A 55,833-nucleotide genomic window follows, 5' to 3' on the forward strand; every position below is an offset into this window, starting at 1 on the left:
GCGCGATCGGCGTCAGGCCGATCATGGGCGTCTTGGTTTCCTTGGCCACCTGTGCCATGGCGATGGCGGCGGGCACGCCGGAGGTGCCCATGATGATGTCGACCTTCTCTTCCTCGATCAGCTTGCGCGCGTTGCGCCCGGCGGTGGTGGGGTCGCTGCCGTCGTCCAGCACCACGAGCTGCACCTTGCGGCCGTTGATCTCGCCCTTGTAGGCCTGCGCTGCCGCCATGCCCTTGGAGTAAGGCACGCCCAGCGAGGAGTTGGGCCCGGAGAGCGAGACGCTCAGCCCCACCTTCAGGTCCGCAGCGAGCGCGGCGGATGCGGCGGCGGCCATCACGGCCAGGGCGACCGCGCAGCGGGTCAGGGACTTCGTCATCAAGCTCTTCATCACGGGGCTCCTCGATGGGTTGGTTTCGATGGCTGAAAAGAAGGAAAGAAAGGCAGATCAGATGAACAGTTGCACCGCAGGCAATGCACGTTCCGCGCCCAGCAGGTCCACGCGCTTTTGCTGCATGCGCAGGCCCTCGGGGGTGCGCACCAGCAGGTGGCGGTAGCTGCCGGCCAGCATCAGCTGCTCTTCGCCGCGTGCCTCGATGTAGAGGAATGGCGTGCGCAGCACGGCAGTGCCGGCCTGCTCGTCCACGTCCTCGACGCGCGAGATCTGCAGCACGTGCTGGCAGCGGCTGGGCGGATGCTGCGAATGGGCGCGCGAGTCGCGCAGGCGCTGGATGCGCAGCTGCAGCAGCAGCCGGTCCTCGTAGGCGATGGAGTTGTGCGAATGCACGTCTTCCTGGAAGCGGCCCAGCAACGGCACCCAGTAGCGGCCGTCCTCGGTGAAGAGGTCCAGCCATTGCTCGTACTGGCCTTCGTCGAGCAGCGCCGCCTCCTGCGCGACGAAGTCGCACAGGGCCGTCTCGCGCAGCAGCGGATCGCTCGGCACGCCGGTCATGCGGTGGCTCCCATGCGCAAGGTCATGAAATCGGCCCAGGCCCGGAACTGATTGCGCATCAGCAGTTCACTGGTGCCATTGACGTCCTGCGGTGCCAGCTCCCCCGCGCCATCGGGGCCGGGGCGGTGGTCGCGGTGCAGGCTGATCCATTCGTTGCCCTCGGCCTTCAGGCCCTTCTGCATGCTCTCGAAGAGGTGCACGTCGTCGTGCGCCACCACCGACATGGGCGAGAAGACCAGGCGGTTGTAGCTCAAGGCCCGCTCGAAAAGTAATTCGGGTGCACCCTCGGCCCGGAAGGCCCAGGCCTCCACCAGGGTGCGGTTGGCGGCCAGCGGCCGGATCACGCGGATGGCCTGCGGCGAGCCCTTGACCGAAAGGCTGGGGAAGAGCACTGAGTTCTGCGGCGAGCGCGTGAGGATCTGCGTGGCCTTTTCCTCGCCATGGGCGGCGCGCATGGCGTCCTCGTAGTCGCCCAGGCGCGCGTAGCTGGAGTGGATGGAAAAGCGCGTGCCCAGCACGCTGTGGCCGTGCGGCAGCACACGGCCGCCCATGTTGTCGAAGAACTCGTAGCCGGCGCCGAAGGGCAGGATCTGCTCCATGGCCATCGGCTTGGGCGCATCCGGTGCCTTGTCGGCCCACAGCGCATTGGCGGCGCGGGTGGCCGACTCGTGCGTGGACAGCGGATGCACCGTGTCGTTGATGTTCTCCAGGTACATCTTCCAGTTGCAATGGATGATGTTGCGCATGGCGCCGCCGGCAAGGGTCAGCTTTCCTACCGGCGAGCGGTCGACCAGGTTGTCGATGGACTGCAGCGCCTCGCCGAAGTAGTCCTCGAAGGACCGGCCCTGCGAGGACAGGCGCACGAAGACGAAGTCGCGGTAGACGGCCACGCCGGGCACCGCGCTCAGGCCCTGCCCCGACTCGCACTCCTTCAGGCGCGTGCCCTCGTAGCCGGCCTTGATCGGAACGGCCAGTGGCGAGCCGTCCAGCTTGTACGACCAGGCGTGGTAGGGGCAGCGGAAGAACTTGCCGGTGTTGCCGCAGCTGTCGCTCACCAGCTGCGAGCCCTTGTGGGCGCAGCGGTTGAACATCACGCGGATGCCGCCGTCGGCCTGCCGCACCATCATGAGCGGCCGGCCGGCGATGTCCTGCGTCAGGTAGTCGCCCGCGTTGGGCACCTGGCTGGCATGGCCCAGGTAGGTCCAGGTGTTGGCGAAGAAGTGTTCCTGCTCCAGCTCGAACAGCTCCTGGCTCAGGTACAGGTCGCGGTGCACGCGGTCCTCCTGCACCAGGGCGCGGATGCGTTCGGGCTGTTCACGGTACATGGTCGTTCGCCTCGTTCAGGACGCGCTTACTGGGCCAGCTTCCACTGGCCCTTTTCGATGCGCACGATCACGACCGCGCGCTGGTCCGAGCCATAGCGGTCGTCCGCCTTGAAGTTGTAGACGCCGTGCGTGCCCACCAGCTCCTTGGTGGAGACGATGGCATCGCGCAGCGCCGTCTTGTAGGCCGGTGTGCCCGGCTCGCCCTTGGCGCGCGCGGCGGCATCGGCCAGCAACAGGTAGGCGTCGTAGGTGTAGGAAGAAAAGGCGTCGGTGGGCGCCGCGCCGTTGGTCTTCTGGTAGCTGCTGCGGAAGGCCATGGAGACCTTCTTGATCGGGTTGCTGTCGGGCAGCTGGTCGGCCACCAGCACCGGGCCGCTGGGCACCTGCAGGCCTTCGATGGAAGCACCGCCCACGCGCACGAAGTCGGCGTTGATGAGGCCGTGCGTGCCGTAGATCTGGCCCTTGTAGCCGCGCTCCTGCAATGCAAGGTAGGGCAGAGCGCCAGGCGTGCCGGAGTTGCCGGCGAACACCGCGTCGGGCCGCTGCGCCACGATCTTCAGAACCTGGCCCGCCACCGACGAATCGGAGCGTGCATAGCGCTCGTTGGCGACGATCTTGATGCCGGCCGGCTCGGCGCTCTTGGCCAGCGAGTCGTAGGCCAGGTCGCCCAGCGCGTCGGAGAAGCCGATGAAGGCCACCGTCTTCACGCCGGCCTTCTTCATGCGCTCGACCACGGCCGCCACCATCAGCGGGAAGGGCTGCGAGACGGTCACCGTCCACGCGCCCTCGGGGCCGGGAATGACCACCGGCGTGGGCGAGATCAGCGGCGTGCCGGTTTCCTTGGCCACCGCGGCGATGGCCATGGCGCCGGGCACGCCCGAGGTGCCGATGAGCACGTCCACCTTGTCGTCCACCACCAGCTTGCGGGCGTTGCGGCCGGCGGTGGTCGGGTCGGAGGCGTCGTCCAGCACGATCAGCTCGACCTTGCGGCCGGCGATGGTGGGCTTCTCTGCGATGGCCGCGCGGATACCCTTCTCGTACGGGATGCCCAGCGCGGCCACGGGGCCGGATAGCGAGCTGATGAAGCCGATCTTGATGGTGTCGGCGGCGAAGGCCTGCGCGGCGGCCAGGGCGGTCGCGGCGAGCGCGAGGAGCTTGTACTTGGTCTTCATGTGCTTCTTATTGGTTCACGAGCTTCCACTGGCCCTTTTCGAGCTTCACGATGACGCGCGAGCGCTCGTCCGAGCCGTAGCGGTCGGTGGGCTTGAAGTTGTAGACGCTGTGCGTGCCCACCAGCTCCTTGGTGGAGACGATGGCATCGCGCAGGGCCACGCGGTAGGCGGGCGTGCCAGGCTCGCCCTTGGTGCGGCTGGCGGCATCGAGCATCACCAGCCAGGCGTCGAAGGAATAGGCCGAGAAGGCATCGGTGGGCGCGGCGCCGTTGGCCTTCTGGTAGGCGGCGCGGAAGTCCATCGCCACCTTGCGCATGGGGTTCGACTCGGGCAGCTGCTCGGCCACGATCACCGGGCCGGTGGGCGCCAGCAGGCCTTCCACCGAGGCGCCGCCCACGCGAACGAAGTCGGGGTTGATGAGCGCATGCGTGCCGTAGATCTGGCCCTTGTAGCCGCGCTCCTGCAGCGCCAGGTAGGGCAGCGCGCCGGGGGTGCCCGAGGTGCCGGTGATCACCGCGTCGGGCTTCTGCGCCACGATCTTGAGCACCTGGCCCGCCACCGAGCTGTCGGCGCGCGCATAGCGTTCGTTGCCGATCACCTTGATGCCGGCCGGACCCGCGCTCTTCTGCAGCGCGTCATAGACCAGGTCGCCCCAGGCGTCGGAGAAGCCGATGTAGCCGACCGACTTGACGCCCGAGGCCTTCATCTTCTCGACCACCGCGCTCACCATCAAGGGCGCGGGCTGCGGCAGCGTGACCATCCACGCGCCCTCCTCGCCCGGCAGGTTGGCGTTGGCGATGGAGATCAGCGGCGTCTTGGTCTCTCGCGCCACGGCGGCGATGGCCAGCGCGCCCGGCGAACCGGCGGTGCCGATGATGACGTCGACCTTGTCCTCCTCGATCAGCTTGCGTGCGTTGCGCGCCGCCGTGCTGGGGTCGGAGGCGTCGTCCAGCGCCACCATCACGATCTTGTTGCCCGCCACCTCCGACTTGTAGGCCTGCGCGGCCTTGATGCCCTTGTCGTAGGGAATGCCCAGCGAAGACACCGGGCCCGACAGCGAGGTGATGAAACCCACCTTGAGGTCGGCCGCGAAGGCCTGGGCCACGGCGAGTGCACCGAGGCCGAAGGCAAGGCCGGTGCGGAGGCAAAGACGCGCGGAAACTTTCATGACGTTCCTCTTGGGTTCGTTGGTCGATGGTGGAAAAAGAATCGAGGCCTCAACAGATGATTTATCAAATGTTCAGGACTAAAGGATATTCGTGTTCTTCGGGTTTGCTGAGAAGGGGAACTACCTACGCCGTCTGGCGGTTGTTCAAAGCGTGAGCGCGCCGACGCTGGTGCCGCCGCACACGTACAGCACCTGGCCCGTCACGTAGCTGTTGGCCGGGTCGGTGAAGAAGGACACGGCCCGCGCCACGTCCGCCGACTCGCCGATGCGCCGCACAGGGATGGACGCCTGCAGCGCCCGCTCGCGCTCGCTGTCGGCCGGGATCACGTCGTAGAACATGTCGGTGCGGATCGGGCCCGGCGCCACCACGTTGACGGTGATGCCCTCGGGCGCCAGCTCCAGCGCCCAGGTGCGGGCCATGCCCAGCATGCCGGCCTTGGTGGCCGAGTAGCTGGTGCGCGTGACGGCGCCCACCGCGGCGCGCGAGGACATCAGCACGATGCGCCCGAAGCGCTGCGCCTTCATGGTCGGCAGCACCGCCTGGGTGAGCGCGATGGCCGAGCCCAGGTGCAGTTCCACCAGGGCGTCCAGGTCGTCCAGCTTCACCTCGGGCAGCAGCGCGCCGCGGATCACGCCGGCGTTGTGCACCAGGGTGTTGACCTCGAACTTTTTCGCCGCCTCGGCCGCCGCCTGCAGGGTGGCCTGGCGGTCCATCAAGTCCACCTCCATGCTGTGCAGTTTCGGGTGGTCGATGTCGGCATGGCGGCGCGACAGCGAGATGACCTCGCAGCCGTCCCTGAGCAGGTGCTCGCAGATGACCTTGCCGATACCGGCGCTGCCGCCGGTCACGATGGCCACGCGCGAGATGCTGGCTTCGCTGCTCATCGCTTCAGCCCTCCACCAGCGCCATGACGCGCAGGGGGCTGCCGCTGCCCTTCTGGATCTTCAGCGGCGGGCAGATCAGCACCGCGCCGGTGGGCGGCAGCTGGTCGAGGTTGCTCAGGCATTGCAGGCCGTAGCGCCCCGCCCCGTGCATGTAGTAGTGACAGGGGTACGGTGGGCGAAGGTGGTAGCCCTGGCCGGCATCGGTGCCGATGGCCTCGGAGCCGAAGCCCAGCACGTCGCGCTGCTCCACCAGGAAGCGCACCGCCTCGCTGCTCGGGCCGGGCGTGTGCTGGCCGGTCTCGTCGAAGTTCTGGTAGGCCTCCGGGTCGTGGCGCTTGGACCAGTCGGTGCGCATCAGCACCCAGGCGCCGGCCGGGATGCGGCCGTGGGCGGCCTCGAAGCGCTCGATGTCTTCCACGCTGAGCAGGTAGTCGTGGTTCTTCTTCACCTGCTCGGAGCAGTCGATGACGCAGGCCGCCGCCACGAAGTGCTGCACGGGGATGGTGTCCACCGAGTTGTTCGGCAGGTCGCGGCCGGAGATCCAGTGGATGGGCGCGTCGAAGTGCGTGCCGGTGTGCTCGCCGCAGGAGAAGTTGTTCCAGTACCAGCCGGGGCCGCGCTCGTCGTACTTGGAGACTTCCTCGATGCGGAAGGGCCAGCACTGCCCCATCTCGGGCGGCAGCGCGATCTGCGGGAACTCGGGCGTGAGCGTCTGCGTGAGGTCGACCACGCGGACGCGTCCGCTGGCCAGCGCTCCCACCAGGCCGCCAAGCAAAGTCAGGGTCTCGGTCGTCATCGTTCTGTTCCTTGAGTCTTCTTCAGCCGCCGGCGGCCAGTTCGCGTTCGAGCACCTTGGGGTTGTCGCGCCAGCGCTCCAGCCATTCCTGCGCCACGTCGCCCGGGTACACGTCCTCCACGCCATCGCGCAGCGCCTTCACGATGGCGCTGGCCAGGCCCGCGGGCGCCAGCTTGGGGGGCGGCATGTGCTGGTTCCACTCGTCGTCGATGGGGCCGGGGAACACGTTGATCACGCGGATGCCGGCCGGCCGCATCTCGGCACGCAGGCATTGCGCCAGCGAATAAGCCGCGGCCTTGGACGCGCTGAAGGTTCCGTGCGGCGGGAAGTTGGACAGCGCGTACACCGACAGCAGGTTGACCCAGGCCGTGGCCGAGGTCACGCCGTCGGCCGAGCGGCCCTTGAGCGCCGGGCCGAACTCCTGCGCCAGGCGCAGCAGCCCGAAGTAGTTGATGTCCATCTCCGCCTTGGCCACGTCGGTGCCGCGGCGCGAGCCGATGCCGAAGGTGCGGTGCACCTCGGCGTTGTTGATCACGATGTCCACCTTGCCGCCGATCTCCCCGGCCAGCTCGGTCACCGAGCGGCCGTTGGTCAGGTCCAGCGGCACCAGCGTCACCTGCGGCAAGGCCGTGATGTCTTCCAGGCCGCCGGTCTTCTTCCAGGGCTCGGCATGGCCGACCCAGACGATGTCGGCGCCGGCCTGCACCAGTGCGCGCACCAGGGCCTGGCCCACGGGGGTCTTGCCATCGGTGACCAGCACCTTGCGGAACTTGGGGTCGCTGGTCATTTCGCGCAGCATCTTGTCGTCGGCCATGTGGGGGCTCCCTTCGTTCGGAAATCCAATGAGTACGGCTTGCCCGGTGCGGTCCAGCCGGGCGCCCACGCGCACGCGCGCCGGGGCTTCGCCCACCTCGCCGTGCAGGTGCACCACGAGGGTCGGGCCGGCATCGAGCTTCACCAGGCCCAGGCGCCAGGGCAGGCGCTCGCGGAAAAAGAGGTCGTTGCTGTGGTGCAGCGTGGTGAGGGCGCACAGTTCGCCCTCGCCCGACTGCGCGCGCCAGCGAAGACGCGCCGAGAGGCACTTGTGGCAGGCCTCGCGCGGCGGGTACTGCACCGTGCCGCAGTCCTCGCACTGCTGCAATTCGAAGCGGCCCTCGGCCGCAGCGGCGGTGATGCCCAGCGCAACGCGGCCGCGCTGCGCGGGCGGCAGGTTCATCTGCTGCGTGCGCAGGACCGGGTTCTTGCGCTTGGGGCGCATCAGGGGCATGGTCATTGGCCGCTCCTCCCGAGAATCACCGCGCCGGTACAGAGGCAGCGGTCGTAGGTCACCATGCCGAAGCCGCAGACCATGCCCAGTTGTGCGTCCTTCACGGCGCGTTGTTCGGCCTGGTCCGTCAGTTGGCGGATGGTCTCGGTCATGCCCAGGAACCCACCGGCCGCACCGGCCTGCCCCACCGAGAGCTGGCCGCCGCTGGTGTTGTTGGGAAAGCTGCCGGCGTAGGTCAGGCCGTGCTCGCGCACGAAGGCCGGGCCCTCGCCCTTCTCGCAGAAGCCCAGGTCCTCGAACTGCATCATCACGATCACCGGGTAGTCGTCGTAGGTCTGGATGAGGTCGACGTCCTTGGGCTGGATGCCGGCCTGCGCATACAGGTCGCCTCGGTCCATGCGCCAGCCGCCCTGCACCATCACCGGGTCCTCGGCGAAGGCGTTGTGGCGCTCGATGGCGCCGCGGATCACCACGTGGGGCAGGCCCAGGTCGCGCGCCTTTTCCTCGCTCATCACCAGGAAGGCCTCGGCGCCCGCACAGGGCATGACGCAGTCGAACAGATGGATTGGGTCGGAGATGGGCCGCGCCGCCATGTATTCGTCCAGGGTCAGCCCCTTCTTGAACAGCGCGTTCGGGTTGGCCAGCGCGTTGGTGCGCTGGTCCACCGCAATGCGGCCGAAGTCCTCGCGCTTCGCGCCGTAGGTGCGCATGTAGTTGGCGGTGATGAAGGCGAAGATGGAGTTCGGCCCGCCCGAGCCGTAAGGGTAGGTCGCGTCGCGCGAGAAGTTGCTGAATGCGCCCAGGGTCTGGCGGAAGGAGTCCACGTGGTTGGTGTCGGCCGCCACGCAGGCCACCACGTCCGCATCGCCGGCCTGCACGGCGCGGGCCGCGCGGCGCAGGCACATCACGCCTGAAGCACCGCCGGTGGGCACGTGGTCCAGCCAGCGGGGCGACAGGCCCAGGTGCTGGGTCACACCCACAGCCGTGTCGGGCGCCAGCGAGAAGCTCGACAGGCACAGGCCGTCGATCTCATTCTTGGGAATGCCGCTTTCCCTCACCAGCGCTGCCAGTGCCTGGCCGATGAACCAGTGGGCAGTGTGGGTGGAGTAGCGAACATAGGGCACCGTCACCGGCACGGCGACGGCCACCCCTTCGTAGGACATGCGTCGGCTCTTGCTCATGCCTGCCTCTTCTTCATGCCGCGCGTGTCCAGGCATTGCGGCTGGCCCGGCAGCGCGCGGGCCAGGTCGCGCAGCTGGCCGCGCTGGATCTTCTGCGAAGGCGTGAGCGGCAAGGCATCGACGAAGGCGACGTAGCCCGGCGCCTTGTAGTAGGCCAGTTGCGCCAGCGCATAGTCGACGATGCTGGCGGCGAGCTGCCCGGGGTTGTTGTTGCTCATGTCCTCGCGCAGCACGATGCAGGCCAGCACCTCGTCGCCGCGCACCTCGTCGGGCGTCGCCGCCACGGCCGAGGCCTTCACTGCGGGGTGCTGGTTGAGCACGCTCTCCACCTCCACGGCCGAGATGTTCTCGCCGCTGCGGCGGATCACGTTCTTCTTGCGGTCGACGAAGAAGAGGTTGCCGTCCGCATCGCGGCGCACCAGGTCGCCGGTGTGGAACCAGCCGTCAGCCCAGGCTTCGCGCGTGGCTTCCTCGTCCTTGAGGTAACCGGAGAAGAAGTGCCGGCGCGGATCGTCGCCACGGGCGCGCACCAGCAGCTCGCCGGGCGTGTCAGCACCGACCTCGCGGCCCTCCTCGTCCACCAGCTTCATGTCCAGGAAGTCGGGCTGGCGGCCGAAGCAGCTGCTGCCCACGCGGCGCGGCTCGCGGTTGGCCATGATGCAGGCGCCCGCGCCGGTTTCTGTCATGGCCCAGGCCTCGACCAGGGGGAAGGCGAAACGCTCCTCGAAGAGCGCGTGGTTCTTCTTGTCCACGCCGGCGCCGAAGCCCCAGCGGATCGCATGATCGCTGTCGGCCGGCGAAGGCGCGGCGGACAGCAGCATGGCCGGCATCACTCCCAGGTAGTGGACGATGGTGGACCGGCTCTCGCGCGCGCTGGCCAGCCAGCTCTTCGGGTGGAAGCGGTCCAGCTGTACCAGGCAGCCGCCGGCCGTCAGCACCACCATGGTCGAGAACGCCATCGCGTTCATGTGGTTGAGGGGCAGCGGCGTGATGACGCGCTCGGTGTCGGGGCGGATGCTGCACACGCCGTCCAGCGCGGCATACCACTGGCCGGCGGCCAGGAAGTAGTCGTTGCTCAGGATGCAGCCCTTGGGCCGTCCGGTGGTGCCCGAGGTGTAGAGCAGCGCGCATTCGGTCTGCGGGCCGATCGCATCGCCAGCACGGGGCGCGGCCTTGGGGGCCTGCGGCACCGCATCGTCCGCGCCCATGGTGGCGAAGGGCACGCCGGCCTGCTCGGCCGCCGCGCGCAAGTCGGCGGCGCGCTCGGGCAGCGTCACGGCCAGGCCGATCTCGCTGTGGCCGATCAGGTAGATCAGTTCGGCCGAACGCATCTCGGCATTGATGGGCACCACGCTCACGCCCAGCGCGTTGAGCGCCAGCCAGTGCAGCAGGAAGGCCGGGCGGTTCTCCAGCAGCAGGCCCACGCGGTGGCCGTGGCCCCAGCCGGCCTTCTCGTAGGCCTGGCGCAAACGCGCGACCTCGCCAGCAGCCTCGCCCCAGTGCAACGCACCGGCGGCAATGCCGTAGGCCCTGGCGGTCACCGACTCGGTGAACAGGAACTCGGCCTGCGGCGTGCGGGCCGCCGTCGCGGCAAAGACATCGTGAACGGTGTTCATGGGCATCGTCAGATGAAGAGCTGCACGGCAGTCAGCGCGGCGTCGCAGTTCAGCAGGTTCACCCGCTTGAGCGTCATGCGCAGCGCGCCGTCCACCGCCTTGAGGTGGTGGAAGAAGGTGCCGACGTAGAACTGCAGCTCGTCGCCCTGCGATTCCGTGTAGTGGAACTCGGTGCGCACGAGGTATTCCTTCGCTTCCTCGTCGAAGCGTTCCACCGTCGGCACCTGCAGCAGGTGATGGCAGCGGCTGGGCGGCTGCTGCGAGAAGGCGCGCGGGCTCTTCAGGCGCTCGATGCGCAGTTCGCGCAGCAGCTTGTCCTCGTACATGTGCGAGCAGTGGTTGATGCCGTCTTCCTGGTCGGGCACGGCCGGCACCCAGTAGAAGGCGTCGTCGGTGAAGAGCGCTTTCCACTCCTCGTAGCGCTTGGCATCGAGCAGGCGCGACTCCTGCACGACGAAGTCGACCAGGTCCTGGCGGGTGATCGGGGTGGCGGCCATCACATGTTCTCCGTCATCCGTTCGGCCCAGGCGCGGTACTGGTTGCGCATCGGCAGCTCGTTGGTGCCGCCGGTGGTCTGCTCGCCGCCCTTCAGCTCGGCGGGGTCGTAGTTGCGGTGCAGGCTGACCCACTCGTTGCCGCTGGCATGCAGGCCGGCCTGCATGCCGCGGTAGGCCTGCAGGTCATCGTGGCCCACCACCGAGAAGGGCGAGTTGATGAGCCGGTTGTACATCGCGGTGCGCTGCAGCAGTTCGGGCGGCGCGCCCTTGAGGCGGAAGGTCCAGCTTTCGATCAGCGTCTTGTCGGCCGAGATCGGCTTGACCACGCGGATGGCCTGGATCGCGCCCTTGATGGTGAGGTTGGGGTAGTACACGGTGTTGTGCCGCGCCATGCCCAGGATCTGCGCCGTCTTTTCCTCGCCGTAGCGCGCCTTCATGGCCGCGTCGTACTCGGGAATGGCGGAGTACTTGCTGTGGATGCTGAAGTTGACGCCGGTGAAGCTGTGGCCGTTGTCGTAGGTGCGGATGCCCATGTCGTCGAAGAACTTGTAGTCCGACATGAAGGGCACGAACTGCTCGATGGCCATGGGCTTGGGCGCATCGGCCGGCTTGTCGGCCCACATGGTCTTGGCGGTGCCGGCCGAGGACTCGTGCGCCACCATGGGGTGCATGGTGTCGTTGAGGTTCTCGACGAACATCTTCCAGTTGCACTGGTGCATGAAGCGGAGGCACCCGCCGGCAATCTCGAGTTCGCCTTCGGGCGAGCGGTCGGCCATGTTGTCGATGGAGCTGAGCGAATCGCCGAAGTACTCCTCGAAGTCCGGGCCCGCATCGTTGATCTTCACGAAGATGAAGCCGCGGTACAGGCGCACGTTCTTCACCACCGTCAGGCCCTTGGCCGATTCGCACTCGTGCAGCTGCGTGCCCTCGTAGCCGTTCTTCAGCGGAATGGCCAAGAGCGAGCCGTCGGTCTTGAAGGTCCAGGCGTGATAGGGGCAGCGGAAGAACTTGCCGGTGTTGCCGCAGGACGCATTGACCAGGCGCGAGCCCTTGTGGGCGCAGCGGTTCATCATCACCTTGACCGACCCGTCGCTGTGGCGCACCACGATCAGCGGGCGGCCGGCGATCTCGGCCTGGATGTAGTCGCCGTTCCTGGGCAGCTGGCTGTCGTGGCCGACGAAGTTCCAGGTGTTGGCGAAGAAGTGCTCCTGCTCCAGCTCGAACAGCTCCTGGCTGATGTAGAGGTCGCGGTGCACGCGGTCGGGCTGCACCAGGGCGCGGATGGCCTCGGGGTTGCCTCGGTAGCTCGTCATTCGTGGGTCTCCTTCTGTTCGTCGCGGTGCGCTAGATGTCCAGGACGAGGCGCTTGCCCTTGCAGCGAGAGATGCAGATCTGCATCACGTTGCCTTCGGCCTTCTCGCGGGCGGTGAGCACGTAGTCGCGGTGGTCGATCTCGCCTTCCATCACCGGCGTGGCGCACACGCCGCATTCGCCGCGCTTGCAGTCATACATCGGGTCGCAGCCGTGATCGATCAGGCAATCGAGGATGGTCTGGCCGGCCTGGACGGTGTAGGTCTGGCCCGATTGCGCCAGCACCAACTCGAAGGCGTGGTCGCCCTCCTCCACCACCGGCTCGGTGAAGAGCTCGAAGTGCACGCGGTCGTGCGTCCAGCCGCGCGCCTGGGTGGCGGCCAGCACGGCGTCGAGCATCACCTTGGGGCCGCAGACATACAGCAGGTCGTCCGCGCCGCAGCCGTCCAGCAGCTTGCCGATGTCCAGCGGGGCGCCGGCCTCCTCGTCGGTGTGCAGCAGCAGGTCATCGCCCAGCAGCGCCTGCAACTCGGGCAGGAAGGCCATTAGCTCGCGGCTGCGGCCGGCGTAGTGCATGCGCACCGGCGCGCCCGCGGCCTTGCGGCTCGCGGCCATGCTGACCAGCGGCGTGACGCCGATGCCGCCGGCCACCAGCACGGCGCGGGCGCCGCCGGCGTGCACCGGGAAGTCGTTCTTGGGCGCCTCGATCAGCAGGCTGTCGCCGGCCTGCAGGCCCTCGTGCATGAAGCGCGAGCCGCCGCGGCCGCTGTCCTCGCGGCGCACCGCGATGACGTACTCGGACGGCGCATCGGTCGCGTCGGCACGCGCCAGCGGGTTGATGAGGGAGTAGTGGCGCCAGTCCTGCGCGCCGTCCTGCAGGCGCACCTGCACGCGGATGTGCGCACCGGCCGTGAAGCCGGGCAGCTGCGATCCGTCTTCGGCCGCCAGACGCAGCATGCGGATCAGCGGGTTCAGGCTGCGCGCCTCGACGACGCGCATTTTCAGGTTGGTGGGGGCTGGATGGGTCATCGCTGTTGTCTCCTTCAGCCCAGCGCGTACTGCGCCAGCTTGGCGCGCAGCTGCTTGCCGTGCTCGTCGGCCAGGGCAGCATCGCGCAGCTCGCGCAGGGTGGCGGGGGCCAGCGTGGGGCCGGCCTTGCGGGCGGCCTCCATCAGCAGTTCGTAGTTGCGCTTGCCGCGCTCGTGGGTGTCGCTGTAGCCCTTCACCAGGCGCTGGCACTGGGCGATTTCCAGGGCCAGGGCGGGGTTGAAGGCAGCCACTTCGCCGATGCGCTGCAGCCAGTTCTCGATGAGCCCGTTCTCCTCGGCGAAGCGGGTGGTGCTGCGGCGCCAGCGGCGGGTGGCCGCCACGGTGCGCAGCATCAGGTAGCCGCGCAGCGAGCTGGTGCGCACCACGCGGCCCTTCTGCGTCATGCGCTCCACCAGGCGGCGCGGCGCGCCAGAGTTCATCAGCCAGCGGCCCAGGCCGCCGGGCAGCGTCTCGCAGATCTCCTGCAGGCGCGGGTGCATGTATTCGTTGATGGCCAGCAGCTGGTCGGCCTGGGCGCCCGATTCGCCGCGCACCCGCTCGAAGCGGCTGGAGCGGGTCTTGAGCGAGGCAACGCGGGCCGTGTCCTCGTAGGACATCCACAGCGCCAGGTGTCGTGCGACAGCCTCGTCGAGGCGGCCGCCATCGTCCACCTTGAGCGCCTGCACCTTGCGCACGCGGTCGAGGTAGGTGCCGGCATAGGCCGTGTCCTGGTAGTCGATCAGGCGGCGAACGCCTTCCAGCAGCACCGGCTGCAGATCGGCGGAAAAGTCCTTGCGCACGCCCTCGACCAGGGCCCGCACCTCGGGGTGCGTGGGCGCCGGCTCGCGCTGGACGATGGGCGCGGCTTCCTGCTGCGCCGCATCGCCTTCCTTCTGCGCGCGATCGAAGGCCGAGCCGAAGGCGCGCAGGCTGGGCTTGACGCCCACGCCGCCGCGCTCGATGGTGGCTTCGAAGTGCGCGCGGCTGAAAGGCAGCACGCCGGTGCCGGCCAGCGCGCCGAAGAGCACCGCGCTGATCACGCTGCCCGATTCTTCCGCGGCCCTGGCCATGTCGAAGCGCACGAAGCGCTTGGCGGCACGCGCGGCATGGGCCAGCAGCTCGGTGCTGTCCACGCGGCCGTCGCCCATGGCCGACTTCTCGGCGATGGAATACACGCGGTGCGTGGAAGCCAGCAGCGTCGTGCGGTCGGGCGTGACCAGGCCGCGCTGCACCGCGCGTCCGGCTTCCATCAGCTCGGAGGCCAGCACCACGTCCACGTCGCCGGGCAGCGGCATCAGCGCCAGCACCGGGTGGCCGCCGTCGGCCTGGGCGCGCTCGCGCGGGAACAGCTCCACGTAGTAGATGGTGGCGCCGGTGCGCTGCGCCACGCCGGGCACCGAGGTGGTCTGCGCGATGTAGCCGTTGTGCTCGCCGAGGTCGACGATCCAGTCGGCCAGCACGCCGCCACCTTCCCCGCCCATGGCTAGGATCGCGATCTTGATCGGTTGCGCTGCGTTCATCGTGGGTTCTTCTGTCGTTGTTCTCGGGAAGGGGGTCAGAAGGCGTAGCGCTCTCGCCGCCTAGCCTCACCGCGCTGCAGCCAGCCGATGGCGCCCGAGCGAATGCGCTCGCGCAGGCGCTCCCAGCCGCTGGGGTTGCTCACCACCTGCGCCTTGTAGAAGGAGGGGCACAGCACCGCCGCATGCGACACGTCGCCGCAGTTGCCGCAGCCCACGCAGCTGTCGAGCACCGTGGCCACCGGGTCGCTGCGCAGCGGATCTGGGTTGGGCTTGATCGACAGCGAAGGGCAGCCGGAGAGGCGAATGCACGAGTGGTCGCCGGTGCAGGTGTCCGAATCCACGCCGAACTTGTCGCGCACCACGCGCTTGCCATCGGCCATGGCCTTGCGCACCAGCGGCTTCTCGCGGCGCTGCTTGTTGAGCATGCACTCGGACTGGGCGATCAGGACCTTCGGGCCTTTTTCCTTGGTGGTCAGCGCTTCGCGCAGGGTGTCGCGCATGCCGGCCACGTCGTAGGTGCGGCGCAGGGTCTTCACCCACTTCACGCCCACGCCGCGCACCGCCTGCTCGATCTCGTGGCCGGTGCTGCGCGTGGCGTTGTTCGCCTTGGACGAGAGGATGTCCTGCCCGCCCGTGGCCGAGGTGTAGTTGTTGTCGACGACGATGGTCAGGTTGTCGCTGCGGTTGAACACCGCGTTGGCGATGCCGCTGGTCAAACCGTTGTGCCAGAAGCCGCCGTCGCCCATCACCGAGATCGCGCGCTTGCCCGCCGGCACGTTGAGCGCCGCCGCACCGGCTGCCCCCAGGCCATAGCCCATGGTGGTGTTGCCCAGGTGGAAGGGCGGCAGGATGGAGAACAGGTGGCAGCCGATGTCGGCGCTCACGTGGTGCGGGCCCAGCTCGCGCTCCACCAGCTTCATCGCGCTGAAGATGGGGCGCTCGGGGCAGCCGGTGCAGAAGCCCGGCGGGCGCGCATGCACCACTTCCTCGATGGGCTGGTCGGGCTCGGGCGGCGCGGGCAGCTCCTTCGCCTGCACCAGGGGGATGATCTTGCGAACCGGGGCGGGCAGCGGCTGCGGCTCGATGCGGCCGTAGCGCTCGAAGAAGGCGCGTGCGCCCTTGAGCAGCGCGGCCGTGGTGTATTCGCCGGCGACGGGCAGCACGTCCTTGCCGTGCAGCTGCGCGCTGACGCCGGCCTGGCGCAGGATGGTGGCCAGGTTCTGCTCGATGAAGTTGGGCTGCCCTTCTTCCACCAGCAGCACTGCGCGCTTGCCTTCGCAAAAGCGCAGCACCTCGCTGTCGATGACCGGGTAGGCCACGTTCATCACGTACAGCGGCACCTGGGAGTTGCCGTAGACGTCGGCCAGACCCAGGCGCTCCAGCGCGCGCATCATGGTGTTGTAGCTGCCGCCCTGGACGATCACGCCCAGGTCGCCGTGGTCGCCGTCGAAGAACTCGTTCAGCCGCCGCTCCTCGATGAACTTCACCGCGGCAGGCCAGCGCTCCTTGATCTTCTCCTGCTCGTGCACGAAGCTGGCGGGCGGCAGCACGATGCGGCTGACGTCGCGCTGCGGCTGCTCCATCGCCTCTTTCAGCGTGAACTCGGGCGGACGGTTGGCGCCGGCCACGAACTGCCCGTGCACGTGGCACGCGCGGATGCGCAGCTGCAGCATCACCGGCGTGTTGCTGGCTTCGGAGAGGTCGAATCCGGCCTTGACCGACTCGACGATCGACGTCAGGTTGGGGCGCGGGTCCAGCAGCCAGATCTGCGACTTCATCGCGAAGGCATGGCTGCGCTCCTGCATGATCGAGGAGCCCTCGCCGTAGTCCTCGCCCACGATGATGAGCGCGCCGCCGGTGACGCCGCCCGAAGCCAGGTTGGCCAGCGCGTCCGAGGCCACATTGGTGCCCACGGTGGCCTTGAAGGTGACGGCGCCACGCAGCGGGTAGTTCACCGATGCGGCCAGCGTGGCGGCCGCGGTGGCCTCGCTCGCGCTGTTCTCGAACCGGATGCCCTGCTCGGTCAGGATGTCCTGCGCGTCGGCCAGCACGTCCATCAGGTGCGAGATGGGCGCACCCTGGTAGCCGGCCACGTAGGCGACACCGGATTCCAGCAGTGCCTTGGTCACCGCCAGAATCCCCTCACCGCTGAAAACCTCGCCTTGGCCCAGTTTCAGCTTCTTGACTTCTTCGACAAAGGAACGCTCAGCCATGCTGCTCCTAGAAAACCCTCGGACACAATCGATCCGCAGGGCGTATATTCTTTAGAACTGAATCTATCCACAATCATGAATAACCCTAGACATGCAAGCAGCGTGCCTGCCAAAAGCCCGCGTCGAAGCCGGCAGCCGGCAGTGCCGAAGCGGCCTTTTGTCGAGGACTACCTGGCGGCCTTGCTTGCCCAGGCCAGCCACCTGATCTCCTCCGAATTCCACAGGGTGGCGCGTGAGCAGGGCTTCTCGGTCTCGGAATGGCGGGTGCTGGCCTCGCTGGCGGGCGGCGAAGCGATCAGCATCGGGCGGCTTGCGCAGACCGCGGTGATGAAGCAGCCCACGGTGACGCGGCTGCTGGACCGCATGAGCCAGAAGGGCCATGTGGAACGCCTGCCCCACGACAGTGACCGCCGCATCACGCTGGTGCGCATCACCGACGCGGGCGAGCGCACGGTGGGGGACCTGATCGAACTGGCGCGCGAGCATGAGGACCGGGTGCTCGCGCCCTTCGGCCTGGAAAGCGCCGAGGCGCTCAAGAGCACGCTGCGCCGCATGATCGAGCTGCACGAGAACCTGTCCGCCGAAGTCGAGGACGACGACGAGGATTCGTGAGCCGCGCCGCCTGCCTGTTCAGGGAACGAGTACCGCGCGGCCTCGATGGCCGCGTTGGGTGATCCACTGCATGGCCAGCGCGGCATCGGCCAGGGCGAATTCCGTGACCTGCAGTTGCAGCCGCCCATCGGCCAGGCGCGCCAGCAGTTCGGGCGCCGCGGCCCGCCCTGCCGCATCGCGGCGGAACATGTTCAGCGGCAGCAGGCTCACGTCGCGCTGCAGGAAGCGCGCGATGTCGATGGCGATCTCGTTGCCTGCGGTGTAGCCGACCAGCACCGCGCGGCCACCGGCTTCGATGCGCTCCAGCGCAGCGGCGAGCACCGGGCCGCCGACGGTGTCGATCAACACGTCGGCCTTGGAACCTGAGGCAGCGTCGTCGGCCTTCCATGCGATCGCTTCGGCACCTGCATCACGCGCCAGCTGCATGGCCAGCGAGCCCACCGCGCCGCTGGCACCGCTCACCAGCACACGCTCACCGGCGCGCACCTTGGCCACCTCATGCAAGGCGACCCAGGCGGAAGTCGATGGAGAGAAGAAAGCCGAGCCCAGGCTCATCGGCACGCCCTCGGGAAGGCGGCCGATGGCGGCATCGGGCGCATCGATGATCTCGCGCCAGGTGCCGTCGAAGCGCGTGTCCAGGCCCGTGCCGCGGATCCAGACGCGCTCGCCCGGTGCGAACACCTCGCTTTCGAGCACGACGCCTGCCGCCTCGACGCCAGGCACATAGGGCAAGGCGGGCGGGTTCATGAACTGGCCGCCCCACACGGTGCGGTCGATATGGCCCACGGTGGCGGCGGCCATGCGCACCAGCGTGCGGCCCGGCGCGCGTGACGGATCGGGCAAGTCTTCGAGCCGCGGCTGCTGGTTCCACGAGTGGACGCGAATCGCTTTCATCGCAGGCCTTCCAGGAAGTCGAGCACCGCGCCTGCGAAGGCCTCGGGCAGTTGATCGGGCAGCGGCACCATGCCGCCTTCGATGTCGACGATCCGCGCGTCGGAAAGATGCTCGGCCAGCTCGGCCGCGTGTGGCGAGGCGAAGGGGTCCTGCGTCGCGCGGATCAGCAGCACGGGCTGCGTGACGCGAGCGATGACGTCTTCCATCCGATAGCTCGCCACTGCGCGGTGTCCGCCCTCGATGTCGCCCGAGGCCTTGAGCCCATCGAGCACGAAGGCCTGCAGCAGCTCGGGCCGGTCCGTCGGATAGAAGCCTTGGCGGTTGCGCCACATCTGCATCAGGTGCGTGCCGTCGCCTTGCTCTTGCACCGCGTCGATGGGCGGGCGCTTGGCGCGGGCGATGCGGAAGGCCTCGTTCGTGTACGGCGTGGACGAGAGCACCACCGCCCCCACCTTCTGCGCAAAGTTCGCGGCCAGCGCCACGGCGATCACGCCACCGGTGTGGTGCCCCACCACGTGCGCCCGCTCGATGCCCAGCGAGTCCAGCAGTTCTGCCGCGACGCCCGCCCAGCGCTCGATGCTCGGCGCCCAGGGCGGTGGCGCCGAATCGCCGAAGCCCACCGTGTCCATCGCTATCGCGCGAAAGCGCCGGCCCAGCAGCGGAAGCACCTCGCGGTACTCGGCCCAGCTGCGCGGGCTCTGGTGCAGCAGCAAGACCGCCGGCGCGGCGGCGTCACCGCACTCTGCGTAGTGCACCTGCCCTACCGACAGCTCGGCAAAGGCGCGGCGGATCGGTGGCGTGGTCATGCGCTTCAGCCGCGCGTGGCCTCGGCCGGCGCGCGCCACAAGCCCGCATGCTTGAGCATGCCCAGCGTGCGCAGCAGCACGTCGCCGCGGTAGGCGGCCACGTCCCGGCCGGCGTAGTCGTAGAAGCCGCTGCCGGTCTTCAGGCCCAGGCGGCCCTCTTCCATCATGCGTCCCAGGATGGCCGGCGCCCGGTAGCGCGCAGCGTCGATGGAGCCGGACATCTCGCGGCTCGCGTGGTGCAGGATGTCCGCGCCGCCGAAGTCGATGAACTCCACCACGCCCAGCGCGGCAAAGCGCAGGCCCAGGCCGTAGCGCGTGGCCTTGTCGATCTCTTCGGCGGTGGCGGCGCCCTCCTCGATCATGCGCGCCGCCTCGTTCATCACCAGCGCCTGCAGGCGCGGCACGATGTAGCCGGGCGTGGGCCCGCACACCACCGGCAGCTTGCCGATGCCTTCGAGCACCGCCTTGGCCCGCGTGAGCACGGCCAGGTCGGTGCCGTCGTGGTGGCTCAGCTCCACCACCGGAATGACGTAGGCCGGGTTGAGCCAGTGGATGTTCAGGAAGCGCTGCGGGCGCTTCACGAATTCCGCAATCTGCGTGACCAGGATGCTGCTGGTCGTCGAGGTGAGGATGGCGTCGTCGCTGCAATGCGCGTTGATGTGCTCGAAGGCCTCGCGCTTGGCTTCCAGCGTCTCGGGCACGCCTTCGAACACCAGCTCGGCGGCGGCGAGCGCCGCGGGCGCCTCGTCGGCACGCACCAGCTGCACGCGCTGGGCGATGGCCTGCACCTGCTCGGCCGCCAGCACGCCCAGCGCGGCCAGGCCCGACAGGCTGCCTTCGATCTCGGTGCGCGCCTCGTCGGCCAGCTTGCGCCAGGCCTCGTCGCTTCGCGTGCGCAGGTCCACCAGCGACACGCGGTGGCCCGCGTAGGCGAAGGCGATGGCGATGCCGCGACCCATGCGGCCCGCGCCCACCGCGACGACGTGCGGCAGGCCTTGCGGGTCAGCGGCCTTCATGCAGGCGCTCTTTCAGCGCGTCGCGCGACAGGCCGGCAAGGCCCAGCGATTCGAAGGTGCGCGGACCCTTGCGCAGGTCGCGCCCCAGGAAGCCGCCCACGATCGCCAGGATGCCCTGTGCGATGGGCGCATCCACGCCTGCGTAGCGCGCGGCCGAGGCCAGGAAGGCCAGGCCCATCTCCGTGTCCTCGGCGATGTAGCGGTGCGTGTGCAGGTCGATGTGCTCGCGCCAGTCGCCGGACTTCACCAGCTGCTTGTGCGCGTCGCCGTACATCCACTTGTCGTTGTTGTAGTGGTCGGCCAGCGGGTAGTGCGGGCCGGCGTGGCCGAAGGCGTCGCGCACCGCGATGCGCTCGTGGTCCAGCCGGTCGGTGACGGCGCGCACCGAGGGCTGCGTGCCCTCGTTGTGGATGTCCCAGCGCTCGAAGTGCTGCAGCGGCGCGGCGTTCATCACCATCAGCGGCGGATGGATGATGGGGCCGGCGTTCATCAGCGCGCCCGAGAGCGCATCGCCGCAGCCGTGGACCGCCGGGTAGGCGCGGCGGATGACCTCGATGGCCTCCTTCTCCTTGCGCGCCGGGTACACGCCGGTGGGCAGGTGGATGGCGCGGATGGTGACGTTGACCTCGCGCTCGCCGTGCTTGCGGGCCAGGTAGGGCAAGGTGCCGGTCTCGGCCCACGCCACGTCGGCCCGGCTGCCCGACTCGCGCGCGATCTGCGCCATGACATAGCTGCCGAAGGTGCCGGGCGGAATGAACACCACCTGGCCGTCCACCAGGTGCGGCGCCATGGCGCGGGCGATGTCGGCCTGCGCAATGGCGGGCGAGGGAATCAGGATGAGCTCGGCGCCGCGCATCGCGTCGCCGATGTTCGCGGTGGCCAGGGCGATGGACACGTCGCGCGCGCCCTGCGCGTCTTTCAGGCGGATGGAACCGGCCTCGATCAGCGGCGCCAGCGCGGCGGCGTCGCGTCGCCACAGGCGCACTTCATGGCCGGCTTCGGACAGATCGGCGGCCGCGGCGTAGCAGCCATGACCTCCCCCCAGGATTGCGATTTTCATGAACGGGCACCCCAATTGCTTGTGTCGATGGATCAAGCATCTACATTACTTTTCAAATGTTTAGATGTCAACCAGTCTTGCCCTGGGGTGCCGGACCGACGAATGGTTGCCCATAAATGGGCAGGGTCGCGCTACCCTCGCGCCGCGCGGTTTCACTCATGCAGAGAAAAGGAGCCCCTCGATGATTCTCGGACTCACCAACCTCGGCGCCGTCCACACCCTCATCAGCTTGGTCGCTCTGGGTGCGGGCGCCTGGGCGCTCGTGCGCGACAAGGCCATCATTCCGGACAACGGCCTGGGCCGGACCTACGTGTGGGCAACGGTGCTTACCTGCCTGACCGGCTTCGGGATCTTCCAGCGCGGCGGCTTCGGGCCGCCCCACATGCTGGGAATCATCACCCTGCTCGTGCTGGGCCTGGCGGCCGTGGCCTGGCGCGGCAAGCTGGGCGCCGCGTCGGCCTATGTCGCCACCGCGTGCTATTCACTCACCTACTTCTTCCACATGATCCCGGGCTTTACCGAGACCTTCTCGCGCGTGCCGCTGGGCGCGCCCTACTTCACCGGCCCGGACGATCCGCTGCTGGCGAAGGTCATCGGCGTGGTGTTCCTGATCTTCCTCGTGGGGGTAACGGTGCAGCTGATCCGTTTGCACAAGGCCAGGCGCGGCCTGCCCGGCGCGCCGGCCTGATCGCGAACCGGCTCAGGCGCTCACGCTGTCCGGCTTGGCGGCCGCCACGGTCACGCCTTCCGGCGACACGCCGACCACCGGCTGCACGCTGTAGCGCAGCCGCCGCCCTTCCCGCCACAGCTTGAGCCCGCGGTAGCGTACCAGGTAGCCCAGCCCGATCGCCGCGGAGGCCAGCCCGGCAGCGGCAACGCCCAGTGCCCAGCGCGGGCCGAAGGTGTCGGCCACCCAGCCCACCACCGGAGCACCCAGCGGCGTGCTGCCCAGCAGGATCGCCAGCAGGATGGCGATGACCCGCCCGCGCAGCGCCGGGTCGGTCGACAGTTGCACCAGGCTGTTGGTGGAAGTGGTGAGCGTCTGCGCCGCCACGCCGGTAACCACCAGTGCGATGCCGAAGCCGACGACGTTTGGCATCAGCGCCGCCGCCAGCGTCCCGACGCCGAACACCGCCGAACCGACCATCAGGATTCCGAAGCGCGGCTGCGCGCGCCGCGCGGCCAGCAGCGCGCCGGTGACGGAGCCGATCGCCATGGTCGAGGACAGCAGCCCGTACTGCCCCGGCCCGCCATGGAAGGCACTGACCGACATGGTGGAGATGAAGATCGGGAAGTTCAACCCGAAGGTGGACACCAGGAACAGCATGGCCAGGATGGCACGCAGGTCGGGCCGGGCCCACACGTAGCGGAAGCCCTCCATCAGGCTGCTCTTGCGGCTGCCAGCCGCCCTCGGGCGCGCGAACAGTTCGCTCGTGCGCAGGCAGGCCAGCGAGATCAGCACCGCCACGAAGGACACGGCGTTGAGCAGGAAGGCCTCTCCCGGCCCCGTGCCGGCGATCACCAGCCCGGCCACCGCCGGCCCCACCATCCGCGCCGCGTTGAAGGAGGTGGAGTTGAGCCCCACCGCGTTCGAAAGCTCCGCCTCCGACACCAGCTCGGCCACGAAGGTCTGCCGCGCCGGCGCGTCGAAAGCTGCCACGCAGCCCAGCAGCAAGGCGAACACGTAGACATGCCACAGCTGCACCGCGCCACTGATGGTGAGCAGCCCCAGTCCGAGCGCCAGCAGCCCCATGGCCGCCTGCGTGGCCATGAGCAGCTTGCGCCGGTTGAGCCGGTCGGCCGCGAGGCCGGTGAAAGGCAGCAGTGCCAACTGCGGACCGAACTGCAGCGCCATCACGATGCCGACGGCCGTGGCGTTGTGGTCCGTCAGGTGGGTGAGGACCAGCCAGTCCTGCGCGGTGCGCTGCATCCAGGTGCCCACGTTGGACACCAGCGCACCAGCGGCCCAGAGGCGGTAGTTGCGGATGCGCAGCGAACGGAAGGTGCTCACCGGGTCTCCAGCATTGCGACCACGTCCTTGGTGAGGCCCGTTTCGCCCAGGCGCGGGAAGATGCGCGCCAGGCTGTTGGCATGCGCCTGCTCGTTCAGGTCGGTCATGGCGTCGACCACCAGCGTGACGTGGAAGCCCAGCTCGTGCGCCTGCCGCGCCGTCGATTCGACGCCGATGCTGGTGGAGATGCCCGCCAGCACGATCTGCGTCACGCCGCGCTCGCGCAGGGCGGCTTCCAGCGATGTGCCGGTGAAGGCGCCCCACGTCTTCTTGCTGACGAGGATGTCCTGCGGATGCGCCTGCAGCTCGGCCACCAGCTCGGCCCAGTCGGCGCCGGGCGCGGGACGGGCGGCTTGCGGATCGGTGCGGCCCGGCGCGCCGCCCAGCACGTTGACCAGCACCACCGGCAGGCCCTTGCTGCGGAAGGCGACCGCCAGTTCGGCTGCCCGCGCAACGACCCCGGTTGAAGGATCCGCTGTTGGCAGGGCCACGATGCCCTTCTGAAGGTCGACGAGAACCAGGGCGGTGCGCGAGTCGAGGGTCGTGATGGGCATGGTGTCTCTTTCTCGTTCGGTCGAGCTTGGATCGAAGATCAGTCGAGCAGCCGTCCCAGCAACTGCACGGCATGCGCCAACTGCTTCTGCTCGGCCGGCGAATAGCGGGTGGTGATGGCGCGCTGCAGCCAGTCCTCGCGCGCGGCGCGCACCTGGCGGAACACCTTGCGTGACTGCGGCGTGAGCGACAGCAACGTACGCCGGCCGTCGGCCGGATCGGGCGCGCCCTTGAGGTAGCCGGCCTCGATCAGCGAGGCCACGGTGGCCCCCATCGACTGCGAGCGCACGCCCTCGGCGACGGCCAGCTCTGTCACGGTGGCGGCCTCCTGGCGCTCCAGCCGCAGCAGCACGGCGCGCTGCGATTCGGTCCAGTCGGCGGCCGAGGCTTCCTGCCGCAGGCGGCGGCGCAACTGCGCGGCCAGCATGCGCAACTCCACCGCCAGTGCGTGGGTGGTGTCGGATGCGGGGTCTTCGATATGAGCCAGCACGGGCCGGGTGCTCCTTCGGGTTTGCGTATCCTGCCGAATTAGACAGGATAACTACGAAGTTTAGCTGTCTATCAAGACATGGGCGAGGACTCGGATATTGCATCCAGCCTTCAATTTTCTTTCAGGCTGCCGATAGTCATGGAATCATGCCTCGACCCGGATCTTCGCCGTACCCACGCTCCCTCGACTTTCTGACGCAACTCCCGGGCAAGAACATCCTTCAAGACGATGGTCGCCATGTGCTCGTGACCACCTCGGGTCTTCGCGGGGTGCAGCTCGTACACGGGGCGCTCCTGCGCCGGCATGCCTTCAGTGCAGCGGCGCCTTTCGGCTACGAGTGCCTTGGCCACTACAGGCGATTCACTGACGGCACCCTGCACACGACCTTGCACACCGCGCAGGGGCAGACGACCAGGATCTTCAGCACCGAAGTCGACGCTCTGGTCGATCTTTGGTCCAGCCGGCGCCACGTCGATCAGGAGACCCTGTTCTGACGAGCGTGGAGGCAACCGGGAAGGCTTTCCCGGCGTCGTCCAGCCTGGATCAGGGCCGGCTGGGTCCCTTCCGGTCGCGCCCGCCGAGCCTGGGCAGCAGCATGCCCACCTGCTGGCGATAGGCCTGATAGCGCTGGCCGAACTGTGCGATGAGGTCGCGCTCCTCGAACCAGATGCCGATCAGGATGTAGCCCGTGGAAGCCGCGGCGAACAGCAGATGGCCGGCGGTCATGGTCGGCGTGGCCCAGAAGGCCAGGATGAAGCCGAGGTAGATCGGGTGCCGCACATGCCGGTAGAACAGCGGCGTGCGGAAGTCCCCGGCCGGCAGCGCATGCCCGCGCAAGTTTGCCCACACCTGCCGCAGGCCGAAGAGCTCGAAGTGGTTGATCAGGAAGGTGCTGGTCAGCAGCACGCCCCAGCCCACCCAGAACACGACTTGCAGGGCGAGGCGGCCCACACGGTCGGTCACCATCCACAGTACCGGCTCGGCAATGGGCCTCCATTGCCACAGCAACAGTGCAAGGACCGCGCTTGCAGCCAGCACGAAGGTGCTGCGTTCCACCGATTCGGGAATCACCCGCGTCCACCAGCGCTTGAAGCCACGCCGGGCCATGACGCTGTGCTGGACGGCAAAAAGCCCCAGCAGCATCAGGTTGACGAACAGCGCCTCGACCAGCGGGGCGCTGGCCCCGCTGTCGATGGTCTTGGGCAACAGCGGCAGGTTGCCCACGAAGCCGATCGCGTAGACGAAGGTGGCGAGGAAGAAGACATACACCACCAGCCCATAGAGTGCAGCGAGGAATGCCATGACGAATCTCCTGAAGCGATGAAGTCGGGGGCGAGGCGAGCCAGCGCGCCCGCACGAGGCAGGCACGAAAGGCCATGGGAGACAGGCTTGGCCCGGCGCGGGTCCGGGCCGTGGGCGCTACGGCACTTCGCAGCCGTGCGGCTTGCGCGGCTTCATCGTGCCCACCCGCGGTTCTCGAGCACCTGCGCAATGCGCAGGGCAGCGCGCGCCGCACCGTCGGTTTCCACCGGCCGGTAGCGCACGGGTTCATGCATGGCGGCCAGCGCGCGGCGCGCCAGCGCGTCCGGGTCCAGCGTCGCCGTGTAGTCCATCGAGCGGTCGGCGGCGTAGTTGGCCAGGCGCTGGCGCACGTGCACGCACTGTTCGAAATGGTGCTGCAGCGGAAAGCTCAGGAAGGGCCGGCGCGTGGCCACCAGCTCCATCGTGGTCGACAGCCCGCCCTGTACCAGCGCCAGGTCGCAGCACGCCAGGTGTTCGAACAGGTTGTGCACATAGGGGCGCACTTCCAGCCCGGGCTGCGGCTCGAACGCGTCGGTGGACAGCCGGGGGCCGGTGACGAGGATCAACCGCAGCTCGGGCAACTCGCGCTTCATGCGCGGGAAGGCCTGCGCGATTCGCTGCAGCAGGTGCTGGCCGGTGGCGGTGCCACCCACTGCGGCAATGGCGATCTTCTCGTCGCTGCGGTAGCCGAGCCGCGCGCGAAGGCGCTGGGTATCGGCCAAGGCGGCCGGATCGAAAGGCAGGCAGTAGCCGCAGTAGCAGAAGTTGCGATCGGTCCACTCGCGGATGCCGGGCAGGCCGGGCCCGAAGGCTTGTTCCGTCACGTCCTCGCGGTTGCCGACGAAGATCGCCGCGTCGCGCAGGTAGGGGTAGCGCGCCACGTGCTCGATGTCGTCGGCATTGCGGTCGGCGCACAGCACCGCCTCGCGCTCGTTGCCCTCCTCCATGGGCAGGCAGCCCACGAAGTCGGTGAGGAAGACGTAGGGCTGGCGCTTGAGCTCCGGGTTTTCGTGGTAGTGGTAGTCCACGTCCCACGCCTCGTCGCCGACCACGATGTCGTAGTGCTCCGACTCGACCAGGTCGAGGAAGGTCATGAAGTTGCTATTCATGACCTCGTCCATGGTGCGCAGCGCGAAGAAGGCCGACAGGTCGTGTTCGCCGGCCATGCGCTCGAAGTGGCGGCTCTCGTTCGCAAGGCGCCGGGTGATCGGATGCAGGTGCTCGCCCTCGCGCTCCAGGTAGCCCGCGGCAGGGTCGGTGGTGAACCAGTCGATCGCCAGGTCCGGCTGCAGCTTGCGCAGCTCGCGCGCGATGGCCAGGTCGCGCTGCACGTGGCCCAGGCCGATCGGGCTGGAGATGAACAGCGCACGGCGGGGCCGCTTCATGGCACGCGTCCAGGTCCGCTGGCGCGCCGTGCCGCCGATGAATTCGCGCAGCGTGCGATTGAAGACCACCGGGTCGCGCGCCGCCGTGACATGGCCGCCGCCGCCGATCGTGAGCATGTCCGAGCCGGGCACCAGCGCGTGGATCTCACGACCCTTGGCATAGGGAACGCGGCCGTCCTCGTCGCCGTGGATCACCAGCGTCGGGCAGGCCACGCGGCGCGCCAGTTCACGCACGTCGTTGCCCATCCAGGCGTTGCGGCACCAGGCCAGCCACTGGGCACGCGTGGCCCAGGCGTAGTGCACGCCGTCCTCGTAGGGCTTGGTCGAGTGCGGCTCGCTGAAGATGGTGGCCATGAACCAGTCGACGTAGGCAGGCCAGTCGCCGCGCATCGCCTCGGCTTCCTTGGCCAGGCGCTGCGCCACCTTCGGGTCGTCGGTGAGCGACTCGGCAAAGCCCCCGGCCGTGACCACGTGCGTGATGCGTTGCGGCTGCTCGGCGGCCAGCCGCAGCACGGTCAGTGCCGCGGCCGAGATGCCGACCAGGGCGACCCGCTCGACGCCCACCGCGTCGAGCACGGCGACGAAGTCGGCATGGAAGTGATCGAAGCTGTAGGCCGCCTGCCCCTCGGGGCGGTCGGAGCGCCCGTTGCCGCGGCCGTCCATGGTGATGACGCGGAAGTGCCGCGACAGGTAGGGCACCGTGCCCTTGAGCATCTGGCTGTGCACGATCTGGAAGGGCGGCGCAAAGGCGATCCACGGGCCGCTCTCGCCCCAGGTGGCGTACCAGAGCCTGACGCCGTCGCGCTCGATGAAGCCCTCCTGCACCGGCTGCACGGTCTCGTAGGGCGAAGCGGCGGCATCGGGCACGGCGCCGGGCTCGGGCAGCGGGCCCGCCATGCGGGCCAGGCGCTCGGGCAAGGGGCGATCGGGTTGGTTCATCGCCGGCTCCTGCTTCGCGCCGCAGGCTGCGCGGCGCGGGCGGCCTTGGCGTCGAGGGATTCGAGCAGCCACTGCACGGCGTCCAGCGCCGCGCAGTGCTGCGCCTGCTCTTCCTTCACGCCCAGCAGGTCGGCGAATTCCATGCCCAGCCAGAACTCGGAGATCCAGCAGGCAATGACCTCGGGCGTGAAGGGCGGTGGCAGCTTCGTGCCGTCGGCCTCCAGCGCGGCAATGGCCTCGCGCGCGGCACCCAGCACCAGTTCCTTCCAGGCCAGCAGGCGCGGCAGGAACTTCTCGCGCAGCCCGGCGTTGGACAGGCTGGCCGCCCACAACTCGGCCTGCAGCCGCACGAAGCCGGACTTCAGGTCTTCCTGGTAGAAGCGCCGCGCGCTGGCCCACTTCTGCGCGAAGCCCTCGTCGCCGGCGTACATCGAGGCCTGCCGGGCCAGCAGCCGCTGGTTCGCGGCATCGAGCACGTCGATGACCAGCTGGTCCTTGGTGCGGAAGTGGTAGTTGATGAGCGCATGGTTCACGCCGGCGTCCTTGGCGATCTCGCGCACGCTCAGCGCCGCGTAGCCTTCGGACACCAGGCGCCTGAACGCCGCATCCAGGATGCGCTCGCGCGTCTGCGTCGCGTCGCCGTCGTGCAGCTTCGACGCGAGAGGTCGGGACCGGGGGGGCGAGGCGTCTGGCTTCATCGTTCACCAGGTGGTTTAAACAGTCGTTCAAATCTTAGGCGCGCGACCTGCGCTTGTCAATCGGCGCTCCCGTCGCCGTTCAGGGGGTCGATGGCAGGGCGAGGATCCAGTCTGCGAGATCGCGTGCTTCCGCTTCGCTCACCTGCGGCTGCCGGGGCATGATGACGCGGCCCCACGAGCCCACGCTGCCCTCGCGAATCTTCTGGTCCAGCCGGGCACCGGCGGTGGCATCGGCGCGATAGCGCGCCGCGATGTCTTCAAATCCCGGGCCGACGAATTTGCCCTGCACGCCGTGGCACCGGAGGCACCCCTTGTCGCTTGCCAGGCGCTCCCCTTCACCCACCGCCTGGCCGCAACCGGCTGCGAGAGCGGCACACGCCATGGCGACGACGAGCCCTGCAGCACGCAACGCTCTTGCGGCCGGGATCGGACACGGGCTCATCGCGTCGCGAGGCCTGCGGCCATGTGGCCCAGCTGCCGGATCGCGTCGTCCACGCGCGGATCGTCCGGGTGCCCGGCGTTCAGGCGCAGGTGATGGACGAAGCGCCGGTCGGCCGAGAACAGCACGCCGGGCGCGGTGCTGATGCCCGCGCGCCGGGCGCGATGGTGCAGTTCCAGCGCATCCACCTCGGCGGGCAGTTCGAGCCAGAGGAAGTAGCCGCCCGATGGCAGCGTGATGCGGGTCCCCGGCGGGAAGTGGCGCTGGACCAGCCCGCGGACGCGCCGCTGCTCGCGCGACAGCGCGGTCCGAAGCCGACGCAGGTGGCGGTCGTATCCGCCCTGGTCCAGGTATTCGGCGATGGCCACCTGCGAAGGAATCGAGGTGGCAAGCGAGGTCATCATCTTCAGCCGCAGCACCTGCCCTGCATGTCGCCCCGCGGCCGCCCAGCCGACCCGGTAGCCGGGCGCCAGGCACTTGGAGAACGACGAGCAGTGCAGCACATCGCCGGCCTCGTCGAAGGACTTGGCGGCAGGCGGGCGACGCACGTCCGCGTAGAGCTCGCCGTACACATCGTCCTCGATGAGCGGCACGCCACGACGCGCCAGCAGGGCGACCAGCTCGCGCTTGTTCCTCGAGGGCATCGAGGCGCCCAGCGGGTTCTGCAGGTTCGGCATGAACCAGCACGCCGCCACCTTGTGCTGCTCCAGCAGGCGCTCCAGGTCCTGCAGGACGACCCCTTCCCGGGGATCGGTGGCCACCTCGACCACGCGCAGATGGAGCCGCTCCAGCGCCTGGAGGGCTGCGTAGAAGGTCGGTGACTCGACCACGACCAGGTCCCCGGGGCGCGTGACCGCCTGCAGGCACAGGTTGAGCGCCTCCATCGCGCCGTTGGTGATGACCAGCTCGGGCTCGGCCAGGGTGATGCCCTGCAAGGCATAGCGGCGCAGGATCGCAAGCCGCAGGCGCTCGTCCCCCACGGTCAGGCCGGTCGTGACGCCCTCGGGCTGCAGGCTGCGCATGGCACGCCCGCCCGCCCGCGCCAGTTCTTCCAGCGGAAAGAGATGCGGCGACGGAAAGGCCGAGCCCAGTGGCACGACGGCCGGGTCGCGCGTGGACTCCAGGATGTCGAAGGCGAGCGTGCTGACGGCGACCTCCGAGGCTTCGCGCGCCGGAGTCGCCGGCTTGGACAGCTGCCGCAGCGACCGCTTCTCGGCCCGGACGTAGTAGCCCGAGCGCGGCCGGGCCTCGATCACGCCCCGGGCCTCCAGCAGGGCATAGGCCTGGAACACGGTCGAGGCGCTGATGCCGCGCTGCTCGCAGGTCTGCCGTACCGAGGGCAGCCGGTCGCCTGCCTTGAGCAGGCCCTGCTTGACGGCAAGCGCCACGTCATCGGCCAACTGCTCGTAGAGGCTGAGGGCTTCGTCGACCATCTGATACGGTGGAAATTCGCTAAATCTGCATCCTACCGCTCAGTTGGCGACCGCGAAGATCGGATGAACCACCCCATCCCTTCAAGGCAATCATCCAAATGAGAAACAAGTCCATCCTCCGGGTCGCAACACATGGCGCAGCCTGCCGCGCTGCGCTCACCTTTCCTATGGGAGCCGCGCAATGAGCGAACTGGCCATGGGCGATGTGTGGGGCGTGGTGCTGGTGTTCACGGTGGCGGTGGCCATGATGGCGCTGTGCGCGCTGACGACCAGCAAATGGAAGTGAGCGGAGCGACTCCGCAATTCCGCCGGGCCTCGCATAGCCGATCGCGAGCCTGAGATTCTTGACGGGGCGGACGAGGACGGGCGGCCGAGGCGAGCAGCCAAGTCGCCCCGGTCCACCGTCGCAAGAGCGTTCTACGCCCTCTGCTCGCGAGCAGCGTTGCGCAGATCGCGGATCTGATCGTGGTTGCGCTGCGCCCCGTCGGCCTGGCGTTGGACCACCATGCGCACATCGGCCGGAAGGTTCTGCTTGAGCGCCTTGCGGTACTGCGCCACGGCTGCATCTTCTCCGCGCTCGCAGGATTCCAGAATCGACAACTCGCTGTTGGCACCGACGGTGCCTTTGACGTGCACCCAGCCTCGATGCAGCGCACCGGCGGCCGTCCCACCTTGCGCGGGCGTGCCCCCGTACTGCTGAATCAATGCGATCAGTTCCTGCTCGCCTTGGCGGCACGAGTCAGCCCGGCCGGCGAAGACCTGCTTCAGGGATGACGACTCGACCTCTTCGGCACAAGCCAGGAAGCCGTGACCGCCGTCACGCGTAATTTCCAGCAGGTCATTCAAGACATCGACCACGTCGTCGTTGGAAAGCGCATCACCGGAAATAGCGGAATCACCAATCATTTTTCGGTCCTCTCAGTGAAGCCCAGGCGGACTACCCAGGCAGCGTTCAGCATCTCCCCCATCGGAGGACCGGGCTATCAGACCGCGCGCATGGCGCCTGTAGGTTCAAGCAGTCTCAGCAACAGCGCGGCAGTAGTGAATCGCCCCTTGCTCGCGGCGACGACAGGATTGCGCGTGAGAAAGTTCTTGTCGGACGGCCCTGCCAAGATGCTTCTACTTTGGATGGCGCCTTCGCGCATTCCGAGCGAGCAAACTTTGCCTGCTTGACCCAGAAGCTTCATTTGGCAGGCAACATCAAATTGGAGGTCACCATGAATCCGAATGACACCAGATCCGCGTCAGAGCTCGCCGCAGAAGGCGCACGCGCAGCCACCGATGCCGGACAGGCCGCGCAAGGCTACGTCAGGGAAAGCAAGCGGATTGTCCAGGAGGCCGCCGCGTCGATCCGTCCAAGCGCGCGAGAGTTCAAGGATCTGGCAGCAGAGGCGGCAAACACCACCAGTGGTCTGGTGCACGACGCGCGCGATCTGTCCCATCAGGCGGTTCGCACAGCAAAAGGCTACGCAACAGAAGGCCTTCATGCGACGCACGAAAAGATGCTTCGACTCTCGGGGCGCATGGAAGACGGGGCGAATGCCTGCAGGCAGTACGTTGCCGCCAACCCGCTGAAGGCGACATTGGGCGCGGCGGCGACCGGCGCACTGATCATGACCCTGATGCGGTTCGCTGCACGAGGCCGAGCACGCGCTTGACACAGCGGGACGCTGTGACTGCTCCGACGCGCGCCGAACGCGTGGGCAATGGCACAGGACTGAGCTGCCTCCATGGGCTGGGCGAAGCTTGGCGCCGAACACGTCGCGTGGTGTTGGTCACACCCGGCTTGCGGGTCGTGGTGCTGGCGATGAGGAACTATGTCCTGCACCAGAGTGCCAATCAGGCAGGGAGTCTTGCGTTCTCATCGGTGCTGGCGATGTTCCCGCTTCTGATTCTGGCTTCGGCCGCAGCCGGCTTCATCGGGCAGCCGGGAGACGCAGCAGCATTGGCGGAGCGCGTGATGGGGTACGCGCCTCAGGTGGTGCGGGATGCGATGGAGCCGGTGATCAAGCAGGTCCTGGCTCAGCGCAACCAAGCCTTGCTGACCATCGGTGTAGTGGTCACGCTCTGGACGGCTTCTTCTGGCATGCAGGCCGTGCGCAGCGCGCTGAATCGTGCTTACGGTGTCCGGCGAGGGTTGCCTTTCTGGAAAGCGCGCATCAAGGTTACGGTGTTCACGGTCATCGTGGGCGGTGGCGTCTTGCTTGCGTTCAGCTCGGTCGTCGTCATGCCCTACGTGTGGCAGATCCTTGAGGACAACGTACAGCCAGGGCCCCGGACCCTGCCGATGCTCCTCGGCAGCGTCCGCTATGGCGTGGCGTTCCTGACCTTGGCAGTGCTTTATGCGCTCTTGTACGGGTGGCTGCCGGATATGCGGCAGCGGTTTCTCACCGTGCTGCCTGGCGCTCTGATTGGCGCAACGCTGTGGGTGGCTGCCGCTGCCACGCTTTCGTACACGCTACGCACAGCAGGGAACTTGACCTTGATCTATGGCAGCTTCGCCGGCATCGTGGCGACACTGGTATTTCTGTACATCAGCGCCTCCACGCTGATTTTCGGCGCAGAGATCAACGGTGCAATCCGTCGCGCAAAACGCGGCGAAACCATGGCGACCGCGAGCGATGCAGGTCGTCCTTCCTGAACGCGGCGCATCTCAGCCCGACAGCCTTCCATCGCCGAACACTGACAGCAATTGGAATTGCGGGCCTACACAAAGCCTTCCGGCGCGCCCCGTCTAATCGACCTCAGCTTCCGACACGACAAAAGCAAGCATTTCGCGGCTGACGGGCTGGGCGCTTAGGGAGAGCAGCATGGCCATTCCTGACGGCACCCAGCCGAATCCCCCACAGGCGGAGTCGGGCCCCTCGCGCCGCGGCTTCATCCGGGGCGCGGTCCTGTATGCGATGTTCGTCGGCACCGGGGTCAGCACCACAGGGTGCGGCGGCGGCGGCGGCGGCGATGATGGCGCAGGGCCTCCGGCCGGCGGTTCCGAAACCTTCCAGCACGGCGTCGCGAGCGGCGACCCGCTGTCCGACCGCGTGATCCTGTGGACGCGCGTGACCGTCGCCAGTCCGGGCGCGCTGAGCCTCAAATGGGAGGTCGCGAGCGACGCGAACTTCGGCGCCATCGTGGCGCGCGGCGACGCGGCCACCAGCCCGGACCAGGACTACACCGTCAAGATCGACGTCACGGGGCTGCAGCCGGCCAGCACCTACTTCTACCGGTTCTTCCTGGGCGCGCAGGCCTCGCCCACAGGCCGCACGAAGACGCTGCCGGTGGGCAGCCTCTCCCAGCTGCGGCTGGCGGTGCTGTCCTGCTCGAACTTCCCGGCGGGCTACTTCAACGTCTACGCGGAAGTCGCGAAGCGCGACGACATCGACGCAGCCCTGCACCTGGGCGACTACATCTACGAGTACGGCGTGATCGGCTATGCATCGCAGCTGGCCTTTGCCATCGACCGCGAATCCCAGCCCTCGCACGAGATCCTGACGCTGGAGGACTACCGCCGCCGCCATGCGCAGTACCGCAGCGACGCGGACCTGCGCGCGATGCATGCGAAGGTGCCGGTGATCGCCGTCTGGGACGACCACGACCTGGCCGACAACGCCTGGTCGGGCGGCGCGGCGAACCATGACGAGGGCAGCGAAGGCAGCTTCGTCGCGCGGCGTGCGGCGGCGGTGCAGGCCTATCACGAATGGCTGCCCATACGCCTTCCGGACCCAGCCGACCCCCTGAAGATCTACAGGTCCTTCGACTTCGGCAACCTGGCGTCGCTGCACATGCTGGACACGCGCCTGATCGGGCGCGACCAGCAGGTCACGCTGGACCAGTACCTCAGCGGCCTGGCCGACGGACCCACCCGCCAGCTGCTGGGCACCACCCAGCTGGACTGGCTGAGGGCGCGCATGGCCACATCGGGCGCCACCTGGCAGGTGCTGGGGCAGCAGGTGCTGATGGCTCGCATGCATGTACCGCTGAGCGTCGCGAGTTCGATCTCGCCGGAAACCCTGGCCGAGTACACACTGGCCTTGTCCACGCCAGAGGCGCTTCGCAGCGACTCGCAGCGTGCCCTGCTGGCCCAGCGCCGCGCGCCGTACAACCTGGATGCATGGGACGGCTACCCCGCTGCCCGCGACGCGGTGCTGGCGGCCGCACGCAGCCAGAGCAAGAACCTGATCTCGCTGGCTGGCGACACGCACAACATGTGGGGCGCCAACCTGACCGACGCAAGTGGCCAGCGCGTCGGGGTGGAGTTCGCAGCCCCATCCGTGAGTTCACCCGGCTTCGAGACGCGGCTGCCCCTGATCTCCAACTCGTTGCTGGCCGACGCCTTCCTGAAGATGGTGCCCGACCTTCGCTTCGCGGAGACCAGCAAGCGCGGCTACCTCGTGCTCACGCTCACGCCGTCCGAGGCCCGCGGGGACTGGATCGAGGTCAGCACGGTGTTCAGCCACTCCTATTCCACCAGCATCACGGCGAGCAGGCGCGCCTTGCCGGGTCCGATCAACCTGGATCTGGTTGCAGCCTAGGAGCGCGCGCCCGCGGGGCCATGCGGCTGCGTTCACGCTTTGGCAGGGGCTCAGCCGTCGAGCCCCGCCGCTGGCGTCAGGCCAGGTCCTCGTGCAGGCACAGGATATTGCCCTCCGGATCTTCGAACCAGGCTGCCTTCTCGGAACCGAGTACGCAAACGTGATCGACCGTCTTCAGGCCCGGCAAGTCGTAGTCGGCGAAGCGCACACCGCGTCCTTCGAGCGCGGCCACGGCCTCGTCGATGTGTGCGACGCGGAAGCTGACTGCCGTGTGCTCGGCCTTCGTGCCTTCTGGCTTCGGGAAGAGCGCCAGCTCGGTCCCACCGCACTGGTAGATGAACTTGCCGTCGGGCTTTGCGCCGAGCGGCTCCAGTCCCAGCGCATCCTCGTAGAAACGGCGTGCGCGATCCAGATCCTTCACTGGCAGCATGCAGGTGACGTGACTGGAGGCCAAGGGATTCATGACAGTGCTCCTGCAGTCCTGACGCCCCGTTTGTAGTCCGATCCGGGCACGGCTGCAATGCCGGCAACCTGCCAATCGGGCCCCTGGGACGCGTGAAAGCAAGGCTGAAAAAAAGAAGGGCGCCCTGGTTTCAGGGCGCCCTTCTAGGGTAGTTGGCGGAAACGGAGGGATTCGAACCCTCGATGAGGCTCTACACCCCATACTCCCTTAGCAGGGGAGCACCTTCGGCCACTCGGTCACGTTTCCGTAAGAACAGCATTATGCCATCTTAGGAAGCCGCCTGGTCCAGATCGAAGGCCTTGTGAAGGGCGCGGACGGCCAATTCCATGTATTTCTCGTCGATGACCACCGAGGTCTTGATCTCGCTGGTGGAAATCATCTGGATGTTGATGCCCTCTTCGCTCAGCACGCGGAACATCTTGCTGGCCACGCCCACATGACTGCGCATGCCGATGCCCACGATGCTCACCTTGCAGATCTTGGCGTCGCCCTCGACCTTGGCGGCACCCAGTTCGGGCAGCACCTTGGCGTTGAGCAGGTCGACAGTCTTGCTGTAGTCGTTGCGGTGCACCGTGAAGCTGAAGTCGGTCTTCCCGTCCTTGCTCAGGTTCTGGATGATCACGTCGACTTCGATGTTGGCATCGGCCACGGCACCGAGGATCTGAAAGGCGATGCCGGGCTTGTCAGGCACGCCCAGCACCGAGATCTTGGCTTCGTCGCGATTGAACGCGATGCCCGAGACAACGGCTTGTTCCATGTTTTCGTCTTCCTCGAATGTGATGAGCGTGCCGGATACGGCCTCTTCCTTGATATCGATGTCCCACGGCGTGAAGCTGGACAGCACGCGCAGCGGCACCTTGTACTTGCCGGCGAATTCCACCGAGCGGATCTGCAGCACCTTGGAGCCCAGGCTGGCCATTTCCAGCATTTCCTCGAAGCTCACCGTCTTCATGCGGCGGGCATCGGGCTCCACGCGCGGGTCGGTGGTGTAGACGCCATCGACGTCGGTGTAGATCAGGCACTCGTCGGCCTTGAGGGCCGCGGCCACGGCCACGGCCGAGGTGTCGCTGCCGCCACGGCCCAGCGTGGTGATGTTGCCGCCATCGTCCACGCCCTGGAAGCCGGTGATGACCACCACGCGGCCGGCATCGAGGTCGGCGCGCACGCGCTCGTCGTCGATGCTCTCGATGCGCGCCTTGGTGTAGCTGCTGTCGGTTTTCACCTGCACCTGCCAGCCGGCGTAGCTGACGGAGCCGACGCCCTCGGCCTGCAGGGCGATGGCCAGCAGCGCGGACGAAGCCTGCTCGCCGGTGGCGGCCAGCATGTCGAGTTCGCGGCCGTGGGCGGCGTCGGAGTGGGCAGGTGCCAGTTCCTTGGCCAGCCCGAGCAGGCGATTGGTCTCGCCGCTCATGGCACTGGGAACCACCACCATCTGATGGCCGGCACGGTGCCACTTGGCCACGCGTTTGGCGACATTGCGGATGCGCTCGGTCGAGCCCATCGACGTGCCGCCGTATTTATGAACGATCAATGCCATGGGTGAGTGTCTAGGAGAAATGGATGCCGCCGCGCGTGCAAACGATCACCGGGGCAGCGCACCTGCCATGCTCCTGAACACGTTTCCGCTGGGGCAGCGGTCAGCGCAAGGGCTTGAGCGAGGGCCCGTCATTGTACCAATCGAGCACGGCCCCCGAGCGGTGGACGAAACCGCCCCCCACCTTGATGTGCAGGCGGTGGCCGCGCGTGCGGCAGGCATCGATCTGCTCCAGCAGTTCCTCGAGCTGCGCGGCGCTGGGCGTGCAGCCGTGCGTGCGCAGCAGCCAATGCCGCAGCACGTTGGCCTGGCGGGGGCGCGACAGGCGTTGCAGGGCCTCGATGGCCGGAGGCACGTCGATGGCCGCCAGGTCCTGCTCGGCGAGTTCAACGAGCAGTGCCTGCGCCTGCGCCGCGTGGGCGGCACTGCGGGCGAAGGTGGCGCGGAACTGCGGGAAGGCCTGCTCCAGCGCGGGCAGCACCACGCCGCGGATGCGGTTGCGGGTGTAGCGCGAATCCGCATTGCTGGGGTCTTCGATCCAGGCTTCACCCTGCCCTTGCAGCCAGTCGCGGATCTCGCTGCCCGGCAAATGGAGAAGGGGCCGGTGGTAGCGCAGCCCGCCCCGCAGCGCCTGGGCCGGCATCGCAGACAGCCCCGCGAGTCCAGCGCCACGCGACAGCGCCAGCAGCAGCGTCTCGACCTGGTCGTCCGCGTGGTGGCCCAGCGCGATGTCCTGCACGCCCGCTTCGCCCGCCATCCCGGCCAGTGCGGCGTAGCGCGAACGCCGCGCCGCATCCTCGGGGCTCTCGCCACTGGCGTGACGGGCGTCCACGCGCTTCACCATCAGCGGCACCGACAGCCGGCCGCACAGCGCGCGGCAATGCGCCTCGAAATCATCCGCCGCGGCCTGCAGGCCGTGGTGCACGTGCAAGGCTCGAAGCTCGCCCGGCCAGCGGCGCGTACAAGCCAGCAGCAAGGCCGTGGAGTCGGCCCCGCCGCTCAGCGCCACCGCCACCGGCAGCCGGGGCTCGAAGGCCGCGACCGCCTGCTCGAGGGACGTCACGGCGCATCTCCATGCCGGCAGGGCTGGCATGGGCTCGCAGTGCGTCGGAGGGCAGCAGAATGCATGCGCGCATTGTGGGGCCGCGTGGCTGCCGGGGAACTTGCATCGGCCCCGATCGGTCCCACCTGCGGCACAGGCCGGCATCCGGCGTCCGAAGGAGTCATGCACATGTGGAAACTCGCCACCCTCTGGTTCTCGCTGCGCCGGGAAGCCGCGCTGGCCTGGGCGATGCTGCGCCATCCGGGCACGCCCAGGGGCGCGAAGCTGGCTGTGCTGGCCGCGGTGCTCTACGTACTGAGTCCGGTCGACCTCGTGTCCGACCTGATTCCGGTGCTGGGCTGGATCGACGACGGCGTGGTCGCCGCCCTGCTGCTGGGCCTGGCGGCCAAGCTGATGCCGCCCGAGCTGTACGCGGCCCTGAAGACGCGCGTCGCGCAGCGCCGGGCCGGCACCGCGCGCTGAGCGGTCTTACTTGGCGTCGGCGCGGGTGTCCGAGAAGCGCCCGTAGCTCTGCAGGCGCTCGTAGCGGCGGTCCAGCAGTTCGCGCGGCTTGAGGTCGGCCACCTGGCGATAGGCATCGCCGAGCGCGCGCTTGAGGAACACGGCCATCTGGCGGTGGTCGCGGTGCGCCCCACCCACCGGCTCGTTCACGATCTTGTCGACCAGGCCCAGGGCCTTCAGCCGGTGCGCGGTGATGCCCAGGGCATCGGCCGCTTCCTGCGCCTTCTCGCCGGTCTTCCAGAGGATGGAGGCGCAGCCCTCGGGGCTGATGACCGAATACACCGAGTACTGCAGCATCAGCACCTGGTCGCCCACCGAGATCGCCAGCGCGCCGCCGGAGCCGCCTTCGCCGATGATGGTGACGATGACCGGCACTTCCAGCTGCGCCATCTCGAAGATGTTGCGGCCGATGGCCTCGGACTGGCCACGCTCTTCGGCGTCGATGCCGGGATAGGCGCCCGGCGTGTCGACGAAGGTGAAGATCGGCAGCTTGAACTTCTCGGCCGTCTTCATCAGGCGCAGCGCCTTGCGGTAGCCCTCGGGCTTGCTCATGCCGAAGTTGCGCGCCGTGCGCTCCTTGGTGTCGCGGCCCTTCTGGTGGCCCAGCACCATGCAGGGCGTGCCGTTGAAGCGCGCCAGCCCGCCCACGATCGACAGGTCGTCGGAGAAGTGGCGGTCGCCGTGCAGCTCGACGAAGTCCGTGAAGATCTCGTTGACGTAGTCCAGCGTGTAGGGCCGCTCCTGGTGCCGGGCGATCTTGGTGATCCGCCAGGGCGACAGGTCCGAATAAATGTCCTTGGTGAGCTGAAGGCTCTTCTTGCTCAGCTGGTCGATTTCTTCAGAGATATCGACTGCCGATTCGGTCTGCACGTAGCGCAGTTCTTCGATCTTGGATTCAAGCTCCGCGATGGGCTGCTCGAAGTCGAGGAAGGTTCGTTTTGCCAACGTCTTCTCCATTCAAATTCTGTGTCTCGCCGGGGACAGGCACGCGTTGCAAACCAATGGCTTCAATACGCGACCGGCACCGGTTCGAGCGATCTCCAAATATACCAAGTCCCCACGCTGCAGTAGGGTGCCCATGCCATGGCGACCTCGCGGGCATCGCTGCGGCTGACCGGATCGCCGGAGAAATAGTTCTTGCTGATGCCGTTGATCAGGCCCACGTCGTCCAGCGGCAGCACGTTGGGCCGCATGAGGTGGAACATGAGGAACATCTCGGCCGTCCAGCGGCCGATGCCGCGGATGGCCACCAGCTCGGCAATGATCTGCTCGTCGTCCATGTCCTTCCACGAATCGACGTGCACCTGGCCGTTGTCGAAGTGCAGCGCCAGGTCCACCAGGTACTCGACCTTGCGCGCCGAAAGGCCGGCGGCGCGCATGTCGTCCACCTTGAGCTTGAGCACGCTGCCGGGGTTCATGCGCCGCGGCAGGTCGGCGAAGCGCTCCCACACCGACTGCGCGGCCTTCACCGAGATCTGCTGGCCCACGATGCTGCGCGCCAGCGTGACGAAGGCATCGCCACGCGACTCCAGGCAGGCATCGCCGAACTGCGGGATGAGCCGCTTCATCACGCGGTCCTTCTTGGCCAGGTGCTTGCAGGCCTCGTCCCAGTAGTCGGGCGTGATGATGGTGACGGGCGGGGCCTTGGCCGCCGCGCCCTTGTTGGCGCTAGCGGTGCTCACTTGGCGACCGTCCAGGTGGTGCCGGTGGGCGAGTCCTTGAGCTCGATGCCTTGCGCCAGCAGGTCTTTGCGGATGCGGTCGGCCTCGGCGAAGTTCTTCTCGGCCTTGGCCCTGGCGCGCTGCTCGATCATGGCGAGGATGGTGGTTTCGTCCAGGGTGGCGCCGGCACGCAGGAAGGTTTCCGGATCGCTTTGCAGGATGCCCAGCACGCCACCCAGCGCGCGCATCAGGCCGGCCAGCTTCGCGGCTTCCTCGTCGCTCGCCGCGCGGTTCACCGCGCCAGCCAGCTCGAAGAGCACCGCCACCGCCTCGGGCGTGCCGAAGTCCTCGTCCATGGCCGCCTTGAAGCGGGCCGCGTGCGGCTCGTTCCAGTCGATGTCGGCCTGCGCCGGCTTCACGCGCTGCAGCGCGGTGTACAGGCGCTTGAGCGAAGCGCGCGCATCCTGCAGGTGCACGTCGCTGTAGTTGAGCGGGCTGCGGTAGTGCGCGCGCAGCACGAAGAAGCGGATGGTCTCGGCGTCGAAGACCTTCAGCACATCGCGGATCAGGAAGAAGTTGCCCAGGCTCTTGGACATCTTCTCGTCGTCGATGTTGATGAAGCCGTTGTGCATCCAGGTGCGCACGAATGGCTTGCCGGTGGCGCCTTCACTCTGGGCGATCTCGTTCTCGTGGTGCGGGAACTGCAGGTCGGCGCCGCCGCCGTGGATGTCGAAGGTCTCGCCCAGCAGGTCGCAGGCCATGGCCGAGCACTCGATGTGCCAGCCCGGACGGCCTGGGCCGAAGTCGCTGGGCCACTTCACTTCCTCGGGCTCGCTTTCCTTGGCGCTCTTCCAGAGCACCGGGTCGAGCGGGTCGTCCTTGCCATCGAGCACGGCCACGCGCTCGCCGGCATGCAGTTCGTCCAGCGTCTTGCCCGAGAGCTTGCCGTAGCCCGGGAACTTGCGCACCGCGTAGTTCACGTCGCCGTTGGGCGAGCGGTAGGCCAGGGCCTTGTCCTCCAGCGTGGCGATCATCGAGAGCATCTGCGGCACGTACTCGGTGGCGCGCGGCTCGTGCGTGGGCCGCTCGATGCCCAGCGCGTCGGCATCCTCGTGCAGCGCATCGATCATCCGGTCGGTGAGGCTGCGGATGCTTTCCTTGTTCTCGACCGCGCGCTTGATGATCTTGTCGTCCACGTCGGTGATGTTGCGCACGTAGTTCACGCGCAGGCCGCTCGCCTTGAGCCAGCGCTGCACCACGTCGAAGGCGATCATCGAGCGCGCGTGGCCCAGGTGGCAGTAGTCGTAGACGGTCATGCCGCACACGTACATGCGGACTTCACCGGGCCTCAAGGGCGAAAAGACCTCCAACGCACGCGTGAGCGTGTTGTAGATGCGCAAACTCATGGGATTCGGAAAAAGGCGTCGCTTTTGAATGGGGCGCCCACGCAGCACGTCTGTCCTGGGCGAAGGACGCTTTATTTCAGGAAAGGGGGGACGTGGCAAGAGGGGTCGCCTGGGACCCCTGGGCTACAATGGTCCGCAGTATAAACGGCCCTCGCCGTATGCATTCTTGGGTCGTTCAACGCCTTGCCGCGAGCGCCCGATCCCCATCCCGAGGCTCCATGCAGCAGGTCGCAGCTACACGCCACCACCCTCCCCGTCTGTTCGTCCTCGCGGCGCTGTTCGCGATTTTCCTGGCCTGCGCCGGCAGCGCCCGCGCCGACCAGTACACCGACGTCAACGCCCTGCTGCGGCAGGGCCGCGCCCCCGAGGCGCTGACCAAGGCCGATGCCTACATCGCCAGCAATCCGCGCGATCCGCAGATGCGCTTCCTGCGCGGCGTGATCCTCACCGAGCAGGGCAAGCAGGCCGACGCGATCGCCGCTTTCACCGCCCTGACGCAGGAATTTCCGGAGCTGCCGGAGCCCTACAACAACCTGGCCGCCCTCTATGCGGCACAAAGCCAGTTCGAGCAGGCGCGCAACGCGCTGGAGACGGCCATCCAGCGCAACCCCGGCTACGCCACGGCGCACGAGAACCTGGGCGACGTGTACGTGCGCCTGGCCGCCCAGTCCTACAGCCGCGCGCAGCAGCTGGAAAAAGGCAACACCACCGCCGCCCCAAAGCTGGCTTTGCTGCGCGAGGTCTTCCTGCCCAAGGCAGCCGCGCCCAGGCGCAGCGCCACGCCACCCGCCGCACCCGCGGCGCCCGAAGCCGGCGCCGAAGCGGGAACGCAGCCGCAGCGTTAGGCTCCAAGCTTGACGCTGCCTGCGGGCAACGCCGCTTTTCGTTCAACCTGACTGAAGAAAGACGCCCTGGCCTTGAACACTCCCGTCCTTGCTCGCCGCCTGATGCTGGCCTTCTCCTGCAGCCTCGTGCTTGCGGGCACCGCCCTTGCGCAAGCGCCCGCCGCGGCGCCGCGCGTCAAGCTCACCACTTCCATGGGCGACATCGTGGTCGAGCTCGCGCCCGACAAGGCGCCCAAGACGGTGGCCAACTTCCTCCAGTACGTGAAGGACAAGCACTACGACGGCACAGTCTTCCACCGTGTCATCGACGGCTTCATGATCCAGGGCGGCGGCTTCACCAATGAGCTGTCGCAGAAGCCCACGCGCGAGCCGATCCCGCTGGAGGCCTCCAACGGCCTGAAGAACGACAGCTACACCATCGCCATGGCGCGCACCGGCAACCCCAATTCGGCCACCTCGCAGTTCTTCATCAACGTGAAGAACAACGACTCGCTCAACGCCCCCAACCCCGACGGCTACGGCTACACCGTGTTCGGCAAGGTGGTTGCGGGCAAGGACGTGGTCGACAAGATCCGCGCCGTGCCCACCAGCAACAAGAACGGCATGCAGAACGTGCCCATCGTCCCGGTCGTGATCCAGTCGGCCACGGTCGCCAAGTAACTCAACAGGAGCCACTCATGAGCAACAAACCCCAAGTCGAACTGCATATCGCCAACCAGGGCGTGATCACCCTCGAACTGGACGCCGAGAAGGCGCCCAAGTCCGTCGCCAACTTCCTGTCCTACGTGAAGGCCGGCTTCTACGACCGCACCGTCTTCCACCGCGTGATCCCCGGCTTCATGGCCCAGGGCGGCGGCTTCGAGCCGGGCATGACCCAGAAGCCCACCGAGGCGCAGATCGAGAACGAGGCCAACAACGGCCTGAAGAACGACAAGTACACCGTCGCCATGGCGCGCACCAATGCGCCCCACTCGGCCACTGCGCAGTTCTTCATCAACGTGGCCAACAACGGCTTCCTGAACCACACCGCGCCCACAGCGCAAGGCTGGGGCTACGCCGTGTTCGGCAAGGTCATCTCGGGCACCGACGTGGTCGACAAGATCGAGCGCACCAAGACCGGCCGCAAGGGCTTCCACGACGACGTGCCGCTGGAAGACGTGGTGCTCGAGAAGGCCGTCGTCATCGCCGAATGACGGGGCCGGGCGCCCTCCAGGTCCTGCCATGAGTCTGCAGCAAGCACCCGCATTCCAGGAACTGGTGGCGCCCGAAGGCTGGCACACGGTCGACATCATTTCCGACCTGCACCTGCAGGCCGACCGGCCGGCCACGGTCGAGGCCTGGCGCGGCTACCTGCAGACCACGCCGGCCGACGCCCTGTTCATCCTGGGCGACCTCTTCGAGGTGTGGGTGGGCGACGACGCCGCCGCCCTGCCCGGCTTCGAGGCGCAATGCGCGGCGCTGCTGCGCGAAGCCGCCACGCGGCGACCCATCTTCTTCATGCACGGCAACCGCGACTTCCTGCTGGGTCAGGACTTCGCAAGCCGCGCCGGCATCACCCTGCTGGCCGATCCGACCGTGCTGGCCTTCATGCAGCAGCGGTGGGTGCTGAGCCACGGCGACGCGCTGTGCCTGGAAGACACCGAATACCTGCGCTTTCGCGAGCAGGTGCGCTCGCCCGCATGGCAGCAGGCCGTACTCGCGCAGCCGCTGGAGCAGCGACGCGCCCTCGCCCGCTCGGTGCGCTCGCAGAGCGAGGCACGCCAGCGCGAACCCGACATGGTCTGGGCCGACGTCGACAACCCAGCCGCGCGCGACTGGCTCCGGCAGGCGGGCTCGCAGGTGTTCATCCACGGCCACACGCACCGCCCCGCGGTGCATGACCTGGGCGACGGCCTGCAACGCATCGTCCTCAGCGACTGGGACGTGGACGCCCATCCGCCACGCGCCCAGGTGCTGTGCCTGTCCAACACTGGCGCCCGGCGCGTCGACCTGCGCTAGGGCCCGGCGCCACATGCTGCGCTGGCTGCGCAAGCTGCGATCCCTGCCCGCCATTCCCGATGCGGCCTGGCAGGCCACGCTCAACCGCTACCCATTCCTGGCCGAGCGGCCGCCCGCCGACGTGGAGCGGCTGCGCCTGCTCGCGGCCGAATTCTTGCGCGACAAGGAATTCCACGGCGCCCACGGCTTCGCCATCACCGACGAGGTGGCGCTGAGCATCGCGGCGCAGGCGGTGCTGCCACTGCTGCACCTGCCCGGCGGCCTGAACTGGTACGACGATTTCGTCGGCGTGGTGGTGCATCCGGCCGAAGTGGTCGCGCCGCGCTCCGTGATCGACGAAGCCGGCGTGGTGCACGAGTACGAGGAAGTGGTGGCCGGCGAGGCGATGGAGCACGGCCCGGTGATGCTGAGCTGGCAGGACGTGCTGGCCAGCGGCGTCACCAGCGACGAGGGCTACAACGTGGTGATCCACGAGTTCGCCCACAAGATCGACCTGCGCGACGGCGCGGCCGACGGCTGCCCGCCCCTGCCGCCGGGCTTTGACGGCAGCGATGGCGCACGCGGCGCGCGCGAGGCATGGATGTCGGTGATGGAGCAGGCCTACGAGGCCTTCCGCGAGAAGACCATCATGGCCGAGCGCTTCGGCGCCGAGGCGCCCTGGCTGGACGACTACGGCGCGCAGTCGATCTCGGAATTCTTTGCCGTGGCCTGCGAGGCCTACTTCGTCAACCGCGCGCAGTTCGCGCAGGAAGAGCCTGCATTGCTGCGGCTCTTCGACGAGTTCTTCCTGAAGCAGCGCGCGGCCTGAACCGCGCGCCCCCGCTTACTTGCGCAGCAGCGACTTGAGCGCCGACTGCAGGCGGCGCGCGGCCGTCGTGTCGTGAGCAGCAGCCAGCACCTTGCCCACGTCCTGGCCCCAGGTCTGGGCCGGCGCCGGGTCGCCACGGCGCGTCAGCAGCTTGAGCTGCAGCGCACGCCGGTCGTCCAGCGCCTCGGCCGGCGTCGGCACCTCGGCGGCCATTTCCAGGCGCAGCAGCGATTCGGACGCGTCCTTCTCGCCGGAGGGCGAAGCGCCCAGCGACTGAAGCCACGCACCACGCACGGCCGGCGAGATCGCGCGACCCAGTTCCTGCACGCTCGGCACTTGCGCCGCGTCGCGCTTTTCCCAGGCAGCGATCAGCTGCGTGAGTGCTTCGCCATGCGCCTGCGCAGCGAGCTTGCGCAGCGCCTGCTGGGCGTGCTCCAGCGACTCGCGCTGGGCACGGAAGGCCGCGTCGCCCAGGCGCGGACCGCGGTCGGGCCGATCGTCGCCGCCGAAGCGGCCACCACGATCTCCCCGATCGCCACGGTCACCACCGCGGTCGCCGCGCGGATCACGCTGCGGGCCACGGCTGTCGCGGCGGTCTCCGAAGCGTCCGCGCGCCCCAGGTGCGGGCTCGCCGCCCTTCTTCGCGCCCGGACGGTCGTCGCCGCGCACGGCCACCACCGGCTTGCGCGGGGCGGGTGCGGGAGCGGCCGCAGGCGCGGGGGCGGCCGCGTCGGCTTCGGATTCGCCGGCATCGGATCGCGCCGACGGGTCGGCGCCATCGGCGGGCGAGGTCAGGTCATGGTCCGCTGCCTGCTCGGGATGCGCGGCAGCCTGGGTGTTCTCGCCGCCGCCTTCGGACGGCGCACCCGCCAGCTCGGCGCTTTCGGAGAACTCGGCTGCGGCCTGACCGGGCGCGACCACCTCGGTGGCACCCACGTTCGGGCCGTCGGCCGGCGCCGGCTTGAACTCGCCGCGGAGGGCGGCTTCGAGGTCGGCCATGGCGGTGCGGATCTTCTGCGCGTCGCCGGTCGCATTGGCAGCCTCCAGGGCTTTCGATGCGATCAGCACGTGGCGGTCGTGCTCGCTCATGGCCGAGCTGGCTTTCTCGCGCTCGGCCGTCTTGCGGTTGAATGCTTCGTCGATGGGTGCGCGGAAGGCGTCCCACAGCTTCTGTTCCTGGCGGCGGTCCAGCGGCACGCCTTGTGCCTCGGCCTGCCAGCGCTGCTGCAAGGCCTTGACCGCGTCGATGCGCAGCTGGGGCGCAGCGCCCAGGGCCACGGCTTCGGCAATCAGCGCCTGACGGCGTTCCATGCTGCCCTTTTGCGCGCCTTCCAACGGTGCACGCGCGGCGCCGAAGGCCTCGGCCCACTGCGTCTGCAGCTCGGCAAACACCTTCTCGCCCACGTGGCCAGCATCGCGCCATCGGTCGGCGAACTGGTGCAGGGCGCGGTTGTGCGCCTTCAGGTCGCTGTCGGCAGCGTGCGCGGCGGCCCATGCCTTGACTTCCTCGATGAGGGCCAGGCGATGGGCGCGGTGCTCGGCCGCATCGGCGCGCACCTTCTCCAGCCAGGCCTCGACCACCTTGTGGGCCTCGTTGCAGGCTTCGTCGAAGCGCTTCCACAGGGCGTGGTTCGGCACGCCGCCCTGGTCTGCCTTCTTCCACTGGTCGCGCAGGGCACGCAGGCTTTCCTGCATCTTGCGGCCGCCCAGGGCCTGCCCTTCGGGGCGCTTGAGCAGCGCTTCGGCCTTGGCCACCAGGTCTTCGCGGACCTTGTCTGCGCTCCAGCGCTGCCAGCCCTCGAGCTCGCCCGCGGCGACCAGGGCGGCATGCACCTGGCCTTCCAGCGGCTGCTCGACCAGGCGGCCATGGTCCTTGAGCACGGCGCGCAGCGCGGCGGCGGCGCCGGCACTGCCCTTGCCGTGGCCTTCTGCGGTTTCCTGCTCCAGCCGGGCCAGGGCGGCCTTCACCGCCTCGTTGGCGGCGGCGCGCACGGCCGGGTCCACCTTGGGGCCGCGCGGGGCGGCCGGCTTGGCGGCAGCGGTGCTGGCCGCGGCGGTGGCTTCTGCCTCGGTCGGCAGGCCGCGGGCGGCGCGCAGCTCGTCGGCCCACACGGGCACCGGCGGCAGCGGCGCGGCCGCATCGGTGGAGGCGGCCACGGCCTGCGCCAAGGCGGCCTGGAAGGCATCGGACACCACCAGCAGCTGCGCCTTGGAGGCTTCGAGCTGGGGCGCGACGCGCGGGTCGAGGCTGCCCCAGTTGACATCGGCGCTGATCTCGCCGGCCTGCTGCTTCCAGCTCTCGACGTCGGCGGCCAGCGAATCGCCGGCGGCCTGGGCGTCCTGCCAGCCCTTGGTGGAGAGCACTTCGAAGCGCTGGGCCAGCAGCACGGCGGCTTCGCGGTGGACCTGGGCGCGATGCTGCAGGTCCTCGATGCCCTTCACGCGCTCGGCCAGTTGCGTCTTGACGCCGGCCAGCGGCTCGCGCGACAGCGGCGCGCCTGCCTTGGCGGCATCACGCTGCCAGGCCAGCGCATCGGCGATGTTGAGCTTGGGCTGCTCCAGGAGCGTGCGCGCCTTCTGCTCCCACTCGGCGGCGATCGAAGCCTGGTCGCGCGCGCGGCGCAGTTCGTCGAGCTTTTCGCGCACCAGGCGCGCGGCGCCCTTGTCGCGGCCGCTCAGCTCCTTGAAGACTTCCTGCAACTGCTCGGCCGCAGGGCTCGCCGCCAGCCAGTCGCGCACGCGCTGCGCGCGCTCGCCTGCCGTGGGCGCAGTGAAGGCGCCGCCCGTGAGTGCGTCGAGTGCCTGGATATCGTGGGGCTTGGAAGTGGATGAAGTCACAGCGAGAAGTCTTCTTGTGGATCTCTGAATTACAAATGGAAACGCGCCGGAATTTCCGGCGCAGCCCTCCATTTTGACCCACCCGGGGCCGGCACTCAACGCGCGTCGAGTTTCAGCTCTGCCCCAGGCTTCCAGTCGGCCCCGCTGGCCTTGGTCTGCACCGCACCCAGGAACAGGCGTTCGGCGGGCAATTTCTGCTCGAGAAGGTAGTCGCGCACCACCACGCCTCGCTGCACCGCCAGCTGGCGGATGGACTCGTCGTTGACCGTCATGTTGGAGATCAGCAGGTCTTCCATCTCCTTGAGCGGCAGGCCTTTCTGCAGCCCGACCATGTTGCGCGGCTTGCTGAAGTCGGCACGCTTGTAGACCTCGGTGATCAGGTCGGGGTACTCGGCGTCGGTGACCGGCGAGACCTCGCCGGCGTCCTTGCCCGCACGCACGGCGGCGCGGCGCTTCTCTGCCTGGGCGAGCTCGCGCAGGCGCTGGCGCTCGTAGGCGCTCTTTTCCTTTTCCAGGTCCGCGGTGCCGATCACCGTCATGCGCAGGGTCGGTCGCTCGGCCAGTGCCTTGGCCACCTTGTCCAGGCTTTCCTTGGCCGAGGTGTTGAGTTCGGAGCGGCCGGCGTCGAAAGCGATGGTGTTCGACTCGCCGCCGGAGCCGCCGCCACCGCCGGTGAACAGCGCCACGGGCGAGGTCACCGCCTTCACGATCAGGTTGACGATGCCCTTCCAGATGATCGGCCAGACGCTGAACTGCGGGTCGTTGATGGAGCCCGAGACCGGCAGGTCGATGTCCACCACGCCGTTGCGGTCGGCCAGCAGCGCCATGGCGAAGCGAACCGGCAGCGTGCGCTCGGCCCCCGGCGCCTGCTGGTCGCTGAAGGTCAGCTGGTTGAGCACCAGCTTGTTGGTGGCGGTGAGCCGCCCGTCGGGCGTGATCTTGTAGTTGAGGTCCACGCTCATCTTGCCGCGCTCGATGCCGTAGCCCACGTAGCGGCCCGCGTACGGCGACAGCGGCGCCAGCTCCAGGTCGCGCATCTTGGCGGTGATGTCCAGTTCCAGCGGCTTGGCCAGCGGGTTGAGCTTGCCGACGATTTCCAGCGCCGCGGTCTGCTGCGCCTTTCCGCGCAGCTCCAGGTCGGCCAGTTGCGTCTTGCCGTCCACCGGCTTGGACGAGAAGGCGCTGAGCTTGCCGGTCAGCTCGCTCAGGTCGGCCGAGTAGTTGGGCTTGACGAAGCGGTCGTTGAAGTCGATGCGGGCATTGACCAGCGAGATGGGGCCGAAGTTGATCGTCGGTTTCGGGCCCGTGTCCGCTGGTGCGGGGGCCGCTGGCGCAGCGGCCTGCGGGGCAGCCGCGGACTGTTCGCTACCCACCATCGCCTCCGCCGGTGGCGCCGGCCCCTGCTTCGGCGTGACGGGCTGGTTCGACTGGGTGACCGTGCCGCGGCCGAACAGGCGCTTGCGGGTCTGCGGCGGCTGGGCGGCACCCTCGGCCGCCGGCTGGCCCTGGGCATTGGCGGCCACCGGCTTGCCGATGTCGATGGGCTGGCGGCTGGCCAGGTCCTGCAGGTGCAGGGTGCCGGACTCGTCGATGACCAGGCGGGCGAACAGGTCGGTGAGCGTGGTCTCGCGCACGTCCAGGCTGAAGGGCGACTTGGGCACCATGTCGAACTTGACGCCGCGCAGGCTCAGCGACTTCCAGGACAGCAGGCGGCTGGCACCCCGCTCGTCTGCTCGGGCGCCGGCCCCGCCGGGTGCCAGCAGGGCGCTGTTGACTCGCACGTCTTCCAGCGCCGTGTCGCCGGCGAGGCTGACCTTGGGCCCGGCCGGATCGGCCGTGTACCGGACGTCCCCGCGGTAGTTCAAATAGAAGCGGCGCAGGTCCACGTTGGGCGCCTGGTCGGCGAAGTAGGCCTTGAAGGCATGCACCGGCAGCGCATTCAGGTCGACCTTGCCGTCGGTGGCCAGCACCGGCTTGAGCGCCACCTTGCCTTTATAGGAGAAGCGGCCCGGATCGGCGCGCCGGCCCGAGGAGATCCGGCCCGACACCTCGATGGGCGAAGGCTTGGCGCCGTCCAGCGCCAGCTGCTGCATCTTCAGGCTGAAGTTGTTGACCTCCACCTCGACCGGGGTCTTCTCGTTGGCCTTGTCGACGAAGCCGACCACGCCGCCGTCGATGGAAAGGTTGCCCAGCGACACCTGCCAGGGCTTGCCTTGTGCACCACCGTTGCCCTCGGCGGCCTTGGCGCTGGCGGCAGCCCCGCCATTGGCCGCGGGCGCGGCGGGCGTCTTGCGCCAGCCCTCGTACATCCAGGTCTTGTCGCTGCCGCGCTCCACCTTGAACTGCGGCTTGCTGAGGCTGAGATTGGCCACCTCCACCGTGCGCTTGGCCAGGTCGACCCTGGCGTCGCCCAGCTCCACGCGGCCCACGCTCGCCAGCGAAGTCTTGCCCTGGGCCAGGGCCAGCCCGTCGATGCTGAACTGCTTCACGTGAACGTTCAGGTCGGGCTGGTTCCAGCTGATCTCGGCCTGCCCGCTCACCTTGCCGTCCACCGTGGGCACCAGCTGCTGGGCCAGGTAGGCGCCGCCCAGCGAGATGGGAAGCTGCTTGAGCTCGGCCTGCACCTTGGCCGCCTTGGCCGTGCCCTCGCCCTTGAACTGGATGCCGCCGCCGCCCAGCTGCGTGGAGCCGCTGAAGGTGGCCGGCTTGTCCATCGGCCAGAAGACGTTCTGGGCCTCCATCTGCAACTGGCCCAGTTCCAGCGCGGCGGCCGGCGACAGGGTCTCGTCGCGCCAGACCGCCTGGCCGGCCTGCAGGCCCACCTTGTCCACCTGGACCTTCCAGGCCAGCTTCTCGGCCGCGCCCTTGGCCGCCTCGACGGCGGGGCGGGACATCTCTGCCGGCTTGCCGGCGCTCTCGGCCGGGTCCACCGGCTGGATGTTCAGGCGCCCCTGCGCGTTGCGGGTGATCGCCACCTTGGGCGCCTGCAGCGCGACCTCGCTCAGGTGAACCATGCCCTGCAGCGGCCGCACGTCGGCCATCACCACCTTGAGCGACTCGAAGCCCAGCAGGTCCTTGTTCCGGGCGTCCACCACGCCGATGCTCTTGAGCTCCACCGTGCCGCTCAGGCTCAGGCCCTCCTGCGTGCCCTGCTTGAAGTCCACCTTCAGGTCGGCGCTGAGCTTGCCGCCGGACACCTTCGCGATCTGGTCGCGCGGCGCATAGGGCAGGAAGGGCGCCAGGTCGAGCTCGTGGATCTGCAAGCGGCCATCGGCAGCGCGCATCTCGGCAAAGGGCGTGGCCTGGGCGTCGGAATCGAAAGTGCTGCCATTGAGCTTGAAGGCCAGCTTGGGCTCGACCTTGACGTCGCGCTGCGAGGCGAAGCTGCTCAGGAAGGGCACGCCCAGGGTGATGTCGCGCACCTCGTGCTTGGGGCCGATGGCCTGGTCGTCCAGGTCGATCTCGCCGCCGGTGAGCTGGATGTTGTAGATGGCAAAGCGCGCCGGATCGCCCTTGGGCTTCTCAGGCTGGCTGGCCAGGCGCTTGACGATGTCGTCGAAGTCGTAGCTTCCGTCCTTGTTACGCACCACCTTGAGCCTGGGGCGCTCGACGGTGACCGCATCGATCACCGGCGCCAGCCGCAGGATCGACTGCAGTTCAGCGTCGACGTAGATGCGGCCGACGTCGACCTGCGAATGGGTGCCGTCGGCGCTGGCGATGCGCAGGTCGTCCACCGCGAGTTCCAGGGTCCAGGGCTTGAAATCGACCTTTCCGATGGTCACCTGCCGACCGAGCTTCTCGCTGGCGATCTTCTGCACCTGGCTTTTCAGGATAGGCGGCACCGCCGCCCAGGCGATGGCCCACAAGGCGAGGAGCACTGCCAGGGCGATCACCGCTCGCCGCACCCACTTGTTGTTTCTCAGCGTGACAGCATTCATCGCCGGCGAGTGTGCCGCAAATGCAAAGTGGAATGAAGAAAGCCCGGTGGCACGACGTGACGTCTTGCAACCGGGCTCGATGGCGGGCCCCAGGCTCATGCCATCTGTTCGCTCGAGCGGAAGTGGATCGTCCCGCTCGTGCTGGTGGCAAGAGATTGCCACCGCTTGGGCCTTGACCGCAGGGCCGCGGGTTGAGGATTCCCTTGGCCGCCGGACCTTGGCGAGCGCCTGAACCATTCAGGCATCTGTAGGTTAGGCGCGCTGCGAACGCATTGCAAGTTGCGTTTTCAATGGCGCTTTGACCTTCGATTCATAGTCCTTTGCAGACCGATTCAAAGCTACTTTTTGTAATGACATATAATTCGCTTATTCTTGACCGGGTATGTAGGCCCTCCTAGAATCCCCGCTGCCCTGCCGTGCGTGTCTGCACCGGGCCTCATTGAATCCGCCGCTTTGTGAACTTTTTGCTCACAAGCTAAATAATCAGGTAGCCGCGCTCCTTCCCTTTTTCGCGCGGACCTGATTGATACCAATCCGCGCGTCGCCTGGTTTTCGTTGCCGCTCCTGCAGTGGCATCAGCACTAGCGCTGCATAAGAAAGGAAGAGCGATGAAACAGGCGATATCAGCCATGGCCCAAGGGCTGCGGACCGTTGTGTCCGATGTGGCTGACGGCTTTTTCGAAATTACCCATAACGGCTTCGCCCTGCTCGGCCTGGCCACCGTGTTCGCCGCGCTCGCGCTGGTGGCACGGCCGGACCTGCGCCAGTCTGGCGAGGAAGAGCTGATGAGCTGGCTGCAGTCGCGCCGGCCGGTGCCCGAGGCGCCTCTGGTCGAGGTGGAGCCCACCGCGATCGAGCGCACCACGGCTGCCCTGCCGACCGAGCTGCCCAAGCCGCAGGCCGCAGTGGCCTACTGGCTGAGCAAGAAGTACCGTGTCGCCGCCGAGCCGCTGAGCGTGCTGGTGGCCGAGGCCTACGACCTGGGCAAGCGCACCAAGCTCGACCCGACCCTGATCCTGGCCATCGTGGCTGTCGAATCCAGCTTCAACCCCTTTGCACAGAGCCACGTCGGCGCCCAGGGCCTGATGCAGGTCATGACCCGCGTGCATGGCGACAAGTACGAACCGGCCGGCGGCACGCTGACCGCCTTCGACCCTGTGACCAACATGCGGGTGGGCGTGAAGGTGCTGATGGAATGCATCTCGCGCGCCGGCTCCGTCGAGGGCGGCCTGCGCTACTACGTGGGCGCTGCCAACCTGAACGACGACGGCGGCTATGCCGCCAAGGTGCTGGCCGAGCACGAGCGCCTGCGCCTGGTAGCCGGCGGCCGCGCCGTGCCCACCGCCACCCCCGCCGCGCCGCCCGCCCTGCGCGTGCAGCAGCCGGCCCAGCCCGCCACGGGCACCGGCCCCACCACCACCGATGCCAGCGGCAAGACGCCGGCGGCAGAAGGTGGCCAGAAGGTGGCGCTGCTGGGCGCGGATTCCTGACCCTGCGCACCGCGAGCCGTGCCGAGCTCGGATAAACTCGGCCCCGTACGCGACTGGCGATAGGCGCCGCGACTTGCTCGAAGACCGCTGTCTTCCTGGAACGCTCGCGCTGACGTGGGGAATACCACTGGGAAGCGTACCGCCCGTGCACTGACATGCGCGGGCGATCAGCCGTTCGCCTGGGCAGCCCTTGTTTGAGCAAGAACAGGGATTTGACGCCTTTCTAAAGGACTGCCATGTACGACCGCAACATCCTGGTCAGCGATACCGATCCCGAAGTCTGGGCCGCCATCCAGGCCGAGCACCAGCGCCAGGAACACCACATCGAGCTGATCGCCAGCGAGAACTACGCCTCGCCGGCCGTGATGGCCGCCCAGGGCACCCAGCTGACCAACAAGTACGCCGAGGGCTATCCCGGCAAGCGCTACTACGGCGGCTGCGAGCACGTCGACGTGGTCGAGCAGCTGGCCATCGACCGCGTGAAGCAGATCTTCGGCGCCGACGCCGCCAACGTGCAGCCGCATTGCGGCGCCTCGGCCAACGAGGCCGTGATGCTGGCCTTCCTCAAGCCCGGCGACACCATCATGGGCATGAGCCTGGCCGAAGGCGGCCACCTCACCCACGGGATGCCGCTGAACATGAGCGGCAAGTGGTTCAACGTGGTGAGCTACGGCCTGAACGAGAAGGAAGAGATCGACTACGACGCGATGGAACGCAAGGCGCATGAGCACATGCCCAAGCTCATCATCGCCGGCGCCTCGGCCTACTCGCTTGCCATCGATTTCGAGCGCTTCGCCAAGGTCGCCAAGGACGTGGGCGCCATCTTCATGGTGGACATGGCCCACTATGCCGGCCTGATCGCCGCGGGCGTGTACCCCAACCCGGTGCCGCATGCCGACGTGGTCACCTCCACCACCCACAAGAGCCTGCGCGGCCCGCGCGGCGGCATCATCCTGATGAAGTCGCAGCACGAGAAGGCCATCAACAGCGCCATCTTCCCCGGCCTGCAGGGCGGCCCGCTGATGCACGTGATCGCCGCCAAGGCGGTGGCCTTCAAGGAGGCGCTCGCGCCCGAGTTCAAGGCCTACCAGCAGCAGGTGGTGAAGAACGCCCAGATCGTGGCCGAGACCCTGACCTCGCGCGGCCTGCGCATCGTGTCGGGCGGCACCCAAAGCCACGTGATGCTGGTCGACCTGCGCGCCAAGGGCATCACCGGCAAGGAAGCCGAGGCCGTGCTGGGCGCCGCCCACATGACCATCAACAAGAACGCGATCCCCAACGACCCGGAGAAGCCGATGGTCACCAGCGGCGTGCGCATCGGCACCCCCGCCCTGACCACCCGCGGCTTCAAGGACGAGGAAGCGCGCATCACCGCCAACCTGGTGGCCGACGTGCTGGACAACCCGCGCGACGCGGCCAACATCGAGGCGGTGCGCGCCAAGGTCAACGCCCTGACCAGCCGCTTCCCGGTCTACCGCTGATCGCCCCGGAGCGCGCCGCATGAAGTGTCCTTTTTGCGGCCATGGCGATACGCAGGTCGTCGAGACCCGGATCTCGGAAGACGGCGACTTCGTGCGTCGCCGGCGCCAGTGCGGCGCATGCGACAAGCGCTTCACTACCTACGAGCGGCCGGAAGTCACCTTTCCGGCCGTCGTGAAGAAGGACGGCCGGCGCGCCGACTTCGACGCGACCAAAGTCCGCGCGTCCATGGCGCTGGCCCTGCGCAAGCGGCCGGTGAGCATCGAGCAGATCGACAACGCCCTGCTGCGTATCGAGCAGAAACTGCTGTCCAGCGGCCTGCGCGAGATGGAGTCGACCAAGCTGGGCGAACTGGTCATGCGCGAACTCAAGCGCCTGGACAAGGTGGCTTACGTCCGCTTCGCTTCGGTGTACCGCAGCTTCGAGGACGTGGACGAATTCAGGCAGTTGTTGCGCGACATCTGAGTCTGCACATCGCTGCCTGACGGACTTCAAATGCCACCCGGCGGGTGGCATTTCCCTCAAAAAGTCTCCCCTGCACAACCCGTTTCCGCCCGTCGGACGGTCGCGTCCGGTCGGCGGAGAGCCGCGCCTGCGCGCGCCGTGTCCTTACTAGCATTCCTGAAAAAGGCAGGGAGGACATGAGCGATGTGCAAGCGCATGAGCGCGCCTTGGCGCGAGCGCGGCCTGGTGTTGCTGGAGCTTCTGGTGGCG

52 protein-coding genes, 1 tRNA gene and 1 riboswitch (2 of these 54 cut by a window edge) are annotated in these 55,833 nt (G+C 68.1%); of the genes, 16 read left to right on the forward strand and 37 right to left on the reverse strand.

Features of this window, described 5'->3' with window-relative positions:
* The 15 genes from BM345_RS22585 to BM345_RS22655 form a co-directional block, all read right to left on the reverse strand.
* Positions 1-388, reverse strand: partial view of an ABC transporter substrate-binding protein gene (locus BM345_RS22585; protein WP_093383975.1) — the beginning only. It extends 773 nt beyond the left edge of the window; 388 of the gene's 1,161 nt are visible here — the first part of the coding sequence; the start codon lies at positions 386-388; its stop codon lies off the left edge, out of view.
* Positions 389-445: 57 nt separating this feature from the next.
* Positions 446-949, reverse strand: a complete 504-nt coding sequence (locus BM345_RS22590; protein WP_093383980.1) for an aromatic-ring-hydroxylating dioxygenase subunit beta — start codon at positions 947-949, stop codon at positions 446-448.
* Entirely contained in the window at positions 946-2,274 is a 1,329-nt protein-coding gene (locus BM345_RS22595) for an aromatic ring-hydroxylating dioxygenase subunit alpha (RefSeq protein WP_093383982.1), read from the reverse strand. Before BM345_RS22595 ends, BM345_RS22590 begins: the two co-directional genes overlap by 4 nt.
* A 26-nt stretch (positions 2,275-2,300) precedes the next feature.
* A complete protein-coding gene (locus tag BM345_RS22600) occupies positions 2,301-3,446 on the reverse strand; it encodes an ABC transporter substrate-binding protein (protein ID WP_093383985.1) in 1,146 nt (381 codons plus the stop codon).
* 7 nt (positions 3,447-3,453) lie between these two features.
* Entirely contained in the window at positions 3,454-4,614 is a 1,161-nt protein-coding gene (locus BM345_RS22605; RefSeq protein WP_093383987.1) for an ABC transporter substrate-binding protein, read from the reverse strand.
* Between the two features lie 144 nt (positions 4,615-4,758).
* Positions 4,759-5,499 (reverse strand): SDR family oxidoreductase, encoded by a 741-nt coding sequence (locus BM345_RS22610; RefSeq protein ID WP_175545118.1) that lies wholly within the window; start codon positions 5,497-5,499, stop codon positions 4,759-4,761.
* A gap of 4 nt (positions 5,500-5,503) precedes the next feature.
* Positions 5,504-6,295: a cyclase family protein gene (locus BM345_RS22615; RefSeq protein WP_093383990.1), complete on the reverse strand. Its 792-nt coding sequence runs from the start codon at positions 6,293-6,295 to the stop codon at positions 5,504-5,506.
* Between the two features lie 22 nt (positions 6,296-6,317).
* On the reverse strand, positions 6,318-7,568 hold the full coding sequence (locus BM345_RS22620) for an SDR family NAD(P)-dependent oxidoreductase (protein WP_093383992.1): 1,251 nt from the start codon (positions 7,566-7,568) through the stop codon (positions 6,318-6,320).
* Entirely contained in the window at positions 7,565-8,743 is a 1,179-nt protein-coding gene (locus BM345_RS22625) for a thiolase family protein (protein WP_093383995.1), read from the reverse strand. Before BM345_RS22625 ends, BM345_RS22620 begins: the two co-directional genes overlap by 4 nt.
* On the reverse strand, positions 8,740-10,365 hold the full coding sequence (locus BM345_RS22630) for an AMP-binding protein (protein ID WP_093383997.1): 1,626 nt from the start codon (positions 10,363-10,365) through the stop codon (positions 8,740-8,742). Before BM345_RS22630 ends, BM345_RS22625 begins: the two co-directional genes overlap by 4 nt.
* Positions 10,366-10,367: 2 nt before the next feature.
* Positions 10,368-10,856 (reverse strand): aromatic-ring-hydroxylating dioxygenase subunit beta, encoded by a 489-nt coding sequence (locus BM345_RS22635; RefSeq protein WP_093384000.1) that lies wholly within the window; start codon positions 10,854-10,856, stop codon positions 10,368-10,370.
* Entirely contained in the window at positions 10,856-12,169 is a 1,314-nt protein-coding gene (locus BM345_RS22640) for an aromatic ring-hydroxylating dioxygenase subunit alpha (protein ID WP_093384002.1), read from the reverse strand. Before BM345_RS22640 ends, BM345_RS22635 begins: the two co-directional genes overlap by 1 nt.
* Before the next feature lie 31 nt (positions 12,170-12,200).
* Entirely contained in the window at positions 12,201-13,196 is a 996-nt protein-coding gene (locus BM345_RS22645) for a PDR/VanB family oxidoreductase (protein WP_093384005.1), read from the reverse strand.
* A gap of 14 nt (positions 13,197-13,210) precedes the next feature.
* Positions 13,211-14,716, reverse strand: coding sequence for an indolepyruvate oxidoreductase subunit beta family protein (locus BM345_RS22650; protein WP_093384007.1), 1,506 nt, complete (start codon positions 14,714-14,716; stop codon positions 13,211-13,213).
* A gap of 35 nt (positions 14,717-14,751) precedes the next feature.
* Complete coding sequence (locus BM345_RS22655) at positions 14,752-16,929, reverse strand: thiamine pyrophosphate-dependent enzyme (protein WP_093384010.1); 2,178 nt, start codon at positions 16,927-16,929, stop codon at positions 14,752-14,754.
* Positions 16,930-17,070: 141 nt separating this feature from the next.
* On the opposite strand from BM345_RS22655, the gene BM345_RS22660 reads away from it, so the two are divergent.
* Complete coding sequence (locus BM345_RS22660) at positions 17,071-17,541, forward strand: MarR family winged helix-turn-helix transcriptional regulator (protein ID WP_254789913.1); 471 nt, start codon at positions 17,071-17,073, stop codon at positions 17,539-17,541.
* 18 nt (positions 17,542-17,559) lie between these two features.
* On the opposite strand, the gene BM345_RS22665 is transcribed toward BM345_RS22660, so the two are convergent.
* Genes BM345_RS22665 through BM345_RS22680 form a run of 4 tightly spaced genes read right to left on the reverse strand, consistent with a single transcriptional unit; the run spans position 17,560 to position 21,317 of the window.
* On the reverse strand, positions 17,560-18,435 hold the full coding sequence (locus tag BM345_RS22665; protein ID WP_093384015.1) for a quinone oxidoreductase family protein: 876 nt from the start codon (positions 18,433-18,435) through the stop codon (positions 17,560-17,562).
* On the reverse strand, positions 18,432-19,241 hold the full coding sequence (locus tag BM345_RS22670; protein WP_093384184.1) for an alpha/beta fold hydrolase: 810 nt from the start codon (positions 19,239-19,241) through the stop codon (positions 18,432-18,434). The genes BM345_RS22665 and BM345_RS22670 overlap by 4 nt, the downstream gene beginning before the upstream one ends.
* A gap of 5 nt (positions 19,242-19,246) precedes the next feature.
* Positions 19,247-20,257 carry a 3-hydroxybutyryl-CoA dehydrogenase gene (locus tag BM345_RS22675; RefSeq protein ID WP_093384019.1) on the reverse strand — a complete coding sequence of 337 codons (1,011 nt, stop codon included), beginning with the start codon at positions 20,255-20,257 and terminating at the stop codon, positions 19,247-19,249.
* Positions 20,244-21,317 (reverse strand): NAD/NADP-dependent octopine/nopaline dehydrogenase family protein, encoded by a 1,074-nt coding sequence (locus BM345_RS22680; protein ID WP_093384021.1) that lies wholly within the window; start codon positions 21,315-21,317, stop codon positions 20,244-20,246. The genes BM345_RS22675 and BM345_RS22680 overlap by 14 nt, the downstream gene beginning before the upstream one ends.
* 181 nt (positions 21,318-21,498) lie before the next feature.
* Between BM345_RS22680 and BM345_RS22685 the strand changes: the two genes are divergently transcribed.
* Positions 21,499-22,005, forward strand: coding sequence for a DUF2306 domain-containing protein (locus BM345_RS22685; RefSeq protein WP_093384024.1), 507 nt, complete (start codon positions 21,499-21,501; stop codon positions 22,003-22,005).
* Between the two features lie 12 nt (positions 22,006-22,017).
* Here BM345_RS22685 and BM345_RS22690 read toward each other — a convergent pair whose 3' ends face one another.
* Genes BM345_RS22690 through BM345_RS22695 form a run of 3 tightly spaced genes read right to left on the reverse strand, consistent with a single transcriptional unit; the run spans position 22,018 to position 24,370 of the window.
* Positions 22,018-23,328: an MFS transporter gene (locus tag BM345_RS22690; RefSeq protein WP_254789915.1), complete on the reverse strand. Its 1,311-nt coding sequence runs from the start codon at positions 23,326-23,328 to the stop codon at positions 22,018-22,020.
* Positions 23,325-23,882, reverse strand: coding sequence for an isochorismatase family protein (locus BM345_RS30640; RefSeq protein ID WP_254789916.1), 558 nt, complete (start codon positions 23,880-23,882; stop codon positions 23,325-23,327). The genes BM345_RS22690 and BM345_RS30640 overlap by 4 nt, the downstream gene beginning before the upstream one ends.
* Positions 23,883-23,920: 38 nt before the next feature.
* A complete protein-coding gene (locus tag BM345_RS22695) occupies positions 23,921-24,370 on the reverse strand; it encodes a MarR family winged helix-turn-helix transcriptional regulator (RefSeq protein WP_254789918.1) in 450 nt (149 codons plus the stop codon).
* Between the two features lie 239 nt (positions 24,371-24,609).
* Between BM345_RS22695 and BM345_RS22700 the strand changes: the two genes are divergently transcribed.
* Entirely contained in the window at positions 24,610-24,864 is a 255-nt protein-coding gene (locus BM345_RS22700; protein ID WP_093384030.1) for a hypothetical protein, read from the forward strand.
* Between the two features lie 49 nt (positions 24,865-24,913).
* On the opposite strand, the gene mddA is transcribed toward BM345_RS22700, so the two are convergent.
* From mddA to BM345_RS22730, 6 genes are all read right to left on the reverse strand, one after another.
* The gene (gene mddA, locus BM345_RS22705) at positions 24,914-25,672 is read right to left on the reverse strand and encodes a methanethiol S-methyltransferase (RefSeq protein ID WP_093384032.1); all 759 of its coding nucleotides are present in this window, start codon (positions 25,670-25,672) and stop codon (positions 24,914-24,916) included.
* Between the two features lie 152 nt (positions 25,673-25,824).
* The gene (locus BM345_RS30255; protein ID WP_093384035.1) at positions 25,825-27,996 is read right to left on the reverse strand and encodes an alpha/beta fold hydrolase; all 2,172 of its coding nucleotides are present in this window, start codon (positions 27,994-27,996) and stop codon (positions 25,825-25,827) included.
* Entirely contained in the window at positions 27,993-28,694 is a 702-nt protein-coding gene (locus tag BM345_RS22715; RefSeq protein ID WP_093384037.1) for a TetR/AcrR family transcriptional regulator, read from the reverse strand. Before BM345_RS22715 ends, BM345_RS30255 begins: the two co-directional genes overlap by 4 nt.
* A gap of 79 nt (positions 28,695-28,773) precedes the next feature.
* Entirely contained in the window at positions 28,774-29,136 is a 363-nt protein-coding gene (locus BM345_RS30645; protein WP_093384040.1) for a c-type cytochrome, read from the reverse strand.
* Entirely contained in the window at positions 29,133-30,566 is a 1,434-nt protein-coding gene (locus tag BM345_RS22725) for an aminotransferase-like domain-containing protein (protein ID WP_093384042.1), read from the reverse strand. Before BM345_RS22725 ends, BM345_RS30645 begins: the two co-directional genes overlap by 4 nt.
* Before the next feature lie 417 nt (positions 30,567-30,983).
* Positions 30,984-31,472: a ferritin-like domain-containing protein gene (locus BM345_RS22730; protein ID WP_093384045.1), complete on the reverse strand. Its 489-nt coding sequence runs from the start codon at positions 31,470-31,472 to the stop codon at positions 30,984-30,986.
* A 263-nt stretch (positions 31,473-31,735) separates the two neighbouring features.
* Here BM345_RS22730 and BM345_RS22735 point away from each other — a divergent pair, with 263 nt between their 5' ends.
* The 3 genes from BM345_RS22735 to BM345_RS22745 all read left to right on the forward strand — a co-directional run bounded on the left by BM345_RS22735 (position 31,736) and on the right by BM345_RS22745 (position 35,095).
* Positions 31,736-32,224 (forward strand): hypothetical protein, encoded by a 489-nt coding sequence (locus BM345_RS22735; RefSeq protein WP_139237594.1) that lies wholly within the window; start codon positions 31,736-31,738, stop codon positions 32,222-32,224.
* Positions 32,225-32,334: 110 nt separating this feature from the next.
* Positions 32,335-33,207: a YihY/virulence factor BrkB family protein gene (locus BM345_RS22740; protein ID WP_093384050.1), complete on the forward strand. Its 873-nt coding sequence runs from the start codon at positions 32,335-32,337 to the stop codon at positions 33,205-33,207.
* 169 nt (positions 33,208-33,376) lie between these two features.
* Positions 33,377-35,095 carry an alkaline phosphatase D family protein gene (locus tag BM345_RS22745; RefSeq protein ID WP_093384053.1) on the forward strand — a complete coding sequence of 573 codons (1,719 nt, stop codon included), beginning with the start codon at positions 33,377-33,379 and terminating at the stop codon, positions 35,093-35,095.
* A gap of 76 nt (positions 35,096-35,171) precedes the next feature.
* Here the strand turns inward: BM345_RS22745 and BM345_RS22750 are convergent, their stop codons facing one another.
* The 4 genes from BM345_RS22750 to tilS all read right to left on the reverse strand — a co-directional run bounded on the left by BM345_RS22750 (position 35,172) and on the right by tilS (position 38,155).
* Positions 35,172-35,558 carry a VOC family protein gene (locus tag BM345_RS22750; protein WP_093384055.1) on the reverse strand — a complete coding sequence of 129 codons (387 nt, stop codon included), beginning with the start codon at positions 35,556-35,558 and terminating at the stop codon, positions 35,172-35,174.
* 153 nt (positions 35,559-35,711) lie between these two features.
* Positions 35,712-35,804 (reverse strand) — tRNA-Ser (locus BM345_RS22755).
* A 22-nt stretch (positions 35,805-35,826) separates the two neighbouring features.
* The gene (locus BM345_RS22760) at positions 35,827-37,095 is read right to left on the reverse strand and encodes an aspartate kinase (RefSeq protein WP_093384058.1); all 1,269 of its coding nucleotides are present in this window, start codon (positions 37,093-37,095) and stop codon (positions 35,827-35,829) included.
* A 100-nt stretch (positions 37,096-37,195) separates the two neighbouring features.
* A complete protein-coding gene (gene tilS / locus BM345_RS22765; RefSeq protein WP_254789922.1) occupies positions 37,196-38,155 on the reverse strand; it encodes a tRNA lysidine(34) synthetase TilS in 960 nt (319 codons plus the stop codon).
* A gap of 168 nt (positions 38,156-38,323) precedes the next feature.
* On the opposite strand from tilS, the gene BM345_RS22770 reads away from it, so the two are divergent.
* The gene (locus BM345_RS22770) at positions 38,324-38,617 is read left to right on the forward strand and encodes a YkvA family protein (RefSeq protein ID WP_093384063.1); all 294 of its coding nucleotides are present in this window, start codon (positions 38,324-38,326) and stop codon (positions 38,615-38,617) included.
* A 6-nt stretch (positions 38,618-38,623) separates the two neighbouring features.
* Here BM345_RS22770 and BM345_RS22775 read toward each other — a convergent pair whose 3' ends face one another.
* The 3 genes from BM345_RS22775 to cysS form a co-directional block, all read right to left on the reverse strand.
* The gene (locus tag BM345_RS22775; protein WP_093384065.1) at positions 38,624-39,601 is read right to left on the reverse strand and encodes an acetyl-CoA carboxylase carboxyltransferase subunit alpha; all 978 of its coding nucleotides are present in this window, start codon (positions 39,599-39,601) and stop codon (positions 38,624-38,626) included.
* Positions 39,602-39,663: 62 nt separating this feature from the next.
* Positions 39,664-40,284 (reverse strand): DNA-3-methyladenine glycosylase family protein, encoded by a 621-nt coding sequence (locus BM345_RS22780; protein ID WP_254789932.1) that lies wholly within the window; start codon positions 40,282-40,284, stop codon positions 39,664-39,666.
* 50 nt (positions 40,285-40,334) lie between these two features.
* The gene (cysS, locus tag BM345_RS22785; RefSeq protein ID WP_093384068.1) at positions 40,335-41,723 is read right to left on the reverse strand and encodes a cysteine--tRNA ligase; all 1,389 of its coding nucleotides are present in this window, start codon (positions 41,721-41,723) and stop codon (positions 40,335-40,337) included.
* Between the two features lie 218 nt (positions 41,724-41,941).
* On the opposite strand from cysS, the gene BM345_RS22790 reads away from it, so the two are divergent.
* From BM345_RS22790 to BM345_RS22810, 5 genes are all read left to right on the forward strand, one after another.
* The gene (locus tag BM345_RS22790) at positions 41,942-42,568 is read left to right on the forward strand and encodes a tetratricopeptide repeat protein (RefSeq protein WP_254789924.1); all 627 of its coding nucleotides are present in this window, start codon (positions 41,942-41,944) and stop codon (positions 42,566-42,568) included.
* Between the two features lie 102 nt (positions 42,569-42,670).
* On the forward strand, positions 42,671-43,228 hold the full coding sequence (locus tag BM345_RS22795) for a peptidylprolyl isomerase (RefSeq protein WP_093384073.1): 558 nt from the start codon (positions 42,671-42,673) through the stop codon (positions 43,226-43,228).
* Positions 43,229-43,245: 17 nt separating this feature from the next.
* Positions 43,246-43,761 (forward strand): peptidylprolyl isomerase, encoded by a 516-nt coding sequence (locus BM345_RS22800; RefSeq protein WP_093384075.1) that lies wholly within the window; start codon positions 43,246-43,248, stop codon positions 43,759-43,761.
* A 28-nt stretch (positions 43,762-43,789) separates the two neighbouring features.
* On the forward strand, positions 43,790-44,566 hold the full coding sequence (locus tag BM345_RS22805) for a UDP-2,3-diacylglucosamine diphosphatase (protein ID WP_175545119.1): 777 nt from the start codon (positions 43,790-43,792) through the stop codon (positions 44,564-44,566).
* Positions 44,567-44,579: 13 nt separating this feature from the next.
* Complete coding sequence (locus BM345_RS22810) at positions 44,580-45,374, forward strand: M90 family metallopeptidase (protein WP_093384078.1); 795 nt, start codon at positions 44,580-44,582, stop codon at positions 45,372-45,374.
* Positions 45,375-45,389: 15 nt separating this feature from the next.
* Here BM345_RS22810 and BM345_RS22815 read toward each other — a convergent pair whose 3' ends face one another.
* Both BM345_RS22815 and BM345_RS22820 read right to left on the reverse strand, forming a co-directional pair.
* Positions 45,390-48,212 carry a DUF349 domain-containing protein gene (locus BM345_RS22815; RefSeq protein WP_254789926.1) on the reverse strand — a complete coding sequence of 941 codons (2,823 nt, stop codon included), beginning with the start codon at positions 48,210-48,212 and terminating at the stop codon, positions 45,390-45,392.
* Between the two features lie 95 nt (positions 48,213-48,307).
* The gene (locus tag BM345_RS22820; protein ID WP_093384082.1) at positions 48,308-52,150 is read right to left on the reverse strand and encodes a DUF748 domain-containing protein; all 3,843 of its coding nucleotides are present in this window, start codon (positions 52,148-52,150) and stop codon (positions 48,308-48,310) included.
* 608 nt (positions 52,151-52,758) lie between these two features.
* On the opposite strand from BM345_RS22820, the gene BM345_RS22825 reads away from it, so the two are divergent.
* The 4 genes from BM345_RS22825 to BM345_RS22840 all read left to right on the forward strand — a co-directional run.
* Complete coding sequence (locus BM345_RS22825) at positions 52,759-53,640, forward strand: lytic transglycosylase domain-containing protein (protein WP_093384085.1); 882 nt, start codon at positions 52,759-52,761, stop codon at positions 53,638-53,640.
* A gap of 39 nt (positions 53,641-53,679) precedes the next feature.
* A riboswitch (ZMP/ZTP riboswitch) is annotated at positions 53,680-53,832 on the forward strand.
* Positions 53,833-53,876: 44 nt separating this feature from the next.
* Complete coding sequence (gene glyA / locus BM345_RS22830; RefSeq protein ID WP_093384087.1) at positions 53,877-55,121, forward strand: serine hydroxymethyltransferase; 1,245 nt, start codon at positions 53,877-53,879, stop codon at positions 55,119-55,121.
* 19 nt (positions 55,122-55,140) lie between these two features.
* Positions 55,141-55,584 (forward strand): transcriptional regulator NrdR, encoded by a 444-nt coding sequence (gene nrdR / locus BM345_RS22835; protein ID WP_093384090.1) that lies wholly within the window; start codon positions 55,141-55,143, stop codon positions 55,582-55,584.
* 183 nt (positions 55,585-55,767) lie between these two features.
* Positions 55,768-55,833 carry the 5' portion of a GspH/FimT family pseudopilin gene (locus BM345_RS22840; protein ID WP_093384092.1) on the forward strand. The gene runs 483 nt beyond the window's last position, so the window shows 66 of its 549 coding nt (coding positions 1-66); the start codon lies at positions 55,768-55,770; the stop codon falls past the right edge of the window.

The organism is Variovorax sp. OV329 (genome assembly GCF_900114785.1).
Classification (GTDB): Bacteria; Pseudomonadota; Gammaproteobacteria; order Burkholderiales; family Burkholderiaceae_C; genus Variovorax.

What these genes read in the sequence shown, in the direction of transcription:
- BM345_RS22590 (WP_093383980.1), bottom strand. Translation starts at nt 949, where the DNA reads ATGACCGGCGTGCCGAGCGATCCGCTGCTGCGCGAGACGGCCCTGTGC.
- BM345_RS22595 (WP_093383982.1), bottom strand. Translation starts at nt 2,274, where the DNA reads ATGTACCGTGAACAGCCCGAACGCATCCGCGCCCTGGTGCAGGAGGAC.
- BM345_RS22600 (WP_093383985.1), bottom strand. Translation starts at nt 3,446, where the DNA reads ATGAAGACCAAGTACAAGCTCCTCGCGCTCGCCGCGACCGCCCTGGCC.
- BM345_RS22605 (WP_093383987.1), bottom strand. Translation starts at nt 4,614, where the DNA reads ATGAAAGTTTCCGCGCGTCTTTGCCTCCGCACCGGCCTTGCCTTCGGC.
- BM345_RS22610 (WP_175545118.1), bottom strand. Translation starts at nt 5,499, where the DNA reads ATGAGCAGCGAAGCCAGCATCTCGCGCGTGGCCATCGTGACCGGCGGC.
- BM345_RS22615 (WP_093383990.1), bottom strand. Translation starts at nt 6,295, where the DNA reads ATGACGACCGAGACCCTGACTTTGCTTGGCGGCCTGGTGGGAGCGCTG.
- BM345_RS22620 (WP_093383992.1), bottom strand. Translation starts at nt 7,568, where the DNA reads ATGACCATGCCCCTGATGCGCCCCAAGCGCAAGAACCCGGTCCTGCGC.
- BM345_RS22625 (WP_093383995.1), bottom strand. Translation starts at nt 8,743, where the DNA reads ATGAGCAAGAGCCGACGCATGTCCTACGAAGGGGTGGCCGTCGCCGTG.
- BM345_RS22630 (WP_093383997.1), bottom strand. Translation starts at nt 10,365, where the DNA reads ATGCCCATGAACACCGTTCACGATGTCTTTGCCGCGACGGCGGCCCGC.
- BM345_RS22635 (WP_093384000.1), bottom strand. Translation starts at nt 10,856, where the DNA reads ATGGCCGCCACCCCGATCACCCGCCAGGACCTGGTCGACTTCGTCGTG.
- BM345_RS22640 (WP_093384002.1), bottom strand. Translation starts at nt 12,169, where the DNA reads ATGACGAGCTACCGAGGCAACCCCGAGGCCATCCGCGCCCTGGTGCAG.
- BM345_RS22645 (WP_093384005.1), bottom strand. Translation starts at nt 13,196, where the DNA reads ATGACCCATCCAGCCCCCACCAACCTGAAAATGCGCGTCGTCGAGGCG.
- BM345_RS22650 (WP_093384007.1), bottom strand. Translation starts at nt 14,716, where the DNA reads ATGAACGCAGCGCAACCGATCAAGATCGCGATCCTAGCCATGGGCGGG.
- BM345_RS22655 (WP_093384010.1), bottom strand. Translation starts at nt 16,929, where the DNA reads ATGGCTGAGCGTTCCTTTGTCGAAGAAGTCAAGAAGCTGAAACTGGGC.
- BM345_RS22665 (WP_093384015.1), bottom strand. Translation starts at nt 18,435, where the DNA reads ATGAAAGCGATTCGCGTCCACTCGTGGAACCAGCAGCCGCGGCTCGAA.
- BM345_RS22670 (WP_093384184.1), bottom strand. Translation starts at nt 19,241, where the DNA reads ATGACCACGCCACCGATCCGCCGCGCCTTTGCCGAGCTGTCGGTAGGG.
- BM345_RS22675 (WP_093384019.1), bottom strand. Translation starts at nt 20,257, where the DNA reads ATGAAGGCCGCTGACCCGCAAGGCCTGCCGCACGTCGTCGCGGTGGGC.
- BM345_RS22680 (WP_093384021.1), bottom strand. Translation starts at nt 21,317, where the DNA reads ATGAAAATCGCAATCCTGGGGGGAGGTCATGGCTGCTACGCCGCGGCC.
- BM345_RS22685 (WP_093384024.1), top strand. Translation starts at nt 21,499, where the DNA reads ATGATTCTCGGACTCACCAACCTCGGCGCCGTCCACACCCTCATCAGC.
- BM345_RS30640 (WP_254789916.1), bottom strand. Translation starts at nt 23,882, where the DNA reads ATGCCCATCACGACCCTCGACTCGCGCACCGCCCTGGTTCTCGTCGAC.
- mddA (WP_093384032.1), bottom strand. Translation starts at nt 25,672, where the DNA reads ATGGCATTCCTCGCTGCACTCTATGGGCTGGTGGTGTATGTCTTCTTC.
- BM345_RS30255 (WP_093384035.1), bottom strand. Translation starts at nt 27,996, where the DNA reads ATGAACCAACCCGATCGCCCCTTGCCCGAGCGCCTGGCCCGCATGGCG.
- BM345_RS22715 (WP_093384037.1), bottom strand. Translation starts at nt 28,694, where the DNA reads ATGAAGCCAGACGCCTCGCCCCCCCGGTCCCGACCTCTCGCGTCGAAG.
- BM345_RS30645 (WP_093384040.1), bottom strand. Translation starts at nt 29,136, where the DNA reads ATGAGCCCGTGTCCGATCCCGGCCGCAAGAGCGTTGCGTGCTGCAGGG.
- BM345_RS22725 (WP_093384042.1), bottom strand. Translation starts at nt 30,566, where the DNA reads ATGGTCGACGAAGCCCTCAGCCTCTACGAGCAGTTGGCCGATGACGTG.
- BM345_RS22730 (WP_093384045.1), bottom strand. Translation starts at nt 31,472, where the DNA reads ATGATTGGTGATTCCGCTATTTCCGGTGATGCGCTTTCCAACGACGAC.
- BM345_RS22745 (WP_093384053.1), top strand. Translation starts at nt 33,377, where the DNA reads ATGGCCATTCCTGACGGCACCCAGCCGAATCCCCCACAGGCGGAGTCG.
- BM345_RS22750 (WP_093384055.1), bottom strand. Translation starts at nt 35,558, where the DNA reads ATGAATCCCTTGGCCTCCAGTCACGTCACCTGCATGCTGCCAGTGAAG.
- BM345_RS22760 (WP_093384058.1), bottom strand. Translation starts at nt 37,095, where the DNA reads ATGGCATTGATCGTTCATAAATACGGCGGCACGTCGATGGGCTCGACC.
- BM345_RS22770 (WP_093384063.1), top strand. Translation starts at nt 38,324, where the DNA reads ATGTGGAAACTCGCCACCCTCTGGTTCTCGCTGCGCCGGGAAGCCGCG.
- cysS (WP_093384068.1), bottom strand. Translation starts at nt 41,723, where the DNA reads ATGAGTTTGCGCATCTACAACACGCTCACGCGTGCGTTGGAGGTCTTT.
- BM345_RS22790 (WP_254789924.1), top strand. Translation starts at nt 41,942, where the DNA reads ATGCAGCAGGTCGCAGCTACACGCCACCACCCTCCCCGTCTGTTCGTC.
- BM345_RS22795 (WP_093384073.1), top strand. Translation starts at nt 42,671, where the DNA reads ATGCTGGCCTTCTCCTGCAGCCTCGTGCTTGCGGGCACCGCCCTTGCG.
- BM345_RS22800 (WP_093384075.1), top strand. Translation starts at nt 43,246, where the DNA reads ATGAGCAACAAACCCCAAGTCGAACTGCATATCGCCAACCAGGGCGTG.
- BM345_RS22805 (WP_175545119.1), top strand. Translation starts at nt 43,790, where the DNA reads ATGAGTCTGCAGCAAGCACCCGCATTCCAGGAACTGGTGGCGCCCGAA.
- BM345_RS22810 (WP_093384078.1), top strand. Translation starts at nt 44,580, where the DNA reads ATGCTGCGCTGGCTGCGCAAGCTGCGATCCCTGCCCGCCATTCCCGAT.
- BM345_RS22820 (WP_093384082.1), bottom strand. Translation starts at nt 52,150, where the DNA reads ATGAATGCTGTCACGCTGAGAAACAACAAGTGGGTGCGGCGAGCGGTG.
- BM345_RS22825 (WP_093384085.1), top strand. Translation starts at nt 52,759, where the DNA reads ATGAAACAGGCGATATCAGCCATGGCCCAAGGGCTGCGGACCGTTGTG.
- glyA (WP_093384087.1), top strand. Translation starts at nt 53,877, where the DNA reads ATGTACGACCGCAACATCCTGGTCAGCGATACCGATCCCGAAGTCTGG.
- nrdR (WP_093384090.1), top strand. Translation starts at nt 55,141, where the DNA reads ATGAAGTGTCCTTTTTGCGGCCATGGCGATACGCAGGTCGTCGAGACC.